Raw genomic sequence first — 55,675 nt, forward strand, 5'->3', positions numbered from 1 at the left:
GGACGACCTCGCGATCGCTCAAGCCCGAGAGATCGCAAAGGGCCGGCAGATCCATCGCATATTCGCCGCCATAATGGACGGGAATCTCGATGGTCTTGCCGTTGAGATCGATGCTGCGCGCATTCTCCCATGCCTCCAGCAGCCGGGCGACCACCGCATCAGGATCCTCGGGCGTCTCCTTGAAGATCACCAGCAGGTTGGTCATGCCGGGGATGTTTTCGGCAAGGTCCGGCCAGCCTTTCACGGTCTGGGACAGAGCCCAGATCCGCCGCTGCGCGATGAGATCGAAGTCGCCTGGCGCCTCTAGCAGGAAGGATTTGGCGCCGATCGAGGAAACCCGCGCTTGGCGTTTGGTGGCCGGAACGATTTCGCGTTGCGATGCATGTCTGTTCGTCGTGGCGATCATGATGGGAACTCGATTTCGAACAGAGGATCACCGAAGCCGACCAGTGCGTCGGGCTCGGCGAGCAGCCTGGTCAAAACACCGGAACGGCCGGCGCGAATGGGGAGCAGGATGTGCCCTACCCCGACAAAGCCGACGATATCCGCATTGGACACGGAGCGCGGCAGATTTTGCGGCGTGGTGGAGGTCGGATGCTCGACACAGAAGCGGCCTGCCATTGGCGCCTTCATGACGACCGATGCGAAGCCGAGAGCGCGTGGCGTCGCTCCGGTCGAGCTGATCCGGGCGCCGTCTTTTCCAGCGACGATGATGCGAAGCTGTCCGCCCGGCCGGGAGATTTCGAGACCGTCCACACCGGCGGCCGTCAGCGCCTCGGTGAGCAATGCGATGGTCGCCGGATCGCTGAAATCGATCGCGCTCATGCCGCCCTCCGCAGCTTCAGCCATTGTTCAAGATAATGGATATCCGTCTCGCCGCGCGCGAATGCGCCGTCCTCGAACAGGGCGCGCAGGAAGGGGATATTGGTGGAAATCCCCTCGACCTCAGTGCCGGCAAGCGCTTCGCGCATTCTTGCCATCGCTTCGGCCCGCGTCGGCGCATGGACGATCAGCTTGGCGATCAGAGAATCGTAATAGGGCGAGACCTTGTAGCCGGCATGAATATGCGTATCGACGCGGATGCCTGGTCCCGCAGGCAACGCCAGATGGGTGACGACACCCGCTGACGGCAGGAAACTTTCCGGATCCTCGGCGTTGATGCGGCATTCGAAGGAATGGCCTTCGCAGGTCACATCGCCTTGGATGAGATCCAGGACGTGACCCTGCGCCGCCCTTATCTGCGCCTGGACGATATCGACACCACTCGTCATCTCGGTGACGGGATGCTCGACCTGAAGTCGCGTGTTCATCTCGATGAAATAGAAAGCGCCATCCTCATAGAGGAATTCGAAGGTTCCGACGCCCCGGTAGCCGATCTGGAGGCAGGCCTTTACGCAAGCCAGGCCGACCGGCTGGATGATGTCGGGCGCAATTCCCGCCGCCGGTGCCTCCTCCACCACTTTCTGATGGCGGCGCTGCATCGAGCAATCCCGATGTCCGAGCCACAGGGCATTGCCGTGATCGTCGCAAATGACCTGTATCTCGATGTGGCGCGGGTGCTCTAAGAATTTCTCCATGTAGAGCGAAGGTGAGCCGAAGGCCTTGCGGGCCTCTTCCCGCGTCAGCGCGATTGCTTCATGCAATAAATCGGCCTTGGGCACGACGCGCATGCCGCGTCCGCCGCCGCCGCCGGCTGCCTTGATGATGACAGGGTATCCGATTTCCAGCGCTATGCGCTCGATCGTGGCGGGGTCATCGGGCAGCGCGGTATCCGGACCGGGAACGCAGGGGACGCCGGCGGCCATCATCGCGCGTTTTGCCGAGATCTTGTCGCCCATAATGGCAATCGACGACGCGGTCGGACCAATGAAGACCAGGCCGGCCTTTTCGACGGCATCGGCGAAGGCGGCGTTCTCCGACAGAAAACCATAACCCGGATGGATGGCGCCGGCCCCGGCGAGACGCGCCGTCAGAATGATAGCATGCTGATTGAGATAGCTCTTGGCAGCGCTCGACGGGCCGATACAGAGAAAGCTGTCGGCGGTGCTGCCATAGGGCGCTTCCCTGTCCGCCTCGGAGCAGATGGCGACCGTCTTCAGGCCGAGCTCGCGGCAGGCACGCTGGATCCGGGCTGCGATCTCGCCGCGGTTGGCGATCAGAACGGTATCGAAGCGGTGCCCGGCGGCAGCGGAATGTTCAAGCGTTTCCGGCATCAGGCAATCTCCGCCAGCAGATCGCCAGTCTCGACCTCGCCGTCGTCGATTTCGGTGAGGTGTGTAATGCGCCCCGATCGCGGCGCGGCGATCGTGTTGAAGACCTTCATTGCCTCGATGATGAAAAGGGTCTGCCCCTCTTCCACCTCGTCACCGATCGCGACGAATGGCGGCTCCCCGGGCGCCGGGGTCCGATGCAGAACGCCGAAGACCGGCGCCTTCACCGCATAGGTTTTCTCGGGCCTCGAAGGCATATCGGCGCCGGCATCCTGGGCAGGGTTTGTCGTCGATCCCGCCTCTTGCTCGGCAGCAGCCTCCTGACTCGGCGACGTGCGGAAAATCCGAACCGTCACGTCTTTTTCCGTCACGGTCAGCTCGGTAATGTTCGATCGTCCGACAAAGTCGATCAGCGTCTTGATCTTCGAGAGGTCCATATGCGTGCTCGGAATTTCAAACTTCCACCGCGCTGACCCGAAGTTTCAAGTCGCTCGGTGTTGTGATTTTTCGTAGCACGACGCGTCGACTGATGGGGTCAGACGAAGTTTTGATGGAGTGCAATTGGCGCCTTATAGGACATATCGCCGAACGTCAGCGACCGGCAGCCGGAAGCGGCAGAACCCCGCAATGGATTCAATGAAGGAACAATGCTTGTTCTGACGGCTGAAAGTGCTATATGTAGGTAAATACCTACATGAGGCAGCCATGACCATTACGACACTTTCCAGCCGTGAACTTAATCACGACGTCAGCAATGCGAAGAAAGCTGCCAGAAAAGGACCAGTCATCATCACTGACCGCGGCAAACCTTCCCATGTCCTTCTGACATATGAGGAATTTCAGCGTCTTTCCGGCAGGCGCCAAAGCCTGGTCGATGGGCTTTCCATGCCGGGCCTGTCGGAAATCGATTTCATGCCACCGCGGGTCGAGATCAAAACCCGCGAAGTTGACCTGTCTTGAGCTATCTGCTGGATACGAATGTCATTTCCGAACTGCGCAAGGTCGGTGACGGGAAGGCTGATCCGGAAGTCGTGGCATGGATTCAGATGGCAAACGCTTCTGACTTCTATCTCTCTGCAATTACCATTCTTGAATTGGAACGGGGCGTGCTTGCGGTCCAACGACGCGATGCCCGGCAAGGTTCACGCCTGCGTACATGGCTTGATGATCACGTGCGTCCGCAGTTCGCCGGCCGGATACTGCCGATCGATGATGCTATCGCAACGCGTTGCGCGCATCTGCATATTCCCGACCGGCGCAACGAGGCGGATGCGTTGATTGCTGCCACTGCACTGGTGCACAATCTTACAGTGGTCACCCGAAACGTGAGAGATTTCGACGGCACCGGTGTCGTCATTGTCGATCCTTGGAAGGGTCAAGCAATGTAGCCGCCTTAGACGGATGCAAGTTGCGCGTCAAAATTGACAATGTTAGCGTTTCTGCATGGGATGCGCAGCCGGTTGTTCCCTCATCGTCAGTTCTTCGTGGGGCCGATGCTCTCCCGCAGAATAAGCTCGCTGTGGATGACGGTGCGAACCGCCGCCGTAGTCTCTCTCTGGTCAATGGCGCCGAGCAACAGATCCACCGCCGCGCGCCCCATCTCTTCCACCGGCTGCTTGATCGTCGAGAGCGGTGGAGAGCAGAATTCGCAGACGGGGGAACCGTCGAAGGAGACGACGGATAGATCACCGGGGATGCTCAGGCCCGTGCGCTGGATACGGCTGACAAATGAAATGGCCATGTCGTCGCTGGTCGCGATGACGGCCGTTGGCTTTTCGGTCAGTTTGGCGAAATCGTCTGCCGCCTGGACGCCGATGTCGAAGCCGTGCTGATAATCGAGATGACCGCCCGAGCGGCGCACCGAACCCTCTGACAGTCCTGCCGCCTCGAGCGCCTCGAGCACGCCGCCATAACGCTCGACATCGTGGTAATTGCCTTCAGGCCCCGCAAGATAGAAGAACTGTCGATGACCCAATCGGATCAGTTCGGCCATGACGTCGCGCACGGCTTCGCGGTCGTTGGTAATCACGCTCTGCAGGCCGGCATCACTCATGTCGAGCAGCATCGACACGATCGGCAGGCCGGAATTGGCCAGCGAGCGCCCGTCGACCTCCGGAAGCTTCGACGACAGGATGATGGCGCCGCGCACGCTGCCGCCGAAGGCGAGGTCGAGAATATGCCGTTCTGAAATTTCGTCGCGATCGAGGTTGGCGATCATCAGGTTGTAACCGCCCTGGATCAGCGATTTGTTGATGCTCTGCAGCACCTGCGGGATGATCTGGGAAGCGCCGTAATAGAGCGATCCCGGCAGGATGATCATGATGATGTTGGACTTGCCGACCCTGAGGCCGCGCGCCATGGCGTTCGGCGTGTAGCCCAGTTGCCTGGCTGCGGCATTGATCTTGGCGCGTGTCTTCTCGTTGACCCGTCCGGGATTGGCGAGTGCCCGGCTGACCGTCGATATTGCAACGCCGGCGAGCCGCGCGACATCGGCCATCAATGCACCCGATGGCTCCTCTCCGGGCACATCTTTGTTTTTATTCACGTTTATTTCGGTCTCCCAGATGCTTCGATTTGCAACTCTAAGGCAGGGGGCGATTTATTGCAAACGTTTGCCAAAAACTGCTTGCTTAAAAAACCGGCTTGGCTATTATCTAGCCATGGCAAACGATTGCCATTTCTTAATGCGTTGAAAATCCATGGCTTATTGGACGCGGAATGGCTGTTCCGCACGCGGGTAGGTCATGCCTCGAGAAATGGACAGGTTATGGCAACTGGCGACAGGCTGCGCTTCGGCGTCGATCTCGTGACATTCTTTCATCCCGGCTTCTGGGGCGTCGACAGCCACGATGCGATCGTCGGTTATGCCCGCGCCGAGCCACGCGCCTTCTGGGACAAGATTCTCGACGGCGTCCAGGCTTCCGGCGTTACCGGCGTCGAGCTGACCTTCTCTCCTTTCAACTGGCAGGACGCGATCAAGACCTATGGTTCCGTCGACGCCTTCGCGGCCGAGTTGGCAAGACGTGGCCTGACGCTGTGCAGCGGCTTCTTCGCGGAACTGGAGGCGGCCGGCGACTTTGCTGAGCCCGAGGCCCAGCGCGCGCTGATCGACAAGGCGGAACGATATGCCGACTTCCTGAAAGCCTGCGGCAGCGACATCATGGTGATCGGCGCTCCCTTGCGCCAGACGCTCGGCGCCCAGCCGGTGCAGTTCTACGATTTCGACCGCGCCAAGGTGATCGCCGATCTCCTGAACCGGCTCGGCGCGACCCTCTATGCCAGGGGCGTGCGGCTTGCTCTGCACACCGAGGCGCACTCGATCTTTGCCGCCGCGCGCGACGTCGATCTGATGATGCTGCTTACCGATCCTGCCTATGTGCACATGTGCCCGGACACGGCCCATATCATCGTTGCCGGCTCCGATCCAATCCAGCTCGTCGATCGTCATCACGAGCGCATGATCATCGCCCATTGGAAGGATGCGATCGGTCCTATGCCCGCCGACATACCGATCGACAAACATATCCATGAACGCCACCAGCCCTATTTCTGCAGCTTCGGCCTCGGACGGGTCGATTGGCCGGCCTGGATTCGGCTGCTGCGCGACCGGGCCTATGAAGGCTGGGCAATCCTCGAACTCGATGCCGCGCCCGATCCCGTCCGCGACATCGCCAACGGGCTCACGCTCGTCCGGCAGGCGCTCCTGCCGATCTATCGCTGACAGTCATCCCTAAGACAACAAACGCCCCGCAAAGAGGGCATTTTCAAGAGGTGGAACAATGAAGACCATGATGAAGCTTTTTCTAGCAGGCGTGGCATTCGCCGGCCTATCTGCCTCGGCTCATGCCGAGGACAAGCCGACGATCGAGATCATGTCATCCTGGACGTCGGGCGGCGAAGCAGCAGCGCTTAACGTTATCAAGACCGAGTTCGAAAAGCGCGGCGGCGTCTGGAAGGATTCCTCGATCGCCGGCTTCGGCGCGGCCGATGCCGCCTTCCAGAACCGTATCGTCGCCGGTGACGCGCCGGGCGCCAAGCAGGGCGTCATCGGTCTCGCTGCCGCCGATTTCATCAACCAGGGACTATTCAATCCGATCGACGACGTGGCCGCCGCCGGCAAATGGGCCGACGCCTTGCCGAAATCGATCCACGATCTCATCACCTATGACGGCAAGGTCTATCTTGCGGCGACCGGCGCCCATGGCGAAAGCTGGATCTTCTATTCGAAGGAAGCCTTCGAGAAGGCCGGTATTTCGCAAGAGCCCAAGACCTGGGACGAGCTCTTTGCCGATCTCGACAAGCTGAAGGCTGCCGGCATGGTTCCGGTCGCCTGGGGCGGCCAGCCCTGGCAGCAAACCAAGGTCTTCAACATGATCCTGCTCTCGCAGGTCGGGATCGACGGCTTCCTGAAGATCTATGTCGACAAGGACAAGAGCCAGGCCTCCGTCGAGGGTGTGACGAAGACCCTTGAAATCCTCGGCAAGCTGCGCGGTTATGTCGATGCCGGTGCTGCCGGCCGCAACTGGAACGACGCGACCGCCATGCTGATCACCGCCAAGGCCGGCGTGCAGTTCATGGGCGATTGGGCCAAGGGCGAATTCACCGTTGCCGGCAAGGAGCCGGGCAAAGACTATGGCTGCATGATCGTGCCGGAGTCGAAGGGCATGGTCTACATCGCCGACGCCCTCTGGTTCCCGAAGACCGGCAAGGCCGAAACCGACAAGGCGCAGAAACTTCTCGCCGAAGTGGTCATGGATCCGGCCGTCCAGGTCGAATTCGCACTCAAGAAGGGTTCGGTTCCGATGCGCTCCGACGTCGACAAGTCGAAGCTGGACGTCTGCGCCCAGAAGGGTGCCGAGCTGATGGCCGCGGGTGCGATCGTGCCGGACCAGGCGATCGTGCTGACGCCCCAGCAGGTCGGCGCGCTCGACGACTTCGTCGACGAGTACTGGAGCGGCGGCTCGAATGATGCGGCCGCCGCGGCCGAGAATTTCTTCGCCATCTTCGAGTAGGATAGCGCCTGTGGCGTCGGCCCTGATGTCGACGCCACAGCTGCCGGCCGCCGCCTCGCGCGGCGGCGCGAGCCCTGCTTTCCACCCGTCAACGAGCTGGCCGATGTCCATCAAACGCAAGCCCAATCTTTCCGCGACCATCGCCCTTTTGCCGACCTGGTTCGTCGCGGTTGTGGTCTTCATCGGCACCATGGCCTGGTCGATCCGCCTGTCCTTCACCAATTCGACGCTTTTTCCGTCCTCGACCTATGTCGGCTTGGCGCAGTATTCGAAGCTCTTCTCTTCCGCCAAGTGGCTGGCATCGCTGCAAAACGTGTTGATCTTCGGTGTCCTTTACGTCGCAGGCTGTTTGCTGCTGGGCTTCCTGCTGGCCGCGGCGCTCGATCGCAAGATCCGCTTCGAAAGCGCCTTCAGGACCATATTCCTCTATCCCTACGCCATGTCCTTCGTGGTGACCGGGCTGATCTGGCAATGGATGCTCAATCCGACGCTCGGCATCCAGGCAAGCGTGCGTTCGCTCGGCTGGGAAAGCTTCGTCCTCGACTGGGTGGTCAATCGCGACATGGCGATCTATGCGCTGGTGCTTGCCGGCGTGTGGCAGGGCGCGGGGCTCGTCATGGTCATTGCGCTCGCCGGTATGCGTGGCATCGAAGCCGAGCAATGGAAGGCGGCGCGGATCGACGGCATTCCCGTCTGGCGGATCTATGTCTCGATCATCCTACCGCAGCTCGGGCCGGCGCTGGCCGCGGCCGGCATGCTGCTCGCCATGGGCGTGATCAAGACCTACGACATCGTCGTCGCCATGACCAATGGCGGCCCCGGCAATGCGACGGAGGTGCCGGCGAAATTCATCATGGACAATCTGTTCGGTCGCCAGAACCTCGGCCTCGCCACAGCAGGTGCGACGGTGCTTGTCCTCGGCGTGATCATCGCAGTCGCCCCGTTCCGCTACGCGATGCACATGCGTGACAAAGCAAAGGGGGCTGCGTGATGGCCCGTCCTCATCCGAACGGCCCGAAGCCGGCACAGATCACCGCCGGGCGCATCGGCCTCTATGCCTTCCTTGTCGTCGCCGCGCTTTTCTTTCTTTTGCCGCTCTACACCATGGTCGTCACCTCGCTGAAGTCCATGGACGAAATCCGGCTCGGGCAGATCTTTGCCCTGCCGGCCACGCTCGATTTCTCCGCCTGGGCTACCGCCTGGTCGGGCGCCTGCATGGGAACCGTCTGCGTCGGTATTCGCAGCGGCTTCTGGAATTCGGTGGCGATCACCCTCCCCTCGGTCGCGCTCTCGGTCTTCATCGGCGCCGTCAACGGCTATGCGCTGTCGCTCTGGCGGCCGCGCGGGGCAAACCTGCTCTTTGGCCTGCTGATGGCCGGCGGCCTGATCCCCTACCAGATCTTCCTCTATCCGATGGTCCGGGCGATGGCGAATATCGATCTCTACAATTCGCTGGCCGGTATCATTCTCGTGCATGTGATCTTCGGCCTGCCGCTGGTGACGCTGCTCTTCCGTAACTATTTCGTCAGCGTGCCGGAGGAGCTCTGCAAGGCGGCGCGCGTCGACGGCGCGGGCTTCTGGCGCATCTTTTTCGAGATCATGCTGCCGATTGCCGTGCCGATGGTCGTCGTGGTCTCCATGCTGCAGTTCACCGGCATCTGGAACGACTTTCTGCTCGGTCTCGTCTTTGCCGGGCGCGATAACCTGCCAATGACCGTGCAGCTCAACAATATCGTCAACACCACGATGGGCGAGCGAACCTACAACGTGAACATGGCCGCGACGATCCTCACCGCCATCGTTCCGCTCGCCATCTATTTCCTGTCCGGCCGCTGGTTCGTGCGCGGCATCGCGGCCGGCGCAGTCAAGGGGTAACGCTTCCATGCAATCTGCCGTCTCCGTCAAGGACCTGAAGATCGCCTATGGCGATCACACGGTGATCGAGAAGATGTCGATCGACATCGCGCCGCGGGAGTTCCTGGTGCTGCTCGGCCCTTCCGGCTGCGGCAAGTCCACGCTTCTGAACGCCATTGCCGGTCTCCAGGACATCACATCAGGCGAGGTCTGGATCTCAGGCAAGAATGTCAGCTGGGAGGAGCCGAAGGATCGCGGCATCGGCATGGTATTCCAGTCCTACGCGCTCTACCCCCGCATGTCGGTCCGCAAGAACCTTTCCTTCGGACTTCGCGTAGCCGGCCTGCCGAAGGCCGAAATCGAGTCCCGTGTCGCTCGCACCGCCGACCTCCTCCAGCTCGACAAGCTGCTCGAACGGCGTCCTGCCGAGCTGTCGGGCGGTCAGCGCCAGCGTGTCGCCATCGGCCGGGCGCTGGTGCGCGAAGTGGATGTCTTCCTGTTCGACGAACCGCTGTCGAACCTCGATGCCAAGCTGCGCAACGAATTGCGCGTCGAGATCAAGAAACTGCACCAGCGCCTCGGCAACACCATGATCTACGTCACCCACGACCAGGTCGAGGCCCTGACGCTGGCCGACCGGATCGCCATCATGCGGGACGGCGTGATCCAGCAACTCGCCTCACCGGCCGAGATCTATCGCCGTCCGATCAATCTCTTCGTTGCCGGCTTCATCGGCGCTCCTGCGATGAATTTCATTGAGGGCCGGATCGAGCACGGGGATGGGGCGACGGTTTTCCGGGGCAAGGAGTTCGCTTTCGATCTCTCCGGTTATTCCTTTCGAGCGGACGCAGCGGAAGGACCAGCAACGCTCGGCTTTCGCCCGGAACACCTTGTGCTCGATGGGGCTACGAGCGGCCTGCCCACCATTCCCGGTCGCGTTTCCGTCGTCGAGCCGATGGGTTCGGACGCCGTTGTCTGGTTCGACCGGGCGGACCAGAGCCTCTCGCTCCGGCTCATGGGCGATGTCACCCTGCAGCCGGGCGATGCCGTGGCTCCCGGGCTCGATATCGCCAAGGCATCCCTCTTCGGCGCTGACGGATCGCGGCTATGACGCGCCATCCCTTTGTTTTCCCGCAATTCCGGACGCGCTTCGCGCCGTTTTGAGGATTGCTCCAGGACAGGATTTGGAAATACATGTCTGAGATCGTCTATGATGCGCTGGTGATCGGCTCCGGCGCGGCGGGTTCCTTTGCGGTAAAGGAACTGACGGCACAGGGATTGTCGGTGCTGCTGCTCGAGGCTGGCCGCGCCGTCGGACCGAAGGATTTCGATCCCGCGCGCAAGAAGGCGCCGGCAAGCAGCATCAATATCTGGGAGCGTGCGCGGGCCACCCTCAAGGGCCAGCCGATCCAGGCGCGCGCAGCCTTTTTCACCGAGCGCTTCAGCCACTTCTTCGTCAACGACCGCAAGAACCCCTATACGACGCCGAAGGGTGAACCCTTCCTCTGGATCCGAGGCCGCCAGGGCGGTGGGCGCCTTCACAGTTTCGGCCGGGTGCTGCTGCGCTGGACCGACGACGATTTCAAGATCCGCTCACGCTCCGGAAAGGGCGTGGACTGGCCGGTCTCCTATGACGAACTGGTGCCTTTCTACGACGAGGTCGAGGCCTATCTCGGGCTCTACGGCAACAAGGACAACGTGGCCACCCTGCCAGATGGCATCTATGCGAAGCCGGCAAGCCTGACGCCGGCCGAACAGATCTTCAAGCAGGCGGTTGAAAACCGCTGGCCGGACAGGCACGTCGTCTCCTGGCGCTACATTGCGCCTGACGCCGACCGGATGCCGCGACCGCTGCGAGAAGCAAAGGCGACCGGTGAGCTGACCATCCGCTACGACGCCGTCGTTCGCCGCATCACCACGGACGAGAAGACCGGCCGCGCCACCGGCGCGGAGTTCATCGATCGTAATACGGGCGACGTATCGACCGCGCGCGCCGCGACGGTGGTGCTTTCGGCCTCGCCGATAGAGAGCGTGCGACTGTTGTTGAATTCGGCGTCGGCGAAACATCCTGATGGGCTCGGCAACAGCTCGGGCGCTCTCGGTCGCTATTTCATGGACCAACTGCCGTGCCTCGCCTTCGGCTCCTTTTCCAAGGCGAAGGGTTGGGCGCCCGACGACTCCGCGCCGACCGACCCATTCTACAATCCGTCGGGCGGGATCTTCATTCCCCGCTTCGGCGAGGGCGACGCCGCCCGCGGCGATTTCGACTACCAGGGAAGCGTCGGCCGCGCGCCGGTCTCCGGCGACAGAGATGCGCGTCTCGCCTTCTTCGGTTTCGGCCGCATGCTGCCCTATGCCGACAACCGCATCACGCTCGATGTCAGGCGTAGGGATGCCTGGAACATTCCCGTGCCGCATATCCGCTGCGTCATGCAAGAGGAGGAGCAGGCACTGCTCAAAAGGCAGGAGGAGACGTTGATCGCCATGATCAAGGAGATTGGCGGCGACCTCGAATTTATCGGCTCGCCCACCGGCCTCAAGGAAATGGGCAAGGGCGCCTTTCCCGAAGCCGATGCCTTCAGCCGCTTCATGTTCCGCAAATGGTTCCGCAAAACCATGTGCATGGGTGCGGCAATCCATGAGACGGGCGGCGCGCGCATGGGCGAAAACCGGCAAGCTTCTGTGCTCAATCCCTACAACCAGGTCTGGGATGCCCCGAACCTCATCGTCACCGACGCCAGCGCCTTCCCCGGCAGCGGCATCGCCGGCACGACGCTCACCGTCATGGCCCTGACGATCCGCGCCTGCCGGAATCTTGTCGACCAGTACCGGACGGGACGGCTGTAGCCGCGCTTGGAACGAGGGACCCGGGTAAACCGTTTCAGCCTTCGATCAGTGGTCGTCATATAAACTTCGCACTGACATGCTCCTGTCAACAAAAGCAGGAAGGGAAACCCATGTCGCGAACACATCAGGACCAGCTCAACCGGATAAAGGCCGAAATCGCCGACAGCTTCGATGAAGAGCTGGAAATGCAGATGGAGGAAGACCGGCTCGACGATCTGGTCGCCGAAGGAATGTCGGAACCGGCGGAGCAGACGCTCGAGCGAAAGATCTACTTCCGGGAGCTTTTCCGGTTGCAGCACGAACTGGTGCGGCTGCAGGATTGGGTTCAGCATAAGAAGCTGAAGGTGGTGGTGCTTTTCGAAGGCCGGGATTCGGCAGGCAAGGGAGGCGCGATTAAGCGCGTGACCCAGCGCCTCAACCCGCGCGTCTGCCGAACCGTGGCACTGCCCGCGCCGACCGAACGGGAGCGCCATCAATGGTATTTCCAGCGTTATGTCCCGCATCTTCCGACCGGTGGCGAGATCGTGCTCTTCGACCGAAGCTGGTATAATCGCGCCGGTGTCGAGCGCGTGATGGGGTTCTGCACCCCCGATGAACTCGAGGAGTTCTTTCGCTCGGTGCCTGAATTCGAACGCATGCTGGTCCGCTCCGGAATCGTGCTGATCAAATACTGGTTTTCGATCACCGACGAGGAGCAGGAGTTCCGCTTCAATATGCGTATCCACGATCCGCTGAAGCAATGGAAGCTGTCACCGATGGATATGGAAAGCCGTGTCCATTGGGAGGAGTACACCAAAGCCAAGGAAGAAATGCTGGCGCGTACCCACACGGAGGATGCACCCTGGTGGGTGGTACAGGCCGTAGACAAGAAACGGGCGCGTTTGAACTGCATCGCCCATCTTCTCGAGCAGATCCCTTATGAGGATGTTCCGAAACCGGAGATCCAGTTGCCGGACCGCATCCGTAACGCCGATTACAACAGGGCGCCGGTTCCGCCCGAAATGTATGTGCCGGAGCGCTATTGAAATTATAGCTTACGCCGCCCCCAGAATTGTCTTCAGGGGGCGGCCCTCGCGGCGTGCTGCCTCTGGATGATTCCCCGCCCGGCACTAGGTTCCGCTTCAAGAGTGAGGTTCCGTCGACGTGCCTCAGAGTGGACGAGTGAGGGAATTGCTTGCTTTCCAGTAGCCGATTTTACGCCGATACGCGTGCCACGTGGGGATACGAACCAAGTTTCGACGGCGCTCTCATCGCATGGTGGGGTTCCAAACGCGGCGCGCGCGCCGTCTTCGTCGGGGATTTTTCCAGCGGAAAACTTAACATCATCGCCACGTTCAAAGGCGACCTCTTCCATTTTGGCTGGCGGCAATACGCAAATCTTTTGGTTCTCACCGAGAAAGACCGCCTGTGGGAAGTGGATCCCAAGCGACCCGGGACACGGACCGACGTCACTCCAAAAGATTTCCAAACGTGGCAGGTCATCGTTGAACCTCGACACGCCGGAGACAGCCAATTCCTGGTTTCCTACGATCGCAGCCGCGCTGTCGCCGATCTCTATGCAACCAGTGCGGACGGACGCGACAAGCGGCTCGTGGAACAAAATAACGGCTCGACCGAAAGCTGGTTGTTGAATGAGGCGCAGGTGCCATGCATTCGCGTCGAGCTGACTGCCTCCGGAATGAGGCGATACCTTCACCGCAGCGATGCCGACAAGCCGTGGCAAGAGATGGCGGCAGTCGAGCCGGATGACACGCTGGTCATCTGGCGTACGGACAGGTCAGGCAATGCCTTCGAGGCGCTTTCCAGCCGACAGCGGGACAAGATCGCGTTGGTTTCGCTGGACCCGGTTGCCGTCAGAGAAACCGTGCTGGTCGAGGACGGCGATGTCGATGTTTCAGACGCGCTGCGCTTTACGCCCACCGAACCGGCTGACGTCGCCGTCATTCGCGACGGCTATCCGCGATACATCGCCCTTTCGGAAAGGGGTACGATCTTCACCGAGCTCGTTCTGGATCGCAACGGGCATGCCGACGTCGAAATCTCAGGCTCTTCGAAGGATGGTGCGCTGCTTGCAGTCGCGATCTCCTACGATGAACGACCCTACCGGCACTATCTTCTAAACTTGGCGGACAAGAGCAAGACGCTCCTTTCCACGCCGGCGGAAAAGCTCAAGTCCTCTTATTCGGCAGTCACGAAGCCTGTTTCCTTCACGGCCGGAGATGGTGAGGAAATACCGGCATTGTTGACGCTTCCGGCTGGCGCGCCTCATCCTGTGCCGACCGTCGTGATGGCTCACGGCGGCCCGGCTCGCCACGACAGCTGGGGTTACAACATCGAGAAGAGTTTTCTCGCAAGCCGCGGATACGGAATCCTGTCGGTCAACTATCGCGGCTCGACTGGCTTCGGGAAGAGATACCAATCTCTGGGCTATCGGCAGTTCGGGCGAAAGATGCAGGACGATATCGCCGATGCCGGGCGATGGCTGCTCGCCCAGGGCATCGCGGCCGAAGGCAAGCTTGCGGTTGCCGGCGAAAGCTACGGAGGTTTCATGGCCGCGTTGGCAATGGCCAGCGACGACCGGCTCTTTTCCGCGGCAATCATCGACTACGCGATCCTGGATCTGCCCTACCAGATGCAGAACAACCCGGTCGGCTGGGGGTTGTTCCTGGGCCAGGTCATCCGTTACTTCGGCAATCCTGATGATCCCGGTGATCTCACGCAGATGCAGGAATTCTCGCCGCTCCACAATGTGGAGAAATTGCGCGGATCGTTCCTGCTCACGGCCGGAATGGAAGATCCGGTCGTCGGTTGCCGACAGACGCAAGCCTTCGAGAAGGCGTTGCGCAAGGCGGGTCTCGATGTCACGGCACTATACTTCGATCGGGAGGGCCATGGCTATGCCGGCTGGCAAACCAAACTGGTGCGCGCCCGCGAAATCGAGCTATTTCTCAGCCGCAAGCTCGGCGGCAAGGCAAAAAAAATCGATCCGCTGGCTTTGTTGTCAAAGCACTGGATTCAGGGGCGTTTCGTCAATGGTCAGTGAAATATTCTCGCTGGCCGAGTATAAACCGCGAGAACAAAGCCTTGATACGCTCCCTGATTGCTCTAACCTTCCCCCTCGCACGCCCGATATGGCGGGTTTTGGCTTTACCTCGGAGGCACCTATGGTTGACGTTCAGAGTGTTAATGCAAATACCAGCGGATATTACATCCATCCCCTCGAAGATTTTGAAATCGACGCCGTGAATGGCGCAGGCTCGTGGGTCGGCCATGTCGATCGTGGGCTGATAGGCGGCACGTTTGCGGCCGGCGGCGCTCTTGCGAGTACCGGAAGCCTCGGCACAGCTGGTATTGCCGGCAGTGCCGGATTCGCAGCAGGGGCGTCGGGCAGCATATATAATGGCGGCCTCTCCGGCGGTGGCAACAGCAGCGGCCGTGTTATCTGCACGCATTTCTTCCGGCGTGGCATGCTTGACCGCGATCTTTGGCGGGCGGATCTGGAATTCACCTTTCAGTCTCTGTCCCAGACGACGGTTCGCGGATATCAATATTGGGCGATCCCCTATGTCCGCCTGATGCGCCGAAGCCCGCTGGCAGAAAAAATCATGTATCCTCTCGCCAGAGCACGAGCTCTGGAGATTGCCTACCAGGCCGGGCGCCGTTCGAAGGGCTCGCTTGGCGGCAAGGTGGTGCGCCTTATCGGCGAGCCGCTATGCTTCCTGATCGGCAGCGTGGTGAAGCAGAAGGACTGGGCTCCGCTTTGGGTGGAGAAGACCGAGGCGACAGGAGGTCAATCATGACAGCCTTCTCAAAATTGATCGTGCAGGAAGTTGCGTTGTCGGCGGTCTTGGCGGCAGGCGCCGTCATCGGCATTCCCAAGCTGACCGACCCGAATGCTGCCGCCAATTATCCGTTGGCGATCGGGGTTTTCCTGGCAATGGCAGCGACCTTCGTCGCCTACGAGTTTTTCGTCAAGAAATCATCCTGATGCTATTGTCTGGCCTGAAAAGCCTCTGACTTTTTCAACGGCCGGGAGGCGTAAATCTCCCGGCCGTTATGATTCACTGCTGTTCAGCACTCAAAAGTTGTCGCCTGCAGGTTGACGCTTTCCAGCAGCTTACCTAATTTTCCCGTGCACGTAGTGTTTTCGACTACCTTCCCGAAGCAAACAGATGGTGAGTTAAGTGCAGGGTATCAAAGAACTTTCGAGCACCGAGATTGAACACGTATCCGGTGGTGGCGTCAGCTCCGGTGTTCGGGGCGCAATCGACGGCGCAGCAGCACTCGCAGGCGGTGGCGCTCTCGGCTACGCGGCAGCGATCGGCGCGGGCGTGGGCATCTCCGCCTTCGGCGTCGGAGCGCTTGCCGTCGGTGGTGCTGCCCTTGGCGTCTACGGTGTCTACAGACTGGCGAGAGCTTTTGCCTAAGATTTAAAACATGGGGGCTCCGCCGGAACGGCGGGGCACCCTCCCCCTTAACGACCATATCTGATCACAATGAGCCTGTTTCGCCGAGAAGCCCTCGAACGGCAGTCCCAGCGTTTAACGGGAACGGTGTCGATGGCGGTACCAATGGGGTGGCACGTCACCGGCTATCTGATGGCCGGCATCCTCATCGTTGTTCTGATCTTTCTTTCCATCGCAAGCTATTCCCGCATCGTCACCGCAACCGGCATTATCCAGCCGGACAAGGGCGTGGCGGTCGTCATGCCCTCGCGCTCAGGCGTCATCATGAAGATGATGGTCGCAGACGGCGATCAAGTCGAAGAAGGCCAAGAACTGGTGGCCGTGCGCTCCGAGGACTATCTGGTCAGCGGTGAATCGGCCTCCGAAAAAGTCGCCGAAATGCTCGACCGGCAGAATGCCAGCATCAGCGAGCAACTGGCGGAAGTCAAAAACGATGAAATTGCCCAAACGGCGCAATTCGGTGCGCAGATTGTCGGTTACCAGACGCAGATCGACAAGCTTCAGAGCCAGATCGCCCTGCAAAGGGAGCTGATCACCTCGATCGAGAAAGATGTCGAGCGCATTCGCGGCTTGGTCGACAAGGGTATCGTTCCACGACGAGACGTGACGTTGAGAGAAGATTCGCTCACCGAGCGGCGTCAGCAAATGGCGGTACTGGAAAGCACGTTGACGGAACGGCGGTCGGATCTCTCCGATGCCGAACGAATGCTCGATCAGGTCAAGGCGCGCTCAAACGAGAAGGTCGCAGCACTCCAATCGCAGCGCGAGGATATCAATCGCGGCCTCGCCACCAACGAACAGTCCCGCGCCTATGTGATCAGATCGCCGATCGGCGGTACGGTTTCTGCCCTCACGGCCAAGATCGGCGAGCCGCTGAACACGCAGCAGGCGCTCATGAGCGTCGTGCCGCTGAATGCAACATTGCATGCGCAACTGGACATGCCCAACGCCGCCGTCGGTTTTGTCGAGGTCGGGCAGGAGGTACGGCTGGCGATCGATACCTTTCCTTACCAGAGCTTCGGGACGATCGCAGGTCGCGTCAAGAGCCTGTCGAAAAGCCCGATCAACCGTGGCAGCGGCGCGAGCACCAACCTGAACTATCTCGTGACAGTCGACCTTGAACGGCAGAGCATCACGGCCTTCGGGAAGCAGCAAGCGCTGTTTCCCGGCATGACCTTGTCGGCCCGGATTGCGACCGCGCGCCAATCTCTACTCGAATGGCTGTTCGAGCCGTTGTTCGCCCTTCAACGACGATAGGACCCGCGATTGTCTGCCAGAGCACTTCAGGCCGGGTTCTTTTCAACCTCACGGATTCGTCTCATTCGTCAGAATGAGGTCAGCGAATGCGGTCTGGCCTGTCTGGCAATGATGGCGAGCTTTTACGGGCACGACGTTGATCTGGCGACGATGCGCCGACGTTTCACCCCATCATTTCGAGGAGCCCCGCTGTCGAGCCTGATCAAGATCGCAGACCAGGTCGGCCTCCTGCCTCGCGCCGTCAAGCTGCCGCTGGAGGAGCTGCCCAATCTCGCATTGCCGGCGATCCTCCACTGGAACATGAACCATTACGTCGTCATCGAGCGGGTTTCCGGCGACAAGGCGCTGATCCACGACCCTGCTGGCCGCAGTGAATGGCTTCAAATGTCTGAGGTTTCGGACCACTTTACCGGCGTTGCGCTGGAGTTGCGGCCAAACGAAGCATTCGAGAAGAAAACGGAGCGTACGGTGTTGCGCTGGTCGCAGCTCTGGACGCGGATAAACGGGCTTGGAAGTTCATTCCTCCAGGTCATCCTCCTCAGTGTCGTGTTGCAGATCTATGTGCTTGCCCTGCCCTACTACTTGCAGATCGGCATAGACAACGCGCTGCCGGCGCTCGATCACGATCTACTTGCGGTGCTTGCGCTTGGTTTTGGGCTGTTCACCGTGTTCAATGCGAGCGCGAGTTTCCTTCGCTCCTTCGTGATCCTGGCGGCGGGCTCGGCATTGGGCTTCGGCATCGCCTCGAACATTGCCAGGAAACTGTTCCGGCTGCCGCTCGACTGGTTCCAGAAGCGGGAGGTCGGCGACATTCTCTCCCGCTTCCAGTCGGTGACGCCGATCCAGAAAATGCTGACCGAAGGTGTTGCTGGAACGCTGGTGGATGGATTGCTCGCGCTGACGACGCTGGCGATCATGTTCTTCTACAGCGCCAAGCTTGCAATGATCGCGCTGACCGCCTTCTTCCTCTATTTCGTCGTTCGGCTGATATCCTTCTCGTTCGAGCGCCGCGCCCAGGAAGGCAGTATCATCGCGCACGGCAAGGAACAGACGGCGCTCATCGAGGCGATACGCGGTATCCAGACCTTTCGTCTCTACAATGGTGAAACGATGCGGCATGCCATGTGGCAGACATTGTTGACGGATGCCGTCAATGCCAACATCCGTTCCTCGCGCATCGGCATTTGGCAAACGACCGGCAATGCCTTGTTGTTCGGTCTGGAGAATGTCGTCACCATCTATCTCGCAATCGGCTTCGTCATGAATGGCGGCTTCAGCGTCGGCATGGTTTTCGCCTACCTCGCCTATAAAGGTCAGTTCCTCGAAAAGGCCGGCAATCTCGTTGATCAGGGCATGGCGTTCTTGATGCTACGGCTGCATCTGGAACGCTTGGCCGATATCGCCTTGGAGGAGGATGACAGAAGCTTTGCCCCCAGTTCCATGGCCGTCACGGAATTAAAAGGACGGATGGAGCTCAAAAGCGTTTCCTACCGCTATTCTCCAACCGATCCCCTCGTTCTCCAGGAGATCGACTTTTCCGTTGAAGCCGGCGAACATGTGGCCATCACCGGGCCGTCAGGCATGGGTAAATCGACGCTCCTCAAGGTGATGCTCGGGCTGCTGTTGCCTCAATCCGGTGAGGTGGCCGTCGACGGTCTTCCCCTCCAGCAGTTCGGTCACAAGAGCTTTCGCGATCAGATCGCAGCCGTCCTGCAGGACGACAATCTCTTCGCCGGATCCATAGCGGACAATATCACGCTGTTTGCCGAGCAGGCCGATCTCGAAGCCATTGCCGATGCCGCACGCGCTTCGGCAATTCACGACGAGATCATGAAAATGCCGATGCAATATGAAACGCTCGTCGGCGACATGGGATCGAGCCTCTCCGGCGGCCAGAAGCAGCGCGTGTTGCTGGCGCGCGCGCTTTATCGAAAGCCGAAAATGCTTTTCCTGGATGAAGGCACATCTCACATGGACGCCGCCAACGAAGCGCGTGTCAATCATTCCATACGCTCACTCGGCATTACCCGCATCGTCGTCGCTCACCGGCAGGAAACCATCGCTGCCGCCGACAGGGTACTTTACATGGACGGCGAAGGCCTGCGACCTCTCGGTCCGCCAAAGGAAGTCATCAGCCTGCAACTGGGCGAAAGCCTGAGCACGCGTTGAGAGCGTGACGTCGCGCCTGCGATTTCGGACTTCATCAGGCGGCGCTGCCAGCCACGCCGTCCAACTGCTCGAGAGCCTCATCCGGCAGCGCGAGCCCGGCGGCGGCGAGGTTCTCCCTGAGATGGCCGAGGGACGAAGTGCCGGGGATCAGCAGGATGTTTTCCGCGCGACGCAGCAGCCAGGCGAGCGCCACCTGCATAGGCGTGGCATTGAAGCGTGCGGCTACATCGGACAGGGTGGAAGACTGCAGCGGGTTGAACCCGCCGAGCGGAAAGAATGGTACATAGGCAATGCCGTCGCGCGCGAGGTCGTCGATCAGGGCATCGTCGGCCCGATGCGCCAGATTGTACTGGTTCTGCACGCAGACGATCTCGGTGATCCCACGCCCTTCGGCGATCTGCTTGGATGTGACGTTGCTCAGCCCGACGTGACGCACCAGGCCCTGCCGCTGGAGATCGGCCAGCACCGTCAGGGGTGCTTCGATCGACCCTTCGGCCGGGCCGTGCACGTCGAACATGATCCTGAGATTGACGACATCAAGCACATCGAGGCCGAGATTGCGGAGGTTGTCGTGCACTGCCTCCGTCAGCTCTTCGCGCGAGAAGGCCGGAATCCATGATCCATCCGCGCCGCGCCGGGCGCCGATCTTGGTGACGATGACGAGATCGTCGCGATAGGGATGCAGCGCTTGGCGGATGATCTGGTTGGTGACGTGCGGGCCATAGAAGTCGCTGGTGTCGATGTGGTTTACGCCGCTCGCAACCGCCTCTCGCAGCACGGCCAAGGCCGCGCCATGATCCTTGGGCGGGCCAAATACGCCAGGCCCGGCAAGCCGCATGGCGCCATAGCCGAGCCGCTTTACGCTGCGGCCGCCGAGGTTGAACGTGCCGGACTGATCGATAGTGGACATGATCTAACTCCTTTCAAGAGATGACGCCAAGATAGGCTCAAGATAAGCATTGTCGGCGCGTGTGAAAATTGGCTATAATCCGCACAGGCTGTGCGGAGTGGCGAACAGTGAAAGCAGATCTCAGTGATCTCAATGCATTCGTTGCCGTGGCGCGTGCCGGCGGTTTTCGCGAAGGCGCGCGCGTCAGTGGCAGCAGCGCCTCCTTCCTCAGCGAAGCGGTGCGTCGCCTGGAGGGCCAGCTCGGCGTCAGGCTGCTCAACCGGACGACACGCAGCGTCGTCCCGACCGAAGCGGGCAAAGGCTTGCTGGAGCGGCTCGGCCCTGCTTTGAGCGAGGTGGAGTCTGCCCTCGACGTCGTCAACGGTTTTCGCGACAGGCCGGCCGGTGCGCTACGCCTCAATGTGCCGGTCAGCGCGGCGCGGCTGGTGCTGCCCGCCATCGTTCCGCCGTTCCTTGCCGCCTATCCCGATATTCGGCTGGAAGTGGTCACCGACGAGAGCTTTGTCGACGTGATCGCGGCCGGCTGCGACGCCGGCATCCGCTATGACGAGCGGTTGGAGCAGGATATGATCGCGATACCGATCGGGCCACGCGTCCAGCGCTTTGCCATCGCAGCCTCCCCGGACTACCTCGATCGCCGTGGCCGGCCGCAACATCCGAGCGAGCTGCTCGGCCATGCCTGTCTATTGGGTCGCTTTGCCAGCGGCGCGATGACGGCGCCGTGGGAGTTCGAGCGCGATGGCGAGATAGTGCGAGTGGACCCGACGGGGCCGCTGATCGTGCGGGTCGGCGGGGCGACCGATTTGGCCGTCGATGCAGCGATATCAGGAACAGGGATAGTCTGCCTCTTCGAGGACTGGCTGCGCCCGCATATCGACAGTGGCGCGCTCGAGCCCATCCTCGAACCGTGGTGGCAGCGTTTCTCCGGGCCATTCCTCTACTATCCCGGGCGTCGGCTTGTACCGGCGCCGCTCCGGGCATTCATCGACTTTGTCAAGGCATCGGCTCCGGCATAATTCTTTAACCGGAATCGATCTAGGGATAAAATGGTGTCGCAATTCAAGGTGTTACAGCATCCTTTGCGCGTCTAAAAGATGCGGCGCTGTAAGCGGCCTTAATGGCCGACGATGCGCTAAAGCATGTCTCGCAAAAGTGTGCAGCGGTTTTGCGGCAAAGACATGCGGAAAACAAAGACCTAAAGCGCGGCACGCGAATCTGAAAGATCGCGACGCGCTTTAGAGCTTGACCTCGGCATTGTCGCCCATATCAGGTTTGCTGTTCGAGACTGCTGCGGCCGCCATCTTGATATAGCTGATGATCGTGCCCGGGCTGTCCCAATATTCCGCCGAAGCCGGCGTCATCTTGAGGATACGGATGGAAGGATCGTCGGGATTGTCCCACCAGGCCTTTGCCGGCGTCGCCCATAATTCCCTGATTCTCTCCCGGTCGTTTTGCACCTCGGCCGTCCCCGATACGGAAACATATTTCTGTCCCTTGGTGTCGGCAAAGGCGAGGCACACGTTTGGCCAGCGAGTGATTTCATCGTCCTTGTGACTGCCGACATCCGTCAGAAAATAGATCGCATTCTCGAGCTGCGCGGTATAGGCGGACATCGGGCGGGCTCGCAGATCGTCGCCGCTGCGGGTCGTCAGCATGCAAAACCCGATCTTGTCGATCAATTCCCATACCCGTATCGCATCGTCTTGATTGGCCATCGTCATCTCCGTCTGTGCAAGAGACGAAGTAACCATCAGCCGCGGCCGATGTTCCCAGTCGGCGGGCCTCATGAGCCGATTCCCAAGGCGATCGAGGCACGCAGTCGATCAATGGACGCTTGGGGTTTTCATGACAATTGCGAAATCTTCGGCGACCAGTTCGCTGACGGCGATGAGAACTTCCTCCCGGGAAAAGCCCGATGTCAGAGCGCGTTGAATCAGATCCTGCAGATCCGGCTCCACGACATCGCGGCAATCCTCGAGGCGTTCTTCCGAAACGGTGAGGCTATTGAGTTCGTCCATTGTCTGTCCTTTCAGGGGGATGTAACCGCCAAGGCCCGGGAAGGCTGGCGAGGATAAAGCCGTTAACGGGCGGCCACCGCCCGCTTCGGACCGGGCAGCAGGCCTTCACGCTGCATCTGCTTGCGTGCAGCCTTGCGATGTCGGCTGATCGCCTGTGCCTTTTCCCTGACGCGCCGTTCGGACGGCTTCTCATAGGCGCGCCGTTCCTTCATTTCGCGGAACAGCCCTTCGCGCTGCATTTTCTTTTTCAAGACTCTGAGCGCTTGATCGACATTATTGTCTCTGACGAGTACCTGCATTTCGAGTTCTCCTTGTTTGGGATGGTGCGCCGGTCGCCGCTCAGCCGAGCTGCTCGGCGATCAGAGCCTGCAATTCGCGGCGGGTGAGAAGGCAGGGAAACGGCTTCCAGCTCCTGGGAGCATTGCGGACAGCCTCGTCATCCTCACGCGGATTCGCCGCCGCAACCGCGGTGGCTGTATGTGTGTTGTTCAAAAAGAAATCCTTTGCCGGCCTTGGCCGGCGTTATCGATTGTTTGTGGGATTGCCCATCACGCAGCCTTAAGGCGCGCGCCGATGCATAAGCGTCTCAATCAGCAGCCGGGAACGGCTTGGATTTCCGCTTGGATCGGGTACATCAGCAACATAGGGCTCAGCGAGCAGAATTGCAACGGATAGCCCGGATGGTTGGCTCGGGGCATCGCCGATCGCCTTCAGATATACTCGGTGCCATTTTATTCAAGTTAGCCGGGTATAGTTTTTCCCGAATTTTCTTCAATTTTGCGCGAGAGTGACATTATTCCGCCGGAATGGAAGCAACGCGAAGACCGCCATCGAAATTAACCTTCTGTTAAATAGACCATTGACTTGTAGTATTAATAGGTTGTTAAAGGAGCCGCTCGCTGAGGTCGAAATTGACCCGCCAATAAACATTTTAGGAGAGAGCCATGGCTTCGCTGATACATGCAACTGATGATAGTGCAACATTTCAAGAAACTGATGTTATTTCCGGAAACCTGCTTTCCAACGATTCTTCCGACAACGGCCACCTGTTCCTGCGCGCATTCGATGGCGCAAGTGTTGGCGCCAAGAGCGGCAACAGCCAGGTTACTGAAATCCAGGGCGATTACGGCACCTTCTTCGTTAAGCCGGACGGCAGCTACACCTATGTCCTGAGCGACGCTGCCAAGATCGGTTTCGCCAACGGCGAATCGTTCCAAGAGAAGGTGTCCTACAAGATCTCCGACGGCAGCGGGCACACCGACGTCGGCCTGTTCACTTTGAACATCCAGGGCGTAACCAAGCCGATCGCAGTCGACGATACCTTCAGCTTCACCGAAGGCAACGCCATCGGCGGCAACGTTCTGGATAACGACATTGCCGGCGACAACGGCAAGATGTTCCTGCGTCAGTTCCTGACCGAGCAGGTAGACGGCAAGGATGGCGCCGTTACCGACGTTGCCGGCACCTACGGCATGTTCCACGTCAAGGCGGACGGCACATTCACCTATGAACTGACCTCCGATCTGGATGCAGGTCAGACGTACACGGAAGTTCTCCGTTACTACAAGATCTCCGATGGCGAAGGCCACACGGACACTGCCAAGGTGACGCTCAACATCACCGGCACGGATGCTCATCCCGACGGCGTCGGTGTTTGATCCGCAGCGATAGATCAGTGAGACACGACGCCCGCCGCGCAATCGGCGGGCGTCCGCATTTCGCCACTTGATACAAGGCCCGGCGGGAGCCGGTATATAATCCTTTTTAGCTAGTTCTTATAGACGCAGGGGAGGCGTAGTCTCGAAGTTCGGAGGACAGGCCCTTGACCGAACACATCGAACCCAAGCAAATCGAGACAGACGATCTGACGAAAGTCTGGTCCGTAACAGAGTTCTGCGCTCGCCATCGGATAGATGACGAGGAGCAGGCGCTGTTGCTCAAACTTTTCGGCCCGTTCGCGACCGCCTCCGAATTGCTTCACAATGCCAAGCGCGCGCCAAGGTTCAGATGAACCCCTCTTCAACCTCACAAATCCCGGCAAGTCACTTGGTGAACGAGACGGCGCGAGATATCGCCTGATCGGGTGACGCTCGCTATCTTGCCTCTCCTTAGACTTTTAGGCAGTAATCGAAATGGTGCGATCGTTGCATTTGGCGGAACCATCATCGTGAAAACGAGCGGCGCTGATATGGATCATGTCGATATCGTTGATGCTGTCTATCAGGCGGCGGTCCGTTCAGAACTATGGCCGGATACGCTGTGCGCGATCGTTGATTACGTCGGTGCTGTCGCCGGAAATATTGTCTATCAGGCGCCTGATGGCCGCGGCAGCTTTCTGATCCCCGGCCGCATGCGTGAAGATTTGAATGCGCTCTATCTTCAGCATTACACGGGCAATCCCTATGCCCGTGCGTTCGAGAAGGTAAGGCCGGGCGAGATCGCGGTCGGCAACAAGCTGATCGATGCCGAGGCCGTCCGGCATTCGGCCTTTTATGCCGATATCTGCGAGCCTCAAAACATCTTCAATCAGCTCTTCCTGCCGCATGCCAGCCTGCACGAGCGGGGAGGTATCGGCGGTGTCGCTCTGTTCCTGTCTCGTCAGCAAGACGAGCACGCCGCGGAGGCGGCAGCACGGTTAGAGCGGCTGAGCCCGCACATGGCGCGGGCGATCGATCTTTCCTTTCAGGTAAACCGGATCGCCAGCGCACCCGAATTGCCGCAACGGCTGATCGATGCAATCGCTGATGCGGCCGTGCTGATCGATAGTCGGGGTGCCGTCCTTCTCTTGAATGCGGCAGCCGAAACACTGCTCAAGCAAGCCGACGGCATTTTTCTCAGCCGATCCGAGAGGCCCTCGCTTGCTGCCCATATTTCGAAGACATCCACCCGCCTAGTGAATGCCATTCGTAAGGCTTTGCTGATAGCCGATGGCGAAGACACGCGCTTCGACGGGACATTGTCGATCTCCCGGCCATCGGGTTTGCCGCCCTATCTGGTGATGATCACGCCGCTTGCACCGACAGCGGTTTCGATATGGGATGCGGTTGATAGCGGAGCGCGCGTCCTCATTCATATCGTCGATCCGGAAGCGAAGACGCGTCGGCAAGCGCAACAACTGCAACACATCTTTGGCCTGACCGAAGCCGAAACCCGGGTCGCCGCACTGGTCGGCAGCGGAATGAATCTGCCCGAGATTGCCCGGGTTCTTGGAATTTCGTCCAACACGGTAAAAACCCACACCGGCCGATGCTTTGGCAAAACGGGGGTACGATCCCAGGCGGCTCTCGCCAGGCTGATTGCCTCGATCCCGATTGCCGGAAACAGGCCGGCAACGCCGTCCCGCACGAATGGAAAGAGCCGTCCGCGGCAATCGTAAATTCTACTAGGCTATCTTCACGCGATGATCTGGAGAGGCCTGCTGCATGACCTCATAGGTCCGGGTGATTTTCCTGAATTGCTGCTCACTCTCTGCACAAAATCTGCAATTTGGCGCGGCATTCTTCCGCCATGAGCAAGAACGACATCCCCCTCGCGCCACACCGTCCGGCTTTGCCGGATCGCCTCCGCAATGACGGATGGTGGCTGACGGAGGCGAGCTGGCCTCGAGGGACCGCCTCCGAGGAGACCCCAGCAACCATGCTCATCGTGATCGAAAAGCGGCATCTACGAGAGGAGCACCAATGGACACAACCGACACCCTGACAGAAGCAATGCCGATCAGGCGTGGCGGCGGCCGGATTGCCACGCTATTTGCGCTGGTGGCGCTGGCTGATTTTCTGATCTTTGGTCAGATGCCCGGCATAAACCTTTTCCTGTTTGCGCTCGCCGTCTGCGCCGGCATTCTACTTTCGGCCGGGAAGGTCCGGGCGCCGTCAATGGCTGCACTCCTGCTTGGTTTCTCGGTTCTGGCGTCGGCACCCCTGCTGGAAGCGCCCTCATTAACCGGCATCGCCCTTTGCTTCAGTGCGCAGATAGCGGTTGCTCTCGTCGGCGCCAGGCTTATGCCTCGCAGTCTGACCGGTCTGCCGCTGGTGTTTCTCCGTTTCACTCTTGTCATTCCCTTGCGGCTTGCCGACGATATTAGGAAATATCTTAAGACGCCGGCCACACGTTTCTCCTTCACCGTCGTTTGGCAGGGCGTCGGCCTCTGGATCATGCCGCTCGCTCTCGCCGCAGTCTTCGTGTTCCTCTTTGCGGCTGCAAACCCGCTTATCGAGATCGCGCTGCGCAGCATCCGCTTTGCCGTTCTGTTGCAGTTTCTCGACCTTTGGCGAATCGGCTTCTGGATGATGATCGCTACTGTGGTCTGGACGATGTTGCGGCCGCGGCTGAAGCGGCGCACTGCGAGGTCGCAAGTCAGCAGGGCGTTCGTCATCGTACCGACCAGAAACGCACCGTTCGGCCAGGCCTCCCTGCTGCGGTCGCTGCTCCTCTTCAACGCGCTCTTTGCCGTGCAGACACTTCTCGATCTCGTCTATCTCTGGGGCGGCGCAGACCTGCCCGATCACATGAGCCATGCCGAATACGCTCATCGCGGCGCCTATCCGCTGATTGCGACGGCGCTTCTGGCCGCCGGTTTTGTTCTCGTCGCCATGCGGCGCGGCGGGCCTGGCGATCAAAATCCGCTGATCCGCGGCCTCGTCCACGCCTGGATCGGTCAGAACATTCTTCTCTGCCTGTCCTCGATGCTGCGGCTTGGGCTTTACGTCGAGGCCTATTCGCTGACGGAACTGCGCGTCGCCGCTGGTCTCTGGATGGGCCTCGTCGCTATCGGCCTCGTCTTGATCCTGCTGCGCATTCTGCTCAACCGATCCAACGAGTGGCTGATCGCCGCAAACCTCGCTTCGCTGATTGCGGTGCTCTATATCAGCGCCTTCATCGATTTCCCTGATGTCATCGCCCGCTTCAATGTCGTCCACAGCCAGGAAATCAGCCACGAAGGCCCGCCGCTCGACCTCGATTATCTCTCCTCGCTCGGTCCTTCCGTCATTCCGGCGCTCGATCTCTACCTCCTCAAGCTGCCGGATCACCTGATCGACCAGAGGAGCCAAGCCGTGACAGTTCGGTACTACCTCGCCAGGAATTTTAAGATGCGCCTGCGGGACTGGCGGAACTGGACCTTCCGGGCGGCGCGGCTGGAGAGTTATCTTCTGGCTCCCATTGCAAGATAGAACGAGAACGATAACAACAGGCACGACAAACCAATGCAGGACTGGTGATGGCGCCCCGCATTCTCGTCGTCGATGACGAACCTCATATCCGCGACGTGATTTGCTTCGCCCTTGAGCGCGCCGGTCTGGCCTGGACGGTCGCCCGTAACGGCACCGAGGCGATGACGGCTTTCCGCCGCGGCAACATCGATCTCATCATCCTCGATATCGGTATGCCCGACATGGACGGCTTGGAGGTCTGCCGCCAGATCCGCAAGACGTCGGCATTGCCGATCCTGTTTCTTTCGGCGCGTGACGAGGAGATCGACAGGGTACTGGGTCTCGAAATCGGCGGAGACGATTATGTTACCAAGCCGTTCAGCCCGCGCGAACTCGTGGCTAGGGTCAAGGCGATTTTGAAGCGCAGCAGCAATGAAGCGGGGCCTGACAGACGCCACGCCACCCTTGTCGCCGGTGAACTCTGCCTGGATCGGCGTGGCAGGACGGTCATGTTTGGCGAGAGCACCATCGCAATGACAGCGCTCGAATTCGCAATCCTGGACGCATTATTGGCACGCCCCGATATGGTCTTCAGCCGCGAACAGCTGATGGAGGCGGCCTATGGCGCCGGAACCTATGTCGCTGACCGGACGATCGACAGCCATATCCGCAACATCAGGGCCAAGTTCCTGGCGGTCGGCGGTTCCGCGATCATTGCAACCGTTCACGGCATCGGCTTCAAACTCGGCATCGAAAGCGGGAGGAAGGCCTGATGCCGGCACCGAAAGTCAGGATGAAATGGCGGCCGACGCTGGCGCTGATCGTCTATGTCGTGCTTCTCGCGGTCATGGCGCTGCCAATCCTGATCGTCATCTGGTTTCGTGCCGTGGAGGCGAGTTCGAACCGGATGGCACCGGCGGAAATCGGTGCCCTCGTCGTCGCCTTCATCCTGACGCTCGGCGTTGCCTACGTGCTGACGCGCACCATCACCGGGCCTATCGACGCCTTGATCTCCCGCACGGAAGAGATCGCCCGCGGCGGCAAGGAAGCAATCCGGCCGCTGGAAAGCTATGGAACGCGTGAGATCGCCGTGCTGTCGCAAAGCTTCCTCGATCTCGCCGGAAAACTGGTCGATCGCACTGAATATGTTCGCTCCTTTGCCGCCCATGTCTCCCACGAACTGAAATCGCCGCTGACGGCCATCCGCGGTGCGGCAGAGCTTTTGCGTGACGATGACGTCGAGAGGCCGATGACGAAGGCGCAGCGTTTGCGCTTTCTCGACAACATCATCGCCGATGCTGTCCGGCTCGATGCATTGTTGCAGCGGCTGAGGGAACTTGCGCAGGCGGAAACGCCTGTCGCCGAGGGCAGAAGCAGCATCACGGACATCATATCCTTACTGCGCGGGCGATTTCCCGCTCTCAATATTTCCGGCGCCGGCGATACGGAAATATCGGTTGCTCTTCCCCAGGAGGCAGCCGGCATCGTCTTTGCCAATCTTGCCGAAAACGCTCTTCAGCACGGTGCCACGCTGTTGGAACTCAGAATATCGGTCGATGCCCGAACAGCCGTCATTCTTGTCTGTGACGACGGCAGCGGTATTTCCGAGGCAAATCGCCAACGCATCTTTCAGCCGTTCTTCTCAACCCGCCGCGAACAGGGCGGTACCGGCATGGGCCTCGGTATCGTCCACGCCATGCTGAGCTCTCATGGCGGTACGATCCGCCTGGTGAAGGCGACCAGCGCCGGCACCAAGTTCGAAATCACCATCCCCGGACCGAGCTGACGTTCCAGAGACTGATCGGAACATTGCTCGGAAAGGCGTCCCCTGAGCAAGGTGATGTCGCCATGCCAGTGGATCAGTTTCCAGGCTCTATCGTCGTCAATGCAGCCTGCGCGATGACATCTGCAATGCGTTTGGACAGCGCCGGGTCTGAAGCAGCGCGGGCGAGGGTCACACCACCACTGAGCATGGCGAGCAGCAAGATCGCCTGATCTTCCCGGCGCCTTTTGGATTGACCCGGTATCTCACCCTCCGGCAAGCCGACCGCAACTTCCTCGATGAGACGTTTGAGTTCTGCCGTATAGGCGCTTCGTGTTTCATCGTCTGCGCGCATGACGTCGGGGGAAAGGCTCGGCAGAGCGCAGCTCTCGCCCAGATCGCAGGTTCTTTTATAGCCGAGATAGTAGCCGACGAATGTCGTCAGCCAGTCTTTTGGTTGACTGGCCCTTAGCGCCGCTATTCCTTGCCGCAGCTCTTCGAGGCCCGTCAGCACGGCGGTGCGAAAGGCTTCGCCCTTGGACTTGAAATGTCCGTAGAAGGCACCGTTGGTCACGCCTGCCGCCTTGGTCAATGCATCGATGCCCGCACCGCCATAGCCTTCCTTTCTGAAAACCTGTCCAGCCGCCGCAATGACGCGCGTTCGAGTCTCCTGCTTATGTTCCGCACTGTATCGCATGCATGTCCCTTTTAAGAGCGATCACTCTTTATGCCTTGCTAAGAGAGTGATCGATGTGTATGTATAAAGAGTGATCGGTATATATCAGAAGCGGTCACGGTTCAAACAGGGAGATATACGATGCCTATCACACTCACCGTTCCTGAAGGCCTGCTTTCGCAGCGGGCTCAGGCCCAAGCCTTTGCCGGATTGACGGACGCAGTGCTCGATGCCGCCGGCTTGACCGGCAATGACTTCATGACAGCCAATATTATCGGCACGATCAACGTGCTGCCGCGGGAGCATGTACTTGCGGCGGGAGAGCCGATCGCTGCAGCCTTCGTTGAGCTCAAGCTGCCCGAGATAGCGCTGGTGAGCGCTGAAGCAAAACAGTCCTTCTTCGAAAAAGCGGCCGATGTCATCGAACAGGCCGCCGAAGGCCGGCTCAAGCGCGAGCATATATGGTCTAACATCGTCTACGCGCCCGAGGGGGCGTGGGGCATCGCCGGTCGCAGCTATAACAATGCCGATCTTGTCGGCGCTATCCAGGGTGCGGTTGCCGCCTCGTAACGATCGCGGCGTACGCTCGGAAATCTCAGACTTGATGCAATGCCGGGCCGGCGATACCAGGGCGTCGCGGTCCGGCGCCTTGACGGAGCCAGACCATGCAGCTTGCCAACTATCTGTTCTTTTCCACCGGTTGCGAAGAGGCGCTCGCCTTCTATGCCGAATGCGGGCTTGGCCGGATCACGCAATTGGAGCGCCACGGCGCAGACAGGATGCCCGTTGCCAGCGAAGCCATGCGGGGCAAGGTGATGCACGCTCGTTTCGAAGGACCTGGTATTCTGTTCTTCGCCTCGGACAATCACGATGCCAAGCCGATGCGAGGCTCCGCCCATATGCTGATCATGGACGACCGAGACAGTACCGCCAGCCTCTTCGCACGGCTGGCCGAGGGGGGCAAGATTACGACACCGCTCGCCGTCCAGCCATGGGGAAGCTATTATGGTAAGCTCACGGATCGCTTTGGAGTCCAGTGGATGCTTGATTGCCTGGCGTGAGCATGTGCTGTCCATGTGACGGCAGGAGAGAAACTCGCCGCCGACCAAGCGGCTGCGAGCCACCCTCCCCCCAATCCCGTCTTCGCGTCTCACCGCGTCGTATAACCGCCGTCGATAACCAGCACTTCGCCGGTGACATAACTTGCCGCCGCCGAGCAGAGGAACAATGCGGCACCCGCCACCTCCTCCGGCTGCCCGACGCGTCCCATCGGGGTCATGCTGCGCCAGGTCGGGAACCAGTCAGGGTTGTCGATGCCGCCGCGCGACAGATCGGTCTCGATGTAGCCGGGGGCGATGGCGTTGACGCGGATATTCTCGGCGGCAACTTCGCTGGCGAGGCTTTTCGTCATCATGTGGACCGCTGCCTTTGAGGTATTATAGGCGACCTGGTTTTGAGGAATGTTGGACACGATGCCCGATATCGAGCCGATATTGAGGATGGCGCCGCCGCCCTGGCGGCGCATCGGTGCGAGTGCGGCGCGGCAGGCGCGAAAGACGGCGTCGACATTGACCGTCATGATCTCGCGCCAGATGGTATCGGGAAATTCGCCGCTGTCGCCGTGAATGGCGATGCCGGCATTGTTGACGAGGATGTCGAGCCGCCCCGCCCGCGAAAGAGTCTCAGCGACGAGTTCGTCGGCAGCGCTTTCCTTCGTCAGGTCGACGGCGATGAAATCGCAATCGACGCCGGCCTTGGAGAGCCGGTCTTCCGCGGCCAGATTGCGGGTTCTGCCCGTGATGATGATCTTGGCACCCGCCTCGCCGAGCGCCTCGGCGATGGCAAGCCCGATGCCGCGCGTGCCGCCGGTCACCAGCGCCACCTGTCCGTTCAGACGAAATCTGTCGAAGATCATGGCCGTTTCCTCTTGAGTGGGTTCGCGAGTGTAGAAGACGGATGCACTTTCGTCAGATGTCGGCGCTTTGCGGCAGGATGACGAGATCGCGGATGGTGATGTTGCGTGGACGCGTCAGCATGAAGAGCACGGCTTCGGCCACTTCGTTCGCCTCCATCAGGCCGCCGGCTGCGAGCGCCTCGTCCAACTTCTCCTGCGGCCAATCGCTGAGAAGGGCGGTGACGACTGGGCCTGGAGCGACGGCGCCGACGCGCAAGCCATGCTTGGCCACCTGCCGCCTCAGCGTGTGGACGAATGCCTGGACCGCGTGTTTCGAGGCCGTGTAGATCGGTTCCCAGACGACGGGGATCATGCCGGCGACGGAACTCGTCAGGATGATATCCCCGGTCTTGCGCTCAACCATATGCGGCAAAACGGCATGCACCGAACGGAAGGCGGCGTTGATGTTCAGGTTGAGCATCCGGTCCCAGGCATCCGGGTCGCCGCCCAGCACCTCGCCGCCGATATAGGAGCCGGCATTGGCGTGGAAGATGTCCAGCTGGCCGGCTTTCTCCAGAATCTCAGGCATCATCCGTTCGACGCTTTTCGGATCGGTGAGATCGATGACCAAGGGAATGGCGTTGGCGTCGAGTTTCGAGCAGATTTCCTTCAAAGCGTCTTCATTTCGGTCGACCAGCACGACCCGAGCGCCCGCGGCAAGCATGGTCTTGGCGCATTCAAGGCCGATACCCGACGCCGCTCCGGTGACAGCCGCGACTTTTCCAGACAGATCCTGTCCCATTTTCTTCCTCTGCTTTCTGGTTGCTTTAGGCTCGGCCGTGCGAAATTCGCGATCGGCGTGCCAGCGAGTCGACGATGACGGCGACGGCAAGGACAGCGCCGGTGATCATGTATCGAAGCGATGACGACAGATCGAGAAGCGTCAGCCCGCTGGCGATCGACTGGATGACGATGATGCCGAGAAGGGCTGAATAGGCGCTGCCGCGCCCGCCGAACAGGCTCGTGCCGCCGATGACTGCTGCGGCGATGGCGTTGAGATTGACGTCGCCCGTGCCGGCCTGCTGACTTGCCGTCGCCAGCCGCGCGGCGGAGAGAACGCCGCCGGTGGCAGCAAGCAGGGCGCACATGACGAAGGCGCTCGTGTAGATGCGCGAGACGTTGATGCCGGAACGACGGGCAGCCTCCCTGTTGCCGCCGACGGCATGCATCGAGCGTCCCCATTTCGTGCGCGTCAGCGCATAGTTCATCGCGGCGACGAGCCCGACGAAAAGACCGAACATCCAGGGAATGCCGCGCGACTGGTTGAGATAGAATGCGACTGCTTCCAGGGCGACGGTGATGATGACAGCGCGGACAAGCAGTCCGCCGGCCGATTTCGCCGACAGGCCGGCCGCCCGCCGGCGCGCCGAGGTGCGGTAGCTGGAGAAGAAAAAGGCAATGCCGGCAAGGGCCACCAGCAGATAGGCGACCGGGTCCGGCATGACCATGATCTGGCCGAAACTCACGAGCCAGGAACCATAGGGAAGATTGATCGAACCAGTTGCTCCGAGGATATAGAGCTGCAGGCCGAGAACCGCGAGCAGCCCCGACAGCGTCGACACAAAGCTCGGCATGCCGAAGCGGTTGAAGAGAAACGCATAGAGCGAGCCGATCAGGGCGCCGACAATCATGGCGGCGAGGATCGCCAGAACCACCGGCCAGCCCTGGTTGACCCAGAAGACGCCGACCAGCGCAGAGGCGAAGCCGCTGACGGAGCCGACGGAAAGGTCGATCTCACCCACCATCAGGATGCAGACGATACCCAGCGAGATGACACCGACGGTCGAGCAGTCGAACAGCATGTTGACGAGGTTGCTGCTCGAGAGAAACACCGGATTGAGCGCCTGGAACACCGTCCAGATGATCGCCAGGCCGACAATGACCGGCAGCGAACCGAGATCGCCGGAGCGGATGCGATCCCCAAAGGCGCGGATCGAGCCGGCAAGGCTATCGTCGTGGTGCACTCTTTCGTCACGTCGGTCGAGGAGCGCAGGTGCTGCCGGTTCATTCTGGATGGTCTTCGTCATGGCCTGCCCTCCTCGTTTTGTTGGCTTTGCGCCTTGCGGCGCATCGCGCGGCGGGAGACGGAATTGTTGGATGCGCCGGTGATGGCGCTGACGAGCTGTTCGTTGGATGCGTCGGGCGGCATGGTGCCGTTGTTGCGGCCGAGCCGAAGGACGACAATACGGTCGGCGACGGCGCGAACATCCTCCATATTGTGGCTGATCATGATGACGGCGAGGCCGCGCTCCCGCACGCGCTCGATGAGGTCTAGCACCTCGGCGGTCTGGGCAACGCCGAGCGCTGCTGTGGGTTCGTCGAGCATGATCAGTTTCGGTTGGAGCAGCAGCGATCGGGCGATCGCTACCGTCTGGCGCTGTCCGCCGGAGAGTGAGGCGACGGGTTCGCGCACGCTCGGAAGGCGGGCCGAAAGCTCGTTCAAGAGCTTCCAGGCGGCGATCTCCATCGTGACTTCATCGAGCTGATAGGGGCTGAGCTCCTTGCCGAGAAAGATATTGGCGACGACGTCCAGATTTTCGCAAAGCGCCAAATCCTGGAAGACGGTTGCGATGCCGAGGTCGAGAGCGGCGCTCGGGCTCGACAGGTTGACCGGTTTGTCTTCGAAGAAGATCGTGCCCGAGCTTGGCTGGTGCACGCCGGCCAGGATCTTGACAAGCGTCGATTTGCCGGCGCCGTTGTCGCCCACCAGTGCCACGACCTCGCCGGCATACACATCGAGTTCGATATCGGTGAGCGCCGACACTGCTCCGAAGTTCTTCGATATTCCACGCAGACTGAGGACAGGCTGACGGGAAGGGTCAGGAGTATGAGAGGTTTCAGACATCGCCTGGCCTTTCGAAAAAGCGAAAATCGGAAGCGCGACCGGTGGCCGGCCGCGCTTTCCCTTGGCTCGATTACTTGGTGATGCCGAGTTTCTTGCAGCCGTCGGCATAGCGACCGGTGCACAGCTCCTCGGCGGTGTTGATCTTCTTGTCGATGATCTCGGCCTTGAGGTTTTCGGCGGTAACGACAGCCGGTACGAAGAGCTGTGCGGGCGTGTCGTAGAGCGTCATTTCGGCCTTGATCGTTTCTCCAGCCAAGAGCTTCACGGCGACGTTGGCAGCGGCAGCGGCGACGATTTCACTCGGCTTGGAAATCGTATTGTACTGATCCCCTGCTATGATCAGCTGTAGCGCGGCGATCGTCGCATCATTGCCGGTGACCGGCGGCACCGGATCGACACCCGCCGCCTTGAAAGCTGCGATGGCGCCGCCGCCGGTGCCGTCATTGGCAGCGACCACCCCGACGATCTGCTTGCCGAAGCGGGTGATCTGCCCGCCCGCCCATTGCTGGGCGTTCGCGGGCTGCCAGTTGGGCGTGTCGAATTCGGCAAGCGTCTTGTATCCGCCGCTCGCCAGGCCCTCGTGAATGCCGTCCTTGATCAGCCCGGCAGCCGCATCGGTCGGTGAACCGTTGATCTGCAGAATGCCGCCGCCTTCGGTCGGCACCTTCTGTGCCTTCAGATGCTGGACGAGCGATTCCGCAATCGCCTTGCCGATCGCCTTGTTGTCGAAGGAGACGTAGAAATCGGCCTTCCCCTTCGGGATCGGACGGTCATAGGCAATGACCTTGACACCCTGGCTCTGTGCGAGCTGGACGAGCGATGCGGCGGCCGCAGAATCCACCGGGTCCAGCACGATGACCTTGGCGCCTTGCGTGATCGCCGAATTGAACTGTTGCTGCTGTTTGGCGATATCGGCATCGGCGTTCTGATAGAGAACCTTGCACGACGCGCAAAGCTTCTTCATTTCCGCGACGAAGCCCGGGTGGTCGTGCTCTTCGTAGCGGGTCGAGCCCTGGTCGGGCATGAGGAATGCCACTGTCGCATCCGAAACGGCCGTTTGCGCAAAGGCGGAAGTACCGCCCAGCAAGGACAGGACAAATACCGCGGCGCCTGCCGCCCGTGTTGAGAATTTCATCATTTCCATCTCCTCCCATTGAAAAAATTGCGTAGTGATCGCACTGTTCTGCTGTGGCCGTTCGGCTGAAGGAACGGTCGCGCCTGTCCCGGCGGTTTGACGTTTTTGAGGACAGGCATCTCCGATCACGAGCCGCTCATCGCGTGCTCGCGTTCAAGTCAGTGTCAGTTTTCGTTCCTCCTCCTCGTCTCCTCGTCCCTTGGACGTGCTCGTTCGGCTCCTCTAGGCCGCCTTTGCCACGTCGACATTGTCACCCAACAACCGTCGGAAACGGGAAGGCGTCATGCCTTTTTCCGCGAGAAACTGCCGGTTGAAGTTAGACAGATTGTTGAAGCCGACCTCGAAGCAGATATCGGTGATCGATGCGTGGTCATCGCTCATCAGGATCTGGCAGGCTAGGTTGATGCGCAGGCGTTTCACATACTGCACCAGCGACATGCCGGTATGGCGGCGGAAGCCGCGCGAAAAGGCGCCTGTCGATTGTCCAGCAATCGCCGCGAGATCGGCTTCGTCGAAGGATTTGGTCAGGTGTTCCCTGATATAGGCGAGCGCTTTGTTGATGCCGGCCGACATGTAACCGGAGGGATCGGGCAGATAGCTCGGGCTGGCGAGAAGCTGCGCATCCTGTGCGCGGCTGAGCAGGCCGACGATCATCATGAAAAGCTCGATACGGCGCACACCCTGCGCCTGCTGCACCTCGTTCATCAAAGGTGCGACCTGCCGGCTGGTCTCGGCGCCGAAAAGCACGCCGCGGCGGGAGGCTTCGAGAACAGGTTCGAAGGGGCCGAGTTCGGCCAGCACCTTCATCGTGTCGATGATGAAATTCTCGCTGAACTGGATGAGCTGGCATCGAAGCGGGATGCTCGATCCCGTCGGGACATCGCTGATCCAGTTGTGTGGAAGATTAGGCCCGGCAAGCACAAGATTACCAGGCTCGAACTCGCCGATGAAGTCGCCGACGAAATACCGTCCTGTTGTCGCCACGACGAGATGAAGTTCGTATTCCGGATGAAAATGCCAACGAACCGTATGGTAGGGATAGCCATGCGCCTTCGTTGCGAAAGATTCGCCCGGGCGGATCTGAATGACTTCCAAGTCAGGTTCCATTGTTTCCTCCTCCGAGGACGGTTCCAAGCCGCCCGCCAAATTCCCTTTTTGGCTTTATTGTTAAGGAGAGTGTAGTGGGCTCGTGTCACGCCCGCCACCACGATTCCCGGCTAAAACCGATACTTTTTTGACAATCGGCGCTGCGCAACCGGTGTAAGGACGGCAGTAATCCACTTCGCACATCGTCCAAGGGCCGGCCTCAGGCGGCCAAGGCTGCAATGACGTTTCTGACCAGCGCAGAAGAAGACAGCCGGCTCGTGGCGCAGCTCGGGGCGCCGATCGCACCGACACGCACGGACACGCCGCCGCGGGCATTGGCGATCGCAAACATCGACTCGTCGGTGAGGTCGTCGCCGATGGTAATCGGGGAGCGGTTCTTGAACGGGTCGGATTGGAAAAACCGCTCCAGCGCATCGCCCTTGCTCGACCGTGCCGGACGCAGCTCGAACACCATCTTGCCAAGCTGCAATGCCCAGTTCGGCCCGGCGATCTCAGCATAGTGGTGCATGCGCTCTTCAAGTACCTTTTCATATTCGGGCGCGAGCCGGTAGTGGGCGGCAACGGCTGCGCCCTTGTCCTCGATCAAGACGCCGGGGTAGTGCTCGGCTTCTGCGGTCAGTGCATGCTTCAGCGCCTGAAATTCAGGTGTCGCCTCGATCGTCTGCATTCCAGCGGCGTTCCTGATTTCTGCGCCGTGCAGGCCTGCTGTCGGAAATGCAAAGGGCTTGAACAGCGCGTCTGCATAAGCAAGCGACCGTCCGGTGACCAGCGCCAAGGCGCCGCCGAGCTTGTTCGACAGGCGATGCAGTTGTCCGGGAAGCGCCTCCGGGACCTCGATCGCATCCGGTGTGGGCGCAAGATTGAGCAGCGTCCCGTCGATATCGAGAAACATTGCCCAGCGGTCCGGCTCCTCCAAGACCATTGAAAGCATTTCCTGGGTAGCGGCATCGTCCTGCACGGCATTCTCCAAACTCTGCAATCATTGAAGCTAGGTCGCTAGTCGATGAGGGCAAGGTGACTTTTCAGACTCCGGAACATCCAGAGCTAGTCCGCGTTGTATCTCGCCGCCTGTTCGAGACCTCGCGCGGCAGAAGGTACATTGATGCCCAAAGGCAGTTCCGAGCCCCGTGATGAGATCCATGTACCATTGGCACATGGCGCCATAGTTCTGCCGTTGGTGACCATCGATGATTACAACAATGAACTGCGTGACAAGAACGGTTTCGTTGGCGACAACGCCAATAAGAAGACGTTCCAGCAGAAGCTCGACGATTGGCGAAAACGCATCCGCAAGTTTGGGGACGATCCGATCGGCAAGACCGCGACGACAAAGCTTTCCAAGAAAAAGATCGAGGCCCTCTTGACGGGCGACGACATGGAGGCTGCCGCTCTGGTCATGGGAGCGGTGGAGGACTTTGCCCAGGACTTTGCCGAGGTGATCGGAAAGTTCCTCAAGGATGAGCGCTGGTCCAAGACCGAGCGCATTGTCGTTGGCGGAGGCTTCAGGCGAAGTCGCTTCGGAGAACTGGCGATCGCCAGGACCATGGTTCTTCTCAAGGCGGCCGGCCTCAATATCGAGGTTGTGCCGATCGTCCATCATCCCGACGAGGCGGGGCTGATCGGCTCAGTCCATCTCATGCCGGGGTGGATGTTCAAGGGTTATGAGGCCATCCTCGCCGTCGATATTGGTGGCACGAACGTGCGCGCCGGCGTCGTCGAGTTCGGAAAGGAAAAAACACCGCACTTTGCGGATGCCAGCGTCTGGGAATCGGCGATCTGGCGCCATGCCGATGACGAGCCAAGCCGTAGCGGAACGATAGAGAGGCTGGCGGCGATGTTGCAGGACCTGATCGACAAGGCCGAAAAGGCCAACCTGAAACCTGCTCCCATTATCGGGATCGCCTGTCCGGGCATCATCAAAGCCGATGGCTCGATCGAACGCGGTGGACAAAACCTGCCGGGCGGAAATTGGGAAAGTGACAGCTTCAACCTTCCCGCCGCACTGATCAAGGCCATTCCCGAGATCGGCGACCACAGCACATTCGTAATGATGCACAACGATGCCGTCGTGCAGGGATTGTCGCAGATCCCTTTTATGAACGACGTGTCGAGATGGGCGGTGCTGACCATCGGCACCGGGTTGGGCAATGCGCATTTTACGAATCGCGAGGGAACGAAGGCGCGATAGTGGAATGCCTGTCTCGCGCAACTCTGCACGCAATGAACGCCGGATCGACCGGGCCGTGGAGCATTATGGTAAATAGCAGGTAAACAAGAAGGAATTCCGCAGACGGAAGCGAACTTGCCAATAAGTTCCGCTAGGGAAGATAGTCGCTTTGCCGAACAGGAGTGAGATCTGGTTGATCAGGCTATCGGCAAACGTCTGCGATACCAACGCATGATCCCGATTAGCAGTATCGATCATACCCGCCGCGACCTGATTCGCCTAGCATACGCTGTTGTGATCTTCGCGGAGGACGACGCCCGCGGGATGTCGGAAACCTGTTCGCGCACAACTGCCGGCATCTGATCGGACTGGTGTCATCGGCCTGGCCTGGCGATCGATCGGATCTGCGGACAAACGATCCCCACCTTTCAACGCCCCCTGCCCTCAATATTCTGCCGATCTAGACCCCGGCCACACCTCCCCTTCCCCGATATCACTCAGCAACAGCGCTCCCTGAAGTGAGGCCCGCACCGGCATCTCGGAATTCCGGCGATGCCTCGTGATCGGAGACAGCGGCCGGTTCGCCGGTGCGCCGGCGAAGATTCAGTCTCGCATGGCAGGCCGCTCCTGCGCGCCACTCGATCTCTGCGCGCCGAAGCGATCCGAGACGGCGAGCCTCGCTGCCGAACCGCATTTCAGAGCGGCGCTCGAAGATGGAAGTCTCCCTCCCCTTTCCAGCGCGGCATCGGAAAAGATGGTGATAACGCCGGCGGGCGGTTCTCGGCGGGTTCAAATTGCGCTTATCTCCACAACTTCACGCAATCGATGCGCAGACGAAAGATGGATCATGAACTTCAAGGGAATAAGCGCTCCGCTCAATGCCGGCCGTCTCGAACAAATGCTGAGCCTTGCTCAGCCACGCCGCGTCGCCGAAACCCAAGACGCAAATGACAAGGCCTCCGGCAGCGAATCCGTTCGCGGGCTGGAGGTCGAAAGCCTGTGCCGCTCGTCTGCCTATAAATGAGAAACGGATTGCCTGATCCGGCATGCCCAAGCGGCGGATGTTGTCTTCCAGTGCGTCGGTAATGGCGTTCTGCCGTGTTGAAATATGCTGAGATGCGCTAAGGGTGGCCGTCGATGGAGGCGGACACGGTCGCCATTGTCAGCTGACAATGGCGCTAAGATTCCGGAATTCCACATGATTTTTTCGTCGAATCCGGTTTGTTATCCATTGGCTAACCAAGAAATCGCTTGACGGAATCGGCAGACTCACGATCATTTGCGCAAAATGACCCGATTTATCAGGATTTGCGTGAATGCCGACCAAGGCCGCGATTGTTGAGAAAGCCAAGAGAGCGAGTCGAGTCTCGATCGACGAGACGATCGCGCAGGACTCGACGATGCTCAGCAGCCAATTGCAGGTGCTGTTCGAGCGGTTGTTTTCGCCCGACGCCCGCAAATCGCTAAGGCGGTTCAGCAGCACCGAGACTGCCAAGCTGCTCGGCGTCACCGACAGCTATGTTCGCCACCTCGCCGCGCAGGTGGAAAGCATCAACCCGGAAAAGACGGCGGCGGGTCGACGGGTGTTCTCGCTTGAGGAAATTCATGCGATGCGCCACCATCTCGGGCGCACCAAACCCTCCTATCTGCCGATGCGCCGGCCGGGCGATCATCTCCAGGTGATCGCCGTCACCAATTTTAAAGGTGGCTCCGGCAAGACGACGACATCCATCCACCTGGCGCAGTTCCTGGCTCTTCGCGGCTACCGCGTGCTCGCCGTCGATCTCGATCCGCAGGCATCGATGTCGGCGATGCTCGGATATCAGCCCGAATTCGACGTCGGCGAAAACGAGACGCTTTACGGTGCCATCAAATATGACGAAACGCGCCGCGACGTAGCCGAGATCGTCCGCCAGACCTATTTTCCGGGGCTCGATCTCATTCCCGGTAATCTCGAACTGCACGAGTTCGAGCACGATACTCCAAAGGCGCTCGCCGACACCAACCGCGACGACAAGGACATGTTCTTCATGCGGGTCGGCAATGCGCTGCATTCGCTGGAGCAGAGCTACGACGTCGTCATCATCGATTGCCCGCCGACCCTCGGCTTCCTGACACTGTCTGCTCTTTGTGCCGCTACTTCCGTCCTCATTACCGTCCATCCGCAGATGCTCGACGTCGCGTCGATGAACCAGTTCCTGACGATGACCTCCGACCTTCTGGCCGTGGTCAAGCAGGCAGGCGGCAATCTCGATTATGATTGGATGCGCTATCTGATCACCCGCTATGAGGCCAATGATGGACCGCAGGCGCAGATCGTCGCCTTCCTTCGCAGCCTGTTCGGCGAGCGCGTGCTGACCTCGATGATGGTCAAGTCGACAGCGGTCTCGGATGCGGGCCTGTCCAAGCAGACAATCTACGAGGCGGGACGCGAGACGATGCATCGCCAGACCTATGACCGCGGGGTGGAATCCGTCGACAGCGTCAATGCCGAGGTCGAGCAACTCATTCGCAGCGCATGGAGCAGGACATGAGCCCAAAAGGACGCGACATCCTGAAGAGCATGGTCGGCGCCGTCGAGCCGACACGGCCGGAAGTGCCGAGCGTGCAACAGCCGCATCGACCATCGGGAGCGGTCAAGGCGATGAACCTGTCGCTTGGACGACTGGGAGAGGAAGCAGCCGCCGCAAAGGCGCTGCGCGAATCGCTGGCCTCCGGCGACAAGGTGCTGGAGATCGATCCGGCTGCCGTCGAAATGTCCTTCATCCGCGACCGTATCCCGGTCGACAAAGATGCCGAGTTCGAGCGATTGAAGCAGTCCATCCAGGAAAGCGGGCAGCAGGTTCCGATCCTGGTGCGCCCGGACCCGACAAGGGCCGGGCACTACCAGGCCGCCTATGGCCACAGGCGCCTGCGGGCGGCAGCAGAGATCGGGGTTCCCGTTAAGGCCGTCGTGCGAAAGCTCACGGATGAAGAGCTGATCCTCGCACAGGGTCAGGAAAATGGCCCCCGTGTCGACTTGAGTTTTATCGAGCGGGCACTGTTTGCACGCCGCATGGATGAACATGGCTTCAGCCGCGACATGATTGCCAAGGCGCTGGCGACAGACAAGCCGGAAACGTCAAGGCTCCTGCAGGTGGCTCTGACGATCGACCCCGAGCTCATTCTCGCCATCGGGCCGGCCCCCAAGGTCGGCCGTCCACGCTGGTTGGCGTTTGCCGAGAAGTTCAGAGAGACGGGCGGACAGAAGAAGGCGCGGGCCGCAATCAGTGCCGCCGGTTTCGATGTATTGGAGACCAACAGCCGCTTCGATGTCATCTGGAAGGCACTGGAGGAGAAGAGCGCACCGCAGCGGGCCGAGCAGACGCTCCGGACCCAAGGGGGCGCGCCGCTTGCTTTGGTGGCCCGCTCCGGCAAAACCTTTCGCATCACCGTCAAATCGGCGGCGTTTTCGGAGTTCCTGGCTCAGCGGTTGATAGGCCTCGCCGCCGAGTTCGAAGAGGAAAATGCGGGAAAATGAGGCAGTTAGACCGGTTGTCAGCTGACAATCCGGATAGGAGATAACGCGCAAAAGAAAAAAGCCCCCGAACGTCACCGTCACGGAAGCTTTCCTCGTAGTCTTGAACACCTCCGAGAATCGCACTTCCGAGAATCGCTGTCAAGAGTTTTTGGCGCCGTTTTGGTGAGCGGATTTCTTTTGCCTCGTTGAGGTGGAAGATATGGAAACCGGAAGTGTGACGACGCCCTTCGGGCGGCGGTCGATGACGTTTGGCATGCTTGCAAATCAAGTCATGGCCGGGGAGATCAAGCCGGACCAGTCGGTCGACAAGTGGAAATTGTTTCGCGCGCTATGCGAAGCAAAGCCGCTGCTTGGCATCGGCGATCGAGCGCTTGCCGTGCTCAACGCGCTTTTGAGCTTTTATCCGAAGAACGAGCTGGCCCAGGAAAACGGCTTGGTCGTCTTCCCGTCGAATATCCAGCTTTCTCTCAGAACGCATGGCATGGCCGAACAGACCGTCCGGCGCCATCTTGCCGCGCTCGTCGAGGCAGGCCTTCTGCTGCGCAAGGATAGCCCCAACGGCAAGCGTTACGTCCGCAGGGACAGGGCAGGGGAGGTCGACGAGGCGTTCGGCTTCTCGCTGGCGCCGCTGCTTGCCCGTGCCGAGGAGATCGAACAGCTCGCGGCCGCGGTGATGGCTGAGCGGCTGCATGTCCAGCGTCTGCGTGAACGCATCACCCTTTGCCGCCGTGACATTGCCAAACTGATCGAAGCGGCAGTTGAAGAAGAGATCCCTGGGGATTGGCAAGGCCTATACTGCGAATTCCGGGACCTGATCGAAGGCCTGCCGCGATCGCCGACGACAGCGCAGCTTGAACTGTTGCTGGATGAATTGACGGCCCTGCGCACAGATATTCTTAACCGGCTGGAAATTCGGGTTAAATCAACAAAACAGCGCGGCAATGCCGATTATATCGAGCGTCACATACAGAATTCAAATCCCGAATCCACCTCTGAACTTGAACCAAGCTTCGAAACGAAGCAGGGCGCGATAGCTGAGCAAGACAACGACCGAGGGGCCGTGGCGCCAGAGAAGGGTAGGGGTGAGGCAGCCTATCCGCACGGGCAGAAGAAGGAGGAAGAGCAAAGTCGACGGCCGGACGTCCGCAATGATGGTGGCGGACTGAAATCCTTCCCACTCGGCCTGGTTCTGCAGGCCTGCCCGGAAATCCTTGCCTATGGGCCGAATGGCGCAATCCGCAACTGGCGCGATCTGATGGCCGCAGCCGTCATCGTTCGATCGATGCTGGGCGTCAGTCCGTCGGCTTACGAAGAGGCCGCCAATGTGATGGGTCCGGAAAACGCCGCGACGGTGATGGCGTGCATCCTGGAGCGCGGCGGCCATATTAATTCGGCCGGTGGCTATCTTCGAGGCCTGACGCGGCGAAGCGAAAAGGGAGAATTCGCGATCGGCCCGATGCTGATGGCACTTCTGCGGGCAAATGCGCCGGCCGGGCGGAAAGTTGGATAGTGTTCAACCTTCGTGTGGGCAGCGTGTGGCTAAGCGCGGATAAGCCTTCGCTCCAGAAAACTCTGCATGTCGCGACGTCCGTCTACGACGCAGTAGACGGCGACGTCCGTGCCCAGGATCCGATAGATCATGCGCCACGGCTTATGGTGCAGTTCCCGATATTCGGAAATTCCGATACCCGCCAACTCCTTCGGAATATTTCCACGGGCGGGGAATTCTTCAAGCTCGGCGCAGGCGCTCTCAAGCTCCGTCAGAATGCGCTCTGCCGTGTCGGCGCCGTCGCGGCCGGCGATAAATCGATAGAGATCCTCGATGTCGCGTTCCGCATCCTCGGCGAAAAGAACACGATATGGCATCAGGATTGGCTGTCGGCCAGACGTTTGCGGATGCGCGCGAAGGACTCCGCAGCAGGGCGCAGTTTGCCGTCCTCGACTTGCCGGTTGGTGAGCGCCAACACCTTCAGGAGCGCCAGTGTCTCCTGGGTTTCTTCGTATTGGCCGACGTCCTGAAGGATGGCTTTCGCCTCTCCGTGAAGAGTAATGACGACCGGTTGCGGATTATCCTTCAGCGTCCGGATGATTTCCGGCGCGTGCGCCTTGAGATAGCTGATCGGCTTGACCTGTTCTGACAGCTTCATGCGGTTTCTCCCTTTCGACCAGAATATAGACCATCAAGTGGTCGATTGAAAGAAGCCTTATGCTGTCGTCACACAGCGCGCCCTCAGAGATTTTCCATCTTAGGGGCGGCCGGTTTTTTTCACTCAGCGCGTTCGAAAGAGAATGCCATTTCTTATAATGAAGTTTGTCTACTGATTTTATAGACGAAACTTTGCAACCAGGGATCGGATCGTGGTGCCATGACCTACCTCCTCAGTCTTCTCGACAAAAGCCCGATCGAACAGGGTCTAACGGCCGCGGATGCGCTGCGGGCGACTGTAAAGATTGCCGCCCGGGCCGAGGAACTCGGTTATCACCGTTTCTGGGTCGCCGAGCATCATAATATGTCCAATCTGGCGAGTTCCGCGCCCGAGGCGCTGATAGCCTATCTTCTCGCCAGGACATCGAGGATCCGCATCGGCTCCGGCGGCGTCATGCTGCAGCACTACAGCGCCTATAAGGTTGCTGAGACCTTCAATCTGCTGGCATCGCTTGCGCCCGGCCGCGTCGATCTCGGTGTCGGCAAGGCACCGGGCGGATTTCCGCTCTCGACGCGCGCGCTGCAGCTTGCCGTCGATCCGGCCAGGAGGCCGGATTTCGCGAGCCAGCTTTCCGATCTCAACGTCTATCTCGCCGCCGACCCGAATTACGACGGGGCGCAGGCGACGCCTTTCCCGCCGACTGCGCCTGAGCGTTTCCTGCTCGGCGCCAGCGTCGAAAGCGCCGAGCTCGCTGCCGAGAAGGGCTGGGAACTTGTTTTCGCCGGTCATTTGAACGGCGATCCGGATAATCTGCGCCGAACCTTCGAGGCCTATGAGCGGGCGTCAGGCGGCAAGCGTCCGATCCTGGCGCTCGCAGCCTTTGCCGCCGAAAGCGAGGACTATGCCCGCGAGCGCGTCGGCAAGCTGCGCATCGTCAAGGTGTTCCTGCCGAACGGCCAGACCGTCAATGTCGGCAGCGAGGAGCAGGCGGCCGAATTCGCCCGCCAGGGCGGCGTCACCGATTACCGCATCGAGGAAAAGGTGCCGAGTGTGCTGCATGGCACGGCGGAGCAGATCCGCAAGGAACTGGACGAACTTCATCACCGCTACGGGGTCAAGGAGTTCGTGCTCGACACGCCGGCGCTTTCGGTCGCCGAGCGCCTGGCTTCCATCGAGCTACTCGCCAAGGAGCGGCTTTCCCTCGTCGCCTGACCGTTTCCAAGGAGGATTGATCCCATGGCTCAAAAACACGTCACGTTCGGCATCATGCTGCAGGGTCCCGGCGGTCACATGAATGCGTGGAAACATCCAAGCGGACCGGCCGATGCCAGCGTCAATTTCGACTTCTTCGTCAAGACGGCGCGCAAGGCGGAGGCGGCCGGCATCGCTTTCGCCTTCGTTGCCGACGGGCTCTACATCAACGAGCAGTCCATTCCGCATTTCCTCAATCGGTTCGAACCGATCGCCATTCTCTCGGCGCTCGCCGCCTCGACCTCGAAAATCGGCCTCGTCGGCACGGTTTCGACCTCTTATAGCGATCCCTTCACCATCGCCCGCCAGTTCGCCTCGATCGATCTCATTAGCGGCGGCAGGGCAGGGTGGAATGCGGTGACCTCGCCGCTCGAGGGTTCGGGGCGCAATTACAGCCGCGAACATCCAGAGCATGAACTGCGCTACGAGATCGCCGAGGACTATATCGATGCGATCAAGGGGCTGTGGGATTCCTGGGATGACGACGCCTTCGTCCGCAACCGCGAGACTGGCGTCTTTGTCGACAAGACGAAGATGCATCGCCTCAACCACAAGGGCCGCTTCTTCCGCGTCGAGGGGCCGCTCAATATCGGCCGCTCCAAGCAGGGCCAGCCCGTCGTTTTCCAGGCAGGCGCCTCGGATTCCGGCATCAGGCTTGCCGGCAAACATGCCGACGCGGTCTTCACCAATGGCGGGCCGTTCGAGGAGGCGCAGGCCTTCTACCGCCAGCTCAAGGACGGCGTGATTGCCCATGGCCGCAGTGCTGCGGAAGTCGGTATCTATCCAGGTATCGGACCGATCGTCGGTGCGACGCAGGAAGAGGCGGAAGCCAAATATCAGGCGATCCGCAACCTCGTCACGACAGAGGAGGCACTGCTCTATCTCGGCCGCTTCTTCGATCATCATAATTTCAGCGTCTATCCGCTCGACGAGCCGTTCCCCGAACTCGGCGATATCGGCAGGAACAATTTCCGCGCCACCACCGACCGCATCAAGAAGACGGCGCGGGAAAAGGGCCTGACGCTCCGCCAGGTCGCGCTCGATTCGGCAACGCCGCGCACGGCCTTCATCGGCACGGCGGAACATATCGCCGACGAGATCATCCGCTGGGTAGACCATGGCGCTGCCGACGGCTTCATCCTCGGTTTCCCTGTCATCGCCGAGGGCTTCGACGATTTCTCCAGATATGTTCTGCCGATCCTCACGGAGCGCGGCTATTTCGATCCGATCCTGAAGGGCGAGACGCTGCGCGACCATCTGGGCCTGCCCTTCCGCGAAAGCCGGTATGCGGCGGAGGCGGATCAGGTCGAGCGTGGAAAGGCTGTCAGCGCCTGAGGCGCCGACGAACCGTCATGAACATCATCGCTCAGAACCCGCGCAGCAAGGATACGGTCGAGAAGGGTATCGCTGCCTATCTCGACGAGATCATCGCGCTTCGCCACGACTTGCACCAATATCCGGAGCTTGCGTTCCAGGAGCTCAGGACCAGCAAGTTGGTGGCATCCCGCCTTTCCTCCTGGGGCTATGAGGTGGCGACGGGCATTGCCGGAACCGGCATCGTCGCCACCCTCAGGCGCGGCGATGGCAAAAAGCGGATCGGCATCCGCGCCGACATGGACGCGCTGCCGATCGAGGAGGCGACCGGTCTTGCCTATGCCAGCAGCAATCCCGGCGTCATGCATGCCTGCGGCCATGATGGGCATACCTCGATTCTGCTCGCCGCCGCCCGTTATCTCGCCGAAAGCGGCAATTTCAACGGCACGCTGCGGCTGATCTTCCAGCCCGCCGAGGAGATCGGCGCCGGCGCCCGCAAGATGATCTCGGAGGGCCTGTTCGAGCGTTTTCCAGTCGATGCGGTCTTCGGGCTGCACAACTGGCCGGGTGTGCCGGCGGGTCAATTCGGCTTCGTCAGCGGCCCTGCCATGGCCTCGGTCGATCAGGCGATGATCAAGATCATCGGCAAGGGCGGCCACGGCGCCGAACCGCACCGCGCCGTCGATCCGGTGCTCGCCTCGGCCTCCTTCATCACCGCCCTGCAGAGCGTCGTTTCCCGCAATGTCGACCCGCAGGACATGGCGGTCGCAACCGTCGGCTCGATCCATGCCGGCTCCGCCTCGAACGTCATCCCTGAGAGCGTTGAGATGAAGCTCACCATGCGGGCCTATAGCGAGGCGGTCCGCCAGCTGTTGCGAGAGCGCATTCCTGCACTTGCCCGCGCCCAGGCCGAAAGCTTCGGCGCCGAGGCGGATGTGAACTACCGCCTCGGTTTTCCGGCGCTGGTCAACCATGCGGCGGAGACGGCCTTTGCCCGCGATGTCGCCTATGACGCACTCGGCCCGGCGGCGATCGAGAAGGATTTCCGGCCGAGAACCGCGAGCGAGGATTTCGCCTTCATGCTGCAGGCAAATCCCGGCAGCTACCTCTTCGTCGGGAACGGCGACAGCGCTCCTCTCCACAGCGCCCACTATAATTTCAACGACGCGATCATTGCGCCGGCCGCCCGCTACTGGGTGCGGCTCGCCGAAACCTTCCTCACTGATGACAACGGGTGAAGAACGATATGAGCGATACGTTTCTCTATACCAGCCCACTCGACCCGCGCGCCAAGCCATTGATCGATGAGTTGATTTACGAGTATGACAGCCGCTACGGCAACTATTTCAATGCCGAAGGGGCTGCGGCCGAGCTGAACCGTTATCCTCCTGAAGCCTTCGTGCCACCTCACGGCAATTTTCTCCTGTTGATCCGTGATGGCGAAACCATCGGCGGCGGCGCCTTCAAGAACTATGACGAACGCACGGCCGAGTTCAAACGCATCTGGACACGCTCCGATCTGCGCCGTCAGGGCCTTGCCCGCAAGGTGCTGGTGGAACTGGAGGCCCAGGCCGCCCGCCAAGGCTATTCCCGCATCTACCTGACGACCGGCTTTCGCCAGCCCGAGGCGGTCGGGCTCTATCTGAACTACGGCTACACCGCTCTCTTCGACACCTCCGCCGATCCCGAAATCTATAAGAGCCTGCCCTTCGAGAAGGACATCACCCATCTCGCTCAGCGGACTCTCGAAGATGCCGAACCGCGCCTGCGGGTAGCCGGCGCAAATTTCTGAAAACGGCAAAGACCGACAATCATAAAAGGGAAGCACCATGGCACTGACGACGGATTTCGCCGGCATCGACCCCGGCAGCAGGACGGTAGAATCGAAGGATTATTCCCGTTACCGCATCGTGCCGGCGCGTCATCCGGGCCGCCTGGCAGGCACGATCTTTGCTGCCCTCGTCATCATCGCCGTGCTCTATTCCATCTTCACCAATCCGCGCTGGGGTTGGGGCGTCTTTGCCGAATGGTTCTTTGCCGAACCAGTGCTCGTCGGCCTCGGCAGGACGCTGCTTTTGACTGTGCTTGCCGCCATATCCGGTTCCATCCTCGGAACCGCTCTGGCGCTCGCCCGCGTTTCCAAGTCGCCGCTGCTCTCCGGTCTTTCCTGGGGCTATATCTGGCTGCTGCGCTCGATCCCGGTCATCGTGCTGCTGCTGATCTTGAACAATCTCGGCTACCTCTACGAGACGATCAAGATCGGCATTCCCTTCACCGATACCGTCTTCCTCGACTATCCCACAGTGCAATTGCTGACACCCTTTGCCGCCGCCTTCCTCGGCCTCACGCTCAACCAGTCGGCCTTCTTCGCCGAGATCGTGCGCGGCGGTATTCTCTCGGTGGATCACGGTCAGCTGGAGGCCGCCGCCGCACTCGGTCTGCCGCGCCGCCGCCAGGCCTTCCGCATCGTGCTGCCGCAGGCCATGCGCTCGATCTTGCCGACCGGCTTCAACGAACTCATCGGACTGGCGAAGAGCACCTCCATGGTCTACGTGCTGGCGCTGCCGGAGCTCTTCTATACGGTCCAGGTGATCTACCGCCGCAATCTCGAAGTCATTCCGCTGCTGATGGTCGCGACCGTCTGGTATCTGATCATCATGACGGTGCTGTCGATTGCTCAGCGCTATATCGAACGCTACTTCTCCAAAGGCTCCGTGCGCAATCCGACGCCATTGCCCTTCCAGTCATTTTTCGAGCGTTTCCGCCGTCCGCTGCCTGTCCTCGATACGGCAACCGACACCGTGCGCAAGATCGGTTTCCAGGATGCAGCGACGCTGCGGGCCGCTGGCGGCGCGGTGCGCATTCACGGCATTTCCAAAAGCTTCGGCTCGCTGAAAGTGCTCGACGATGTCGAGCTCAGCCTGCCGGCCGGCAGCGTGACCGCCATCCTCGGTCCGTCCGGCTCGGGCAAGTCGACGCTGTTGCGCGCCATCAACCACCTGGAGCGTGTCGATGAGGGTTTCATCTCGGTGGACGGCGATTTCGTCGGCTACAGCAGGAGGGGCGACACGCTCTATGAGCTCAAGGAGAAGGATATTCTCAAACGCCGCGCCGATATCGGCATGGTCTTCCAGAGCTTCAATCTCTTCCCACATCTGACCGTGCTCGAAAACCTCATCGAGGCACCGATCCAGGTTCGCGGCGCCGGCCGCGAGGACGCCGTGCAATTGGCGCAGGAGCTGCTGGCACGCATCGGCCTCAGCGACAAGATCAATGCCTATCCGCGCCAGCTTTCCGGCGGCCAGCAGCAGCGTGTGGCGATTGCCCGCGCACTGGCGCTCCGCCCGAAGGTGCTGCTCTTCGACGAGCCGACATCGGCGCTCGATCCGGAGCTCGTCGGCGAAGTGCTCGACGTGATCAAGGAGCTTGCCCGCACCGGCACGACGCTCGTCATCGTCACCCATGAGGTCGGTTTTGCCCGCGAAGTCGCCGACAGCGTCGTCTTCATGGAAAGCGGCCGTATTCTGGAAGCTGGCCCGCCGGCCCGCATCTTCACCCAAGCGGAACATCCCCGCACGCGGGAATTCCTCGCCAAGGTTCTCTAGCGCCTGATTGTGCTGGTGAAATGCCGGGCCGCGATGGGCTGCTCCGGCCGAATAACAATAACCACAACCTGAAGATGAAATGGAGAAGGGGCATGACATTTACAGCTAGGGCAAGGCTTCTGATAGCGGGAGCGGTCACCATGGCCGCGATCGGTTTCGGTTCCGCGCAGGCGCAGCAGAAGTTCGATCTCAGCCCGGAGCAGCCGAACCGGCTGCGGGTGGAAAAGAACGAGAAGCGCATTGCCGAAATGAAGGACTTCAAGTTCGTCGAAAACGGCGTCTTCACCGTCGGCATCAGCTCGAGCGGCAATCTGCCACTGCATGATTATGCCTCCGATTCCAAGACGGTTATCGGCTACGACGTCGATCTGGCGCAGGCCATTGCCGACAGCCTGGGTCTGAAGCTCGAACTCGTTTCCGTTGCCTGGGCCGATTGGCCTCTGGGGCTGACCTCCGGAAAGTTCGACGCGGTGATCTCCAACGTGACCGTCACGGAAGAACGCAAGGAGAAATTCGATTTCTCGACCTACCGCAAGGATGAGCTTGGCTTTTATGTCAAGGCCGACAGTTCGATTACGGCGATCAAGCAGCCGAAGGATATTGCCGGCCTGAAGGTGATCACCGATGCCGGCACCAACCAGGAAAAAATCCTGCTGGAGTGGGATCGCGAGAACGTCGCCGCAGGCCTGAAGCCGATCGAGGTGCAATATTATGACGACGACGCGGTCAAGGATCTCGCCGTTCAGTCCGGCAGGGCCGACACCGTCTTCAGCGTGAACGCGACGCAGGCCTATTCGGCGGGGATCAACGGCAAGACCAAGCTCGTCGGCACCGTCAGCGGCGGTTGGCCGATCACGGCCGAAATTGCCGTTACCACGCGCAAGGGCAGCGGCCTGGCAGCGCCCTTGACCGATGTCGTCAATGACCTGATCGCCAGCGGCGCCTATCGGAAGATTCTCGATACGTGGAACCTCGGTCCTGAGGCGATCGACAAGGCCCAGACCAACCCGCCGGGCCTGCCGAAGAGCGGTTCCTGATCAGTTCCCATGGGCCGGCGGCATTGCCGCCGGCCACCCTGCCACAGTTTGGAGATTAAAGACGATGATTGCCCTTCCGGCATTCCGGACCCTGCTGATCGCCGCCATGGCGTCGGCCCTTTCCTTTGGCGCAACCCATGCAGCCGAGGATTTCGACCTCAGCCCAGAGCAGCCGGGCCGGCTTCACGCCGCCAAGAACGATGCGGCTATCGCTGCGATTCCGAAGGATTTCAAGTTCGTCACGTCAGGCAAGTTCACCATCGCCGTCAGCCCCGGCGGCCCGCCGCTTGCAACCTATGCCACGGATGCGAAGACCGTGGTCGGGGCAGATCCCGACTATGCCTATGCCATCGCCGACAGCCTCGGGCTGACGCTGGAGATCGTGCCTGTCGCCTGGATAGACTGGCCGCTCGGCCTCGTCTCGGGCAAGTATGATGCCGTCATTTCGAACGTCGGCGTCACCGAGCAGCGCAAGGAAAAGTTCGATTTCTCCACCTATCGCCAGGGCCTGCATGGTTTCTTCGTAAAATCCGACAGCCCTGTGACCTCGATTAAGGAGCCCAAGGATGCGGCCGGCCTCAGGATCATCGTCGGGGCCGGCACCAACCAGGAGCGCATCCTGGTGAAGTGGAGCGAGGAAGATGTCGTCGCCGGCCTGAAACCGATCGAGTTGCAATATTACGACGACGAGGCGGCAAGCCTTCTTGCGCTGCGTTCCGGCCGAGCCGATGTCATCGTCCAGCCGCATGCGCAGCTCGTCTTCATCGCCGCGCGCGACAAGAACATCAAGCGCGTCGGCACGCTGAGCGCCGGCTGGCCGGATCGCTCGGATGTCGCGATCACCACCCGCAAGGGAAGTGGGCTGGCCGATGCGCTGACTGTCGCCACCAACGGCCTGATCAAGGATGGCACCTACGCAAAAATCCTCGACCACTGGCATCTCTCCGAAGAAGCCTTGCCGGCATCCGAGACCAACCCTCCCGGCCTGCCGAAATACTGATCATCGGATGGCACGAGTGGGCGACATATCCATCAACCATATAGGCTTCCTCACCCCCGGCAATTATCCCGACGGCGATCCGTTGTCGGGATTGGAGCAGACGCTTGAGCAGCTGCAATATGGCGAAGATCTGGGCTTCGACAGCGCCTGGGTCCGCCAGCGGCACTTGGAGCCTGGAATCTCTTCCGCGAGCGCCTTCCTGGCAGCGGCGACGCAGCGCACCAGCCGGATCGAACTTGGAACCGCGGTCATCCCGATCGGTTACGAGAGCCCCTATCGGCTGACCGAAGATCTCGCCACCGTCGATGTTCTGTCGCGCGGACGGCTGAACATCGGCGTCAGCGCCGGCCGGCCGCTGCACGCCGAGCTGATCGCCCCGCTCGTCTTCGACGGCGATTGGACGGGTTACGATTTCTCGCACGACCGCGTGCTGCGCTTTGCCGACAATCTGCGTGGCACTTATCTCGGCGACGAACAGACCTTGATCAAGACGCCCTTCGGCCCGCAGCGGCCACGCCTGCAGCCTTATGCCAAGGGCCTGATCGACCGGATCTGGTATGGCGGCGGGTCGCAGCGCTCGGCCGAATGGGCCGGCCGCAATGGCTTCAACCTGTTGACCGGCAATGTGATAACAGGGGAGGGGACGGATGATTTCTTCATCGCTCAATCGCGGCTGATCGAAACCTATCGCGCCGCCGGTACGCAGCGCCGCGTCGCGCTGGGTCGTGTCATCGTGCCTTTCGACAGCGCCGATGCGGCAACGCGCCGCCGATATCGAGATTATACCGATGGCCGCCATGAGCGGACGCTTTCGCCGCAGGGCGAGCGGCGCACTCTGTTCGCCCGGGATGTCGTCGGCACATCGGACGAGATACTGGCGCAGCTGTTTGCCGATCCGATCCTGCCCGAGGTCAGCGAGCTGAGGCTGGAGCTTCCTTACGAGTTCGAGCACGAGGAGTATCGTCAGATTCTCCACGACTTCGCGACAGCAATCGCACCGGAACTCGGATGGAAAGCGCCATCCGACATCCGCGCCGCTTCCTGAAAATGCCGTCGCCCATTCGACGGCAGAACAATCACCTCACAGGGGAACATGCATCAGTGACCAAATCGGTAGAATATTTCTTTTCGATCGGCTCGCCCTGGTCCTACATCGGCTTCGACGCCTTCGCCGAACTTGCGGCGAAGAACGACGTCGTCATCACGCCTTATCTGACGACGGTGGTCGAGGAAAATGGGGGTATCTTTTCGCGCAACCGCCCGGAGATCCGGCGCGCCTACTGGACGCGGGACCTCAAGCGCTGGGCGCGCGTGCGCGGCAAGGAACTGCGGCTCGAACATCGCCCGGATTTGAGCGATCCGACGCCGGCGTCCCTCTTCGTGATTGCGGCTTATCTCGACGGACAGGATTGGATCGGCGTTGCCCGCGCCCTGCAACATGCCTTCTGGAGCGAGGCGAGGGATATCGGCAAGCGCGATGTGCGCGAGGCGATCGTGACATCAGCAGGTTTCGATGGCGCAGCACTCCTCAGACGACAAGCCGATGACGATGTCCAGAACAAGTGGTCGGCGGACCGCGTGCATGCCCGCGACAGCGGCGTCTTCGGCTTTCCCACCTATGTCTTTGACGGCGAGATCTATTGGGGACAGGACAATTTGCCCTTCCTCGAACGGCATCTTCACGGCGACAAGCCTTAGACTTGAAGCAAGTAATGTGGCCGCAATGAATTGCAGCGTCCCGAGGTCGCAGATGTCGATGGCGGTCGGCTTGCAGCTTATGCGTGCCGAAGCCGCGGCGAACGTTTTTTTCAACGACACGAACAAGGAGAGATGCACGTTCCTTTAATCTATCAATTTTGTAGACAATAGTTGAAGCAACGCAAAGAGAGGAAAAACCATGTCAGGTTTCAAACTCGTCGGCATCGCTGGCAGCTTCAATCGTCCATCGAAGACATTAGCACTTGTGCGGCACGTCGCCGAACGTGCGAGCATTCGCTACGGATTTACCAGCAAGAGCTATGATCTGCATGATGTCGGGCCGTCGCTGGGCAGCGCCTTGTGGCGCAAGGATCTCGACGCGCAGGCCAGACATGTCGTCGACGAGATCGTGCAGGCCGATGCCCTGATCATCGGCTCGCCAACCTACAAGGGCTCCTATCCCGGCCATTTCAAGCACCTGATCGACCTGATCGACCCCCACGAACTTCGGGCAAAGCCGATCATCATCACGGCGACCGGCGGCGGTGACCGGCATGCGTTGAT

Annotated in this window: 59 protein-coding genes (2 of these 59 running past the window's edge); 39 read left to right on the forward strand and 20 right to left on the reverse strand. The window is 60.4% G+C overall.

What is annotated here, in order from left to right:
• The 4 genes in view from pxpB to HFO71_RS30310 are tightly spaced (each overlapping or abutting the next) and all read right to left on the reverse strand, a layout consistent with a single transcriptional unit that may run on beyond the window.
• Positions 1-406, reverse strand: the 5' portion of a protein-coding gene (gene pxpB, locus HFO71_RS30295) for a 5-oxoprolinase subunit PxpB (RefSeq protein ID WP_221985364.1). Its footprint begins 302 nt before the window's first position; 406 of the gene's 708 nt are visible here — the first part of the coding sequence; the start codon lies at positions 404-406; its stop codon lies off the left edge, out of view.
• The gene (locus tag HFO71_RS30300) at positions 403-825 is read right to left on the reverse strand and encodes a biotin/lipoyl attachment domain-containing protein (RefSeq protein ID WP_221985365.1); all 423 of its coding nucleotides are present in this window, start codon (positions 823-825) and stop codon (positions 403-405) included. Before HFO71_RS30300 ends, pxpB begins: the two co-directional genes overlap by 4 nt.
• Positions 822-2,213, reverse strand: a complete 1,392-nt coding sequence (locus HFO71_RS30305) for an acetyl-CoA carboxylase biotin carboxylase subunit (protein WP_221985366.1) — start codon at positions 2,211-2,213, stop codon at positions 822-824. The genes HFO71_RS30300 and HFO71_RS30305 overlap by 4 nt, the downstream gene beginning before the upstream one ends.
• The gene (locus tag HFO71_RS30310) at positions 2,213-2,647 is read right to left on the reverse strand and encodes an acetyl-CoA carboxylase biotin carboxyl carrier protein (RefSeq protein ID WP_221985367.1); all 435 of its coding nucleotides are present in this window, start codon (positions 2,645-2,647) and stop codon (positions 2,213-2,215) included. Before HFO71_RS30310 ends, HFO71_RS30305 begins: the two co-directional genes overlap by 1 nt.
• A gap of 268 nt (positions 2,648-2,915) precedes the next feature.
• Here HFO71_RS30310 and HFO71_RS30315 point away from each other — a divergent pair, with 268 nt between their 5' ends.
• Both HFO71_RS30315 and HFO71_RS30320 read left to right on the forward strand, forming a co-directional pair.
• Positions 2,916-3,170, forward strand: a complete 255-nt coding sequence (locus HFO71_RS30315) for a type II toxin-antitoxin system Phd/YefM family antitoxin (protein WP_025398253.1) — start codon at positions 2,916-2,918, stop codon at positions 3,168-3,170.
• Positions 3,167-3,598 (forward strand): type II toxin-antitoxin system VapC family toxin, encoded by a 432-nt coding sequence (locus HFO71_RS30320; protein ID WP_025398252.1) that lies wholly within the window; start codon positions 3,167-3,169, stop codon positions 3,596-3,598. Before HFO71_RS30315 ends, HFO71_RS30320 begins: the two co-directional genes overlap by 4 nt.
• Positions 3,599-3,684: 86 nt before the next feature.
• On the opposite strand, the gene HFO71_RS30325 is transcribed toward HFO71_RS30320, so the two are convergent.
• Positions 3,685-4,755, reverse strand: a complete 1,071-nt coding sequence (locus HFO71_RS30325; protein ID WP_221985368.1) for a LacI family DNA-binding transcriptional regulator — start codon at positions 4,753-4,755, stop codon at positions 3,685-3,687.
• A gap of 222 nt (positions 4,756-4,977) precedes the next feature.
• Here HFO71_RS30325 and HFO71_RS30330 point away from each other — a divergent pair, with 222 nt between their 5' ends.
• From HFO71_RS30330 to HFO71_RS30390, 13 genes are all read left to right on the forward strand, one after another.
• On the forward strand, positions 4,978-5,931 hold the full coding sequence (locus tag HFO71_RS30330) for a sugar phosphate isomerase/epimerase family protein (RefSeq protein WP_221985369.1): 954 nt from the start codon (positions 4,978-4,980) through the stop codon (positions 5,929-5,931).
• A gap of 58 nt (positions 5,932-5,989) precedes the next feature.
• Complete coding sequence (locus HFO71_RS30335) at positions 5,990-7,222, forward strand: ABC transporter substrate-binding protein (protein WP_221985370.1); 1,233 nt, start codon at positions 5,990-5,992, stop codon at positions 7,220-7,222.
• A gap of 103 nt (positions 7,223-7,325) precedes the next feature.
• Positions 7,326-8,213: a carbohydrate ABC transporter permease gene (locus HFO71_RS30340; protein WP_020047809.1), complete on the forward strand. Its 888-nt coding sequence runs from the start codon at positions 7,326-7,328 to the stop codon at positions 8,211-8,213.
• Positions 8,213-9,097, forward strand: a complete 885-nt coding sequence (locus tag HFO71_RS30345; RefSeq protein ID WP_025398247.1) for a carbohydrate ABC transporter permease — start codon at positions 8,213-8,215, stop codon at positions 9,095-9,097. Before HFO71_RS30340 ends, HFO71_RS30345 begins: the two co-directional genes overlap by 1 nt.
• Positions 9,098-9,104: 7 nt before the next feature.
• A complete protein-coding gene (locus HFO71_RS30350) occupies positions 9,105-10,187 on the forward strand; it encodes an ABC transporter ATP-binding protein (RefSeq protein ID WP_221985371.1) in 1,083 nt (360 codons plus the stop codon).
• Between the two features lie 83 nt (positions 10,188-10,270).
• On the forward strand, positions 10,271-11,923 hold the full coding sequence (locus HFO71_RS30355; protein WP_221988815.1) for a GMC oxidoreductase: 1,653 nt from the start codon (positions 10,271-10,273) through the stop codon (positions 11,921-11,923).
• Positions 11,924-12,033: 110 nt separating this feature from the next.
• Positions 12,034-12,948 (forward strand): polyphosphate kinase 2, encoded by a 915-nt coding sequence (gene ppk2 / locus HFO71_RS30360; protein WP_065284576.1) that lies wholly within the window; start codon positions 12,034-12,036, stop codon positions 12,946-12,948.
• Positions 12,949-13,097: 149 nt separating this feature from the next.
• Positions 13,098-14,966 carry an alpha/beta hydrolase family protein gene (locus HFO71_RS30365; RefSeq protein ID WP_221988817.1) on the forward strand — a complete coding sequence of 623 codons (1,869 nt, stop codon included), beginning with the start codon at positions 13,098-13,100 and terminating at the stop codon, positions 14,964-14,966.
• Positions 14,956-15,723, forward strand: coding sequence for a hypothetical protein (locus HFO71_RS30370; RefSeq protein ID WP_245007007.1), 768 nt, complete (start codon positions 14,956-14,958; stop codon positions 15,721-15,723). The genes HFO71_RS30365 and HFO71_RS30370 overlap by 11 nt, the downstream gene beginning before the upstream one ends.
• A complete protein-coding gene (locus tag HFO71_RS30375; protein WP_168290641.1) occupies positions 15,720-15,911 on the forward strand; it encodes a hypothetical protein in 192 nt (63 codons plus the stop codon). Before HFO71_RS30370 ends, HFO71_RS30375 begins: the two co-directional genes overlap by 4 nt.
• A 196-nt stretch (positions 15,912-16,107) precedes the next feature.
• Positions 16,108-16,350 carry a hypothetical protein gene (locus HFO71_RS30380; protein ID WP_027667324.1) on the forward strand — a complete coding sequence of 81 codons (243 nt, stop codon included), beginning with the start codon at positions 16,108-16,110 and terminating at the stop codon, positions 16,348-16,350.
• Between the two features lie 132 nt (positions 16,351-16,482).
• Complete coding sequence (locus HFO71_RS30385; protein ID WP_221985374.1) at positions 16,483-17,646, forward strand: beta-barrel domain-containing protein; 1,164 nt, start codon at positions 16,483-16,485, stop codon at positions 17,644-17,646.
• Positions 17,647-17,655: 9 nt separating this feature from the next.
• The gene (locus HFO71_RS30390) at positions 17,656-19,815 is read left to right on the forward strand and encodes a peptidase domain-containing ABC transporter (protein ID WP_221985375.1); all 2,160 of its coding nucleotides are present in this window, start codon (positions 17,656-17,658) and stop codon (positions 19,813-19,815) included.
• Between the two features lie 34 nt (positions 19,816-19,849).
• Here HFO71_RS30390 and HFO71_RS30395 read toward each other — a convergent pair whose 3' ends face one another.
• Positions 19,850-20,725, reverse strand: coding sequence for an aldo/keto reductase family oxidoreductase (locus HFO71_RS30395; RefSeq protein ID WP_221985376.1), 876 nt, complete (start codon positions 20,723-20,725; stop codon positions 19,850-19,852).
• A 107-nt stretch (positions 20,726-20,832) separates the two neighbouring features.
• Here HFO71_RS30395 and HFO71_RS30400 point away from each other — a divergent pair, with 107 nt between their 5' ends.
• A complete protein-coding gene (locus HFO71_RS30400; protein ID WP_221985377.1) occupies positions 20,833-21,741 on the forward strand; it encodes a LysR family transcriptional regulator in 909 nt (302 codons plus the stop codon).
• A gap of 219 nt (positions 21,742-21,960) precedes the next feature.
• Here the strand turns inward: HFO71_RS30400 and HFO71_RS30405 are convergent, their stop codons facing one another.
• The 4 genes from HFO71_RS30405 to HFO71_RS30420 all read right to left on the reverse strand — a co-directional run bounded on the left by HFO71_RS30405 (position 21,961) and on the right by HFO71_RS30420 (position 23,235).
• Entirely contained in the window at positions 21,961-22,440 is a 480-nt protein-coding gene (locus HFO71_RS30405) for a pyridoxamine 5'-phosphate oxidase family protein (protein WP_077980891.1), read from the reverse strand.
• 108 nt (positions 22,441-22,548) lie between these two features.
• Complete coding sequence (locus HFO71_RS30410; protein WP_020047796.1) at positions 22,549-22,743, reverse strand: hypothetical protein; 195 nt, start codon at positions 22,741-22,743, stop codon at positions 22,549-22,551.
• A 62-nt stretch (positions 22,744-22,805) separates the two neighbouring features.
• Entirely contained in the window at positions 22,806-23,042 is a 237-nt protein-coding gene (gene rpsU, locus HFO71_RS30415; protein ID WP_003538346.1) for a 30S ribosomal protein S21, read from the reverse strand.
• 40 nt (positions 23,043-23,082) lie between these two features.
• Entirely contained in the window at positions 23,083-23,235 is a 153-nt protein-coding gene (locus HFO71_RS30420; RefSeq protein ID WP_165503840.1) for a hypothetical protein, read from the reverse strand.
• Positions 23,236-23,687: 452 nt separating this feature from the next.
• Between HFO71_RS30420 and rapA2 the strand changes: the two genes are divergently transcribed.
• From rapA2 to HFO71_RS30450, 6 genes are all read left to right on the forward strand, one after another.
• On the forward strand, positions 23,688-24,401 hold the full coding sequence (rapA2, locus tag HFO71_RS30425) for a calcium-binding lectin RapA2 (RefSeq protein ID WP_025398239.1): 714 nt from the start codon (positions 23,688-23,690) through the stop codon (positions 24,399-24,401).
• A gap of 164 nt (positions 24,402-24,565) precedes the next feature.
• Positions 24,566-24,754 (forward strand): hypothetical protein, encoded by a 189-nt coding sequence (locus HFO71_RS30430; RefSeq protein ID WP_025398238.1) that lies wholly within the window; start codon positions 24,566-24,568, stop codon positions 24,752-24,754.
• A gap of 72 nt (positions 24,755-24,826) precedes the next feature.
• Entirely contained in the window at positions 24,827-26,119 is a 1,293-nt protein-coding gene (locus tag HFO71_RS30435; RefSeq protein WP_221985378.1) for a helix-turn-helix transcriptional regulator, read from the forward strand.
• A gap of 304 nt (positions 26,120-26,423) precedes the next feature.
• Entirely contained in the window at positions 26,424-27,914 is a 1,491-nt protein-coding gene (locus HFO71_RS30440) for a DUF4153 domain-containing protein (protein WP_221985379.1), read from the forward strand.
• Positions 27,915-27,961: 47 nt separating this feature from the next.
• Entirely contained in the window at positions 27,962-28,666 is a 705-nt protein-coding gene (locus tag HFO71_RS30445) for a response regulator (RefSeq protein ID WP_168263946.1), read from the forward strand.
• A complete protein-coding gene (locus HFO71_RS30450) occupies positions 28,666-29,679 on the forward strand; it encodes a HAMP domain-containing sensor histidine kinase (RefSeq protein ID WP_221985380.1) in 1,014 nt (337 codons plus the stop codon). The genes HFO71_RS30445 and HFO71_RS30450 overlap by 1 nt, the downstream gene beginning before the upstream one ends.
• Before the next feature lie 73 nt (positions 29,680-29,752).
• On the opposite strand, the gene HFO71_RS30455 is transcribed toward HFO71_RS30450, so the two are convergent.
• On the reverse strand, positions 29,753-30,352 hold the full coding sequence (locus tag HFO71_RS30455) for a TetR/AcrR family transcriptional regulator (RefSeq protein WP_221985381.1): 600 nt from the start codon (positions 30,350-30,352) through the stop codon (positions 29,753-29,755).
• A gap of 120 nt (positions 30,353-30,472) precedes the next feature.
• Between HFO71_RS30455 and HFO71_RS30460 the strand changes: the two genes are divergently transcribed.
• Positions 30,473-30,901 carry a Tautomerase enzyme gene (locus HFO71_RS30460; protein WP_168269672.1) on the forward strand — a complete coding sequence of 143 codons (429 nt, stop codon included), beginning with the start codon at positions 30,473-30,475 and terminating at the stop codon, positions 30,899-30,901.
• Between the two features lie 95 nt (positions 30,902-30,996).
• Entirely contained in the window at positions 30,997-31,392 is a 396-nt protein-coding gene (locus HFO71_RS30465) for a VOC family protein (protein ID WP_221985382.1), read from the forward strand.
• Between the two features lie 89 nt (positions 31,393-31,481).
• Here the strand turns inward: HFO71_RS30465 and HFO71_RS30470 are convergent, their stop codons facing one another.
• The 7 genes from HFO71_RS30470 to otsB form a co-directional block, all read right to left on the reverse strand.
• Positions 31,482-32,246 carry an SDR family NAD(P)-dependent oxidoreductase gene (locus tag HFO71_RS30470; RefSeq protein WP_221988819.1) on the reverse strand — a complete coding sequence of 255 codons (765 nt, stop codon included), beginning with the start codon at positions 32,244-32,246 and terminating at the stop codon, positions 31,482-31,484.
• A gap of 52 nt (positions 32,247-32,298) precedes the next feature.
• Positions 32,299-33,027, reverse strand: a complete 729-nt coding sequence (locus HFO71_RS30475; RefSeq protein WP_020047785.1) for an SDR family oxidoreductase — start codon at positions 33,025-33,027, stop codon at positions 32,299-32,301.
• A 25-nt stretch (positions 33,028-33,052) separates the two neighbouring features.
• The gene (locus HFO71_RS30480) at positions 33,053-34,312 is read right to left on the reverse strand and encodes a sugar ABC transporter permease (protein ID WP_221985384.1); all 1,260 of its coding nucleotides are present in this window, start codon (positions 34,310-34,312) and stop codon (positions 33,053-33,055) included.
• Positions 34,309-35,130 carry an ATP-binding cassette domain-containing protein gene (locus HFO71_RS30485; RefSeq protein WP_020047783.1) on the reverse strand — a complete coding sequence of 274 codons (822 nt, stop codon included), beginning with the start codon at positions 35,128-35,130 and terminating at the stop codon, positions 34,309-34,311. The genes HFO71_RS30480 and HFO71_RS30485 overlap by 4 nt, the downstream gene beginning before the upstream one ends.
• Before the next feature lie 70 nt (positions 35,131-35,200).
• The gene (locus HFO71_RS30490; protein ID WP_204347378.1) at positions 35,201-36,274 is read right to left on the reverse strand and encodes an ABC transporter substrate-binding protein; all 1,074 of its coding nucleotides are present in this window, start codon (positions 36,272-36,274) and stop codon (positions 35,201-35,203) included.
• 213 nt (positions 36,275-36,487) lie between these two features.
• On the reverse strand, positions 36,488-37,372 hold the full coding sequence (locus HFO71_RS30495) for a helix-turn-helix domain-containing protein (RefSeq protein WP_221988821.1): 885 nt from the start codon (positions 37,370-37,372) through the stop codon (positions 36,488-36,490).
• 199 nt (positions 37,373-37,571) lie between these two features.
• Complete coding sequence (otsB, locus tag HFO71_RS30500; protein ID WP_206116639.1) at positions 37,572-38,351, reverse strand: trehalose-phosphatase; 780 nt, start codon at positions 38,349-38,351, stop codon at positions 37,572-37,574.
• Positions 38,352-38,474: 123 nt separating this feature from the next.
• Between otsB and HFO71_RS30505 the strand changes: the two genes are divergently transcribed.
• The 5 genes from HFO71_RS30505 (at position 38,475) to repC (ending at position 44,569) form a co-directional block, all read left to right on the forward strand.
• Positions 38,475-39,560, forward strand: a complete 1,086-nt coding sequence (locus HFO71_RS30505) for an ROK family protein (RefSeq protein WP_221988873.1) — start codon at positions 38,475-38,477, stop codon at positions 39,558-39,560.
• A gap of 826 nt (positions 39,561-40,386) precedes the next feature.
• Entirely contained in the window at positions 40,387-40,563 is a 177-nt protein-coding gene (locus HFO71_RS30510) for a hypothetical protein (RefSeq protein ID WP_168290624.1), read from the forward strand.
• 292 nt (positions 40,564-40,855) lie between these two features.
• Entirely contained in the window at positions 40,856-42,073 is a 1,218-nt protein-coding gene (gene repA, locus HFO71_RS30515; protein ID WP_221988823.1) for a plasmid partitioning protein RepA, read from the forward strand.
• Complete coding sequence (gene repB, locus HFO71_RS30520; protein WP_221962844.1) at positions 42,070-43,059, forward strand: plasmid partitioning protein RepB; 990 nt, start codon at positions 42,070-42,072, stop codon at positions 43,057-43,059. The genes repA and repB overlap by 4 nt, the downstream gene beginning before the upstream one ends.
• A gap of 199 nt (positions 43,060-43,258) precedes the next feature.
• On the forward strand, positions 43,259-44,569 hold the full coding sequence (gene repC / locus HFO71_RS30525; protein ID WP_221988825.1) for a plasmid replication protein RepC: 1,311 nt from the start codon (positions 43,259-43,261) through the stop codon (positions 44,567-44,569).
• A 29-nt stretch (positions 44,570-44,598) separates the two neighbouring features.
• On the opposite strand, the gene HFO71_RS30530 is transcribed toward repC, so the two are convergent.
• Together HFO71_RS30530 and HFO71_RS30535 are read right to left on the reverse strand one after the other, a co-directional pair.
• Positions 44,599-44,925 carry a type II toxin-antitoxin system RelE/ParE family toxin gene (locus tag HFO71_RS30530; protein ID WP_221968849.1) on the reverse strand — a complete coding sequence of 109 codons (327 nt, stop codon included), beginning with the start codon at positions 44,923-44,925 and terminating at the stop codon, positions 44,599-44,601.
• A complete protein-coding gene (locus HFO71_RS30535; protein ID WP_065284557.1) occupies positions 44,925-45,206 on the reverse strand; it encodes a type II toxin-antitoxin system Phd/YefM family antitoxin in 282 nt (93 codons plus the stop codon). The genes HFO71_RS30530 and HFO71_RS30535 overlap by 1 nt, the downstream gene beginning before the upstream one ends.
• 219 nt (positions 45,207-45,425) lie before the next feature.
• Here HFO71_RS30535 and HFO71_RS30540 point away from each other — a divergent pair, with 219 nt between their 5' ends.
• The 10 genes from HFO71_RS30540 to msuE all read left to right on the forward strand — a co-directional run.
• Positions 45,426-46,418 carry an LLM class flavin-dependent oxidoreductase gene (locus tag HFO71_RS30540; RefSeq protein ID WP_221988827.1) on the forward strand — a complete coding sequence of 331 codons (993 nt, stop codon included), beginning with the start codon at positions 45,426-45,428 and terminating at the stop codon, positions 46,416-46,418.
• Positions 46,419-46,442: 24 nt separating this feature from the next.
• Entirely contained in the window at positions 46,443-47,792 is a 1,350-nt protein-coding gene (locus HFO71_RS30545) for an LLM class flavin-dependent oxidoreductase (RefSeq protein WP_221988829.1), read from the forward strand.
• A 17-nt stretch (positions 47,793-47,809) separates the two neighbouring features.
• The gene (locus tag HFO71_RS30550) at positions 47,810-49,009 is read left to right on the forward strand and encodes a M20 aminoacylase family protein (RefSeq protein WP_221988831.1); all 1,200 of its coding nucleotides are present in this window, start codon (positions 47,810-47,812) and stop codon (positions 49,007-49,009) included.
• Positions 49,006-49,563, forward strand: coding sequence for a GNAT family N-acetyltransferase (locus tag HFO71_RS30555; protein WP_221988833.1), 558 nt, complete (start codon positions 49,006-49,008; stop codon positions 49,561-49,563). The genes HFO71_RS30550 and HFO71_RS30555 overlap by 4 nt, the downstream gene beginning before the upstream one ends.
• Positions 49,564-49,600: 37 nt before the next feature.
• On the forward strand, positions 49,601-51,376 hold the full coding sequence (locus HFO71_RS36240) for an amino acid ABC transporter permease/ATP-binding protein (RefSeq protein ID WP_221988835.1): 1,776 nt from the start codon (positions 49,601-49,603) through the stop codon (positions 51,374-51,376).
• A gap of 92 nt (positions 51,377-51,468) precedes the next feature.
• Positions 51,469-52,413 carry an ABC transporter substrate-binding protein gene (locus tag HFO71_RS30565; RefSeq protein ID WP_221962833.1) on the forward strand — a complete coding sequence of 315 codons (945 nt, stop codon included), beginning with the start codon at positions 51,469-51,471 and terminating at the stop codon, positions 52,411-52,413.
• 64 nt (positions 52,414-52,477) lie between these two features.
• Positions 52,478-53,413, forward strand: a complete 936-nt coding sequence (locus HFO71_RS30570) for an ABC transporter substrate-binding protein (protein WP_221988837.1) — start codon at positions 52,478-52,480, stop codon at positions 53,411-53,413.
• 7 nt (positions 53,414-53,420) lie between these two features.
• Positions 53,421-54,458: an LLM class flavin-dependent oxidoreductase gene (locus HFO71_RS30575; RefSeq protein ID WP_221988838.1), complete on the forward strand. Its 1,038-nt coding sequence runs from the start codon at positions 53,421-53,423 to the stop codon at positions 54,456-54,458.
• Between the two features lie 56 nt (positions 54,459-54,514).
• Positions 54,515-55,111 carry a 2-hydroxychromene-2-carboxylate isomerase gene (locus tag HFO71_RS30580; RefSeq protein WP_221988840.1) on the forward strand — a complete coding sequence of 199 codons (597 nt, stop codon included), beginning with the start codon at positions 54,515-54,517 and terminating at the stop codon, positions 55,109-55,111.
• A gap of 199 nt (positions 55,112-55,310) precedes the next feature.
• Positions 55,311-55,675, forward strand: partial view of an FMN reductase gene (msuE, locus tag HFO71_RS30585; RefSeq protein ID WP_221988842.1) — the 5' portion only. The gene runs 196 nt beyond the window's last position; 365 of the gene's 561 nt are visible here — the first part of the coding sequence; the start codon lies at positions 55,311-55,313; its stop codon lies off the right edge, out of view.

Origin of the sequence: Rhizobium laguerreae, from assembly GCF_019778565.1 — a bacterium.
In the GTDB taxonomy this organism is placed as follows: domain Bacteria; phylum Pseudomonadota; class Alphaproteobacteria; order Rhizobiales; family Rhizobiaceae; genus Rhizobium; species Rhizobium laguerreae.

Coding starts and splice junctions, on each gene's coding strand:
- HFO71_RS30300 (WP_221985365.1), bottom strand. CDS start 825: ATGAGCGCGATCGATTTCAGCGATCCGGCGACCATCGCATTGCTCACC.
- HFO71_RS30305 (WP_221985366.1), bottom strand. CDS start 2,213: ATGCCGGAAACGCTTGAACATTCCGCTGCCGCCGGGCACCGCTTCGAT.
- HFO71_RS30310 (WP_221985367.1), bottom strand. CDS start 2,647: ATGGACCTCTCGAAGATCAAGACGCTGATCGACTTTGTCGGACGATCG.
- HFO71_RS30315 (WP_025398253.1), top strand. CDS start 2,916: ATGACCATTACGACACTTTCCAGCCGTGAACTTAATCACGACGTCAGC.
- HFO71_RS30330 (WP_221985369.1), top strand. CDS start 4,978: ATGGCAACTGGCGACAGGCTGCGCTTCGGCGTCGATCTCGTGACATTC.
- HFO71_RS30335 (WP_221985370.1), top strand. CDS start 5,990: ATGAAGACCATGATGAAGCTTTTTCTAGCAGGCGTGGCATTCGCCGGC.
- HFO71_RS30340 (WP_020047809.1), top strand. CDS start 7,326: ATGTCCATCAAACGCAAGCCCAATCTTTCCGCGACCATCGCCCTTTTG.
- HFO71_RS30345 (WP_025398247.1), top strand. CDS start 8,213: ATGGCCCGTCCTCATCCGAACGGCCCGAAGCCGGCACAGATCACCGCC.
- HFO71_RS30350 (WP_221985371.1), top strand. CDS start 9,105: ATGCAATCTGCCGTCTCCGTCAAGGACCTGAAGATCGCCTATGGCGAT.
- HFO71_RS30355 (WP_221988815.1), top strand. CDS start 10,271: ATGTCTGAGATCGTCTATGATGCGCTGGTGATCGGCTCCGGCGCGGCG.
- ppk2 (WP_065284576.1), top strand. CDS start 12,034: ATGTCGCGAACACATCAGGACCAGCTCAACCGGATAAAGGCCGAAATC.
- HFO71_RS30370 (WP_245007007.1), top strand. CDS start 14,956: ATGGTCAGTGAAATATTCTCGCTGGCCGAGTATAAACCGCGAGAACAA.
- HFO71_RS30375 (WP_168290641.1), top strand. CDS start 15,720: ATGACAGCCTTCTCAAAATTGATCGTGCAGGAAGTTGCGTTGTCGGCG.
- HFO71_RS30385 (WP_221985374.1), top strand. CDS start 16,483: ATGGCGGTACCAATGGGGTGGCACGTCACCGGCTATCTGATGGCCGGC.
- HFO71_RS30395 (WP_221985376.1), bottom strand. CDS start 20,725: ATGTCCACTATCGATCAGTCCGGCACGTTCAACCTCGGCGGCCGCAGC.
- HFO71_RS30405 (WP_077980891.1), bottom strand. CDS start 22,440: ATGGCCAATCAAGACGATGCGATACGGGTATGGGAATTGATCGACAAG.
- HFO71_RS30410 (WP_020047796.1), bottom strand. CDS start 22,743: ATGGACGAACTCAATAGCCTCACCGTTTCGGAAGAACGCCTCGAGGAT.
- rpsU (WP_003538346.1), bottom strand. CDS start 23,042: ATGCAGGTACTCGTCAGAGACAATAATGTCGATCAAGCGCTCAGAGTC.
- rapA2 (WP_025398239.1), top strand. CDS start 23,688: ATGGCTTCGCTGATACATGCAACTGATGATAGTGCAACATTTCAAGAA.
- HFO71_RS30440 (WP_221985379.1), top strand. CDS start 26,424: ATGGACACAACCGACACCCTGACAGAAGCAATGCCGATCAGGCGTGGC.
- HFO71_RS30445 (WP_168263946.1), top strand. CDS start 27,962: ATGGCGCCCCGCATTCTCGTCGTCGATGACGAACCTCATATCCGCGAC.
- HFO71_RS30450 (WP_221985380.1), top strand. CDS start 28,666: ATGCCGGCACCGAAAGTCAGGATGAAATGGCGGCCGACGCTGGCGCTG.
- HFO71_RS30455 (WP_221985381.1), bottom strand. CDS start 30,352: ATGCGATACAGTGCGGAACATAAGCAGGAGACTCGAACGCGCGTCATT.
- HFO71_RS30460 (WP_168269672.1), top strand. CDS start 30,473: ATGCCTATCACACTCACCGTTCCTGAAGGCCTGCTTTCGCAGCGGGCT.
- HFO71_RS30465 (WP_221985382.1), top strand. CDS start 30,997: ATGCAGCTTGCCAACTATCTGTTCTTTTCCACCGGTTGCGAAGAGGCG.
- HFO71_RS30470 (WP_221988819.1), bottom strand. CDS start 32,246: ATGATCTTCGACAGATTTCGTCTGAACGGACAGGTGGCGCTGGTGACC.
- HFO71_RS30475 (WP_020047785.1), bottom strand. CDS start 33,027: ATGGGACAGGATCTGTCTGGAAAAGTCGCGGCTGTCACCGGAGCGGCG.
- HFO71_RS30480 (WP_221985384.1), bottom strand. CDS start 34,312: ATGACGAAGACCATCCAGAATGAACCGGCAGCACCTGCGCTCCTCGAC.
- HFO71_RS30485 (WP_020047783.1), bottom strand. CDS start 35,130: ATGTCTGAAACCTCTCATACTCCTGACCCTTCCCGTCAGCCTGTCCTC.
- HFO71_RS30490 (WP_204347378.1), bottom strand. CDS start 36,274: ATGGAAATGATGAAATTCTCAACACGGGCGGCAGGCGCCGCGGTATTT.
- HFO71_RS30495 (WP_221988821.1), bottom strand. CDS start 37,372: ATGGAACCTGACTTGGAAGTCATTCAGATCCGCCCGGGCGAATCTTTC.
- HFO71_RS30505 (WP_221988873.1), top strand. CDS start 38,475: ATGCCCAAAGGCAGTTCCGAGCCCCGTGATGAGATCCATGTACCATTG.
- HFO71_RS30510 (WP_168290624.1), top strand. CDS start 40,387: ATGAACTTCAAGGGAATAAGCGCTCCGCTCAATGCCGGCCGTCTCGAA.
- repA (WP_221988823.1), top strand. CDS start 40,856: ATGCCGACCAAGGCCGCGATTGTTGAGAAAGCCAAGAGAGCGAGTCGA.
- repB (WP_221962844.1), top strand. CDS start 42,070: ATGAGCCCAAAAGGACGCGACATCCTGAAGAGCATGGTCGGCGCCGTC.
- repC (WP_221988825.1), top strand. CDS start 43,259: ATGGAAACCGGAAGTGTGACGACGCCCTTCGGGCGGCGGTCGATGACG.
- HFO71_RS30530 (WP_221968849.1), bottom strand. CDS start 44,925: ATGCCATATCGTGTTCTTTTCGCCGAGGATGCGGAACGCGACATCGAG.
- HFO71_RS30535 (WP_065284557.1), bottom strand. CDS start 45,206: ATGAAGCTGTCAGAACAGGTCAAGCCGATCAGCTATCTCAAGGCGCAC.
- HFO71_RS30540 (WP_221988827.1), top strand. CDS start 45,426: ATGACCTACCTCCTCAGTCTTCTCGACAAAAGCCCGATCGAACAGGGT.
- HFO71_RS30545 (WP_221988829.1), top strand. CDS start 46,443: ATGGCTCAAAAACACGTCACGTTCGGCATCATGCTGCAGGGTCCCGGC.
- HFO71_RS30550 (WP_221988831.1), top strand. CDS start 47,810: ATGAACATCATCGCTCAGAACCCGCGCAGCAAGGATACGGTCGAGAAG.
- HFO71_RS36240 (WP_221988835.1), top strand. CDS start 49,601: ATGGCACTGACGACGGATTTCGCCGGCATCGACCCCGGCAGCAGGACG.
- HFO71_RS30565 (WP_221962833.1), top strand. CDS start 51,469: ATGACATTTACAGCTAGGGCAAGGCTTCTGATAGCGGGAGCGGTCACC.
- HFO71_RS30570 (WP_221988837.1), top strand. CDS start 52,478: ATGATTGCCCTTCCGGCATTCCGGACCCTGCTGATCGCCGCCATGGCG.
- HFO71_RS30575 (WP_221988838.1), top strand. CDS start 53,421: ATGGCACGAGTGGGCGACATATCCATCAACCATATAGGCTTCCTCACC.